This window comes from Pseudomonas sp. B21128 (assembly GCF_044218865.1).
Lineage (GTDB): Bacteria > Pseudomonadota > Gammaproteobacteria > Pseudomonadales > Pseudomonadaceae > Aquipseudomonas > Aquipseudomonas iridis.
Genome location: NZ_CP162590.1, coordinates 2,305,001 through 2,362,671, shown reverse-complemented (window position 1 = coordinate 2,362,671; position 57,671 = coordinate 2,305,001). Strand labels below are relative to the sequence as shown.

The window sequence follows — 57,671 nt, the reverse complement described above, 5'->3', positions numbered from 1 at the left end:
CAGATGGTCATAGTCCTGCTGCAAATGCGGCCTGGCGCTGGCGACCAGCGCGTCGAGGTATTCCGGCTGATCGTAGAACGGTTGCAGGATCGACAACTTCACATCGAGGTTCTTCGCACGGATGACACGCCTGGCCTCTTCGATCACCGTGGTCGTCGTGCTGTCGGCGAACTGTGGATAAAGCGGCGCCAGCGTGATGCGCTTGTGCCCTGCCGCGACCAGTCTTGTCAGGCACGTTTCAATTGAAGGTTCGCCGTAACGCATCGCCAGGTCGACCGGGCCATGCTTCCACTGCGCCTTCATCTGCTCTTGCAAGCGACGGCTGAGCACCACCAGCGGCGAACCTTCCTCCCACCAGATCGAGGCGTAGGCGTGGGCAGACTGCTCGGGGCGCTTGATCAGGATCAGCGACACCAGCAAACGCCGCACCGGCCACGGCAGGTCGATCACGTACGGGTCCATCAGAAATTGATTGAGGTAGCGGCGTACATCGGCCACCGAGGTGGAGGCCGGGGAACCCAGGTTGACCAGAAGCAAGGCGTGATCGGTCATGCAACGTCCTATTTCAGAGGCGGCTGGAAAGATCATCCAGAGCCGCGCGTAAATCCGTGAACTGGAAAGTGAATCCCGCTTCCAGCAAGCGGGCCGGCGTGGCCCGTTGGCCGCCCAGCAACAGCAGTGACAACTCGCCCAGACCGACCTTCAGTGCCAGGGTCGGCATTGGCATGAACGCCGGACGATGTAAAACACTGCCCAGCGTCTTGGCAAATTCGCGATTGCGCACAGGTTTTGGCGCGCACGCATTATAAGGACCACTGGCCTGATCACGATGCAGAAGAAAATCAATCAGGGCGATTTGGTCATCGATATGAATCCACGGCATCCACTGCCGCCCATTGCCCAGAGGCCCGCCCAACCCCAGTTTGAACGGCAGCAACAGCCGCGACAAAAAGCCGCCTTCGGCCGACAGCACCAGACCGGTTCGCACCAGCACCACGCGAATGCCCAACGCTTCTGCGCGCTGGGCAGTCTCTTCCCAGGCAATACACAACTGACTGGCGAAATCGTCGATGACTGGCGGTGAGTCTTCGGTCAACTCGCGCTCACCACCGTCGCCGTACCAGCCGATGGCCGAACCCGAAATCAGCAGCGCCGGTTTCTGCGCGCGTGTTTCGAGCCACGCCAACAAGGTTTCCGTGAGCGTGATGCGGCTGCTCCACAGCAACGCTTTACGTCGATGCGTCCACAGTCGGTCGGCAATCGGCGCGCCAGCAAGATTGATGATTGCATCGACGGGTTCTTCGCCCAGCTCTTCCAGCCTTGCGATGGCGCGCACCTGCGTCCCGCAGATTTTCGCAACCGCTTCCGGGCGTCGACTCCAAACCGTCAGATGATGCCCCTGTCCCGACCAGTGTCGACAGAGTTGGCGTCCGATCAAACCAGTACCGCCGGTCAGCAATATGTGCATGACATCTTCCTCGCGTGGCGTTTTAGCCGGATCACTAGTCTATTTTTAAAAGCAGGGATCTTTTCAATCGGGCAGGTTCTATTGTTTAACCATAGGCCAAGCTGCCAGAACGAGAACGCTAGAAGTTATACCAAAAAACAAAATTGTACAGGTTTCAACGACGGCGTAGTCTGTACAGAAAGGTAAACGAGGCCCCTATGACTGTACCTATCGCAATCATCGGCACCGGCATCGCCGGACTTTCGGCAGCTCGGGCTCTTACGGAGACTGGGCACACCGTCCAATTGTTCGATAAAAGTCGCGGCAGCGGCGGACGCATGTCGAGCAAACGCAGCGACGCCGGTTCGCTGGACCTGGGCGCGCAATATTTCACCGCCCGCGATCGTCGCTTTGTCACCGAGGTGCAGCGCTGGCAAAGTCAGGGCTGGGTCGCCGAATGGACACCGCAGCTCTACACCTTCCAGGGCGGCCAACTGAGTCTGTCGCCGGACGAGCAGACCCGCTGGGTCGGTGCGCCACGGATGAGCGCCATCACCCGCGGCTTGCTCGAGGGTCTGGAAGTGCAATTTGCCTGTCGGATTACCGAGGTCTATCGCGGCGAAGAACATTGGCATCTGCAAGACGCCGAAGGCTTCACCCACGGTCCCTTCAGCCATGTCGTGATCGCCACGCCCGCACCGCAAGCTACCGCGTTGCTGGCCGCCGCGCCGAAACTCGCCGGTGCCGCCGCCGGGGTAAAAATGGACCCGACCTGGGCCGTCGCCCTCGCCTTCGATACGCCGCTGGATACACCCATAGAAGGCTGCTTCGTGCAGGACAGCCCCCTCGACTGGCTCGCGCGCAATCGCAGTAAACCCGGACGTGACAACACCCTCGACACTTGGGTACTGCACGCGACCAGCGCCTGGAGCCGCCAGCACATCGACCTGCCCAAGGAAGCGGTGATCGAGCAACTGCATGGCGCGTTCGCCGAATTGCTGCACAGCGCGATGCCCGCGCCGACCTTCAGTCTTGCCCATCGCTGGCTCTACGCACGCCCGGCGACGGGCCACGAATGGGGCACGCTGGCGGATGCTGACCTGGGCTTATATGCCTGCGGCGACTGGTGCCTGTCAGGACGCGTCGAAGGTGCCTGGCTCAGCGGCCAGGAAGCTGCACGCCGCTTGAATGAGCACTTGCAATGAATCGCCTCAATCCACGCAAATTGCTGCTGTCGAAATGGACAGCAGCCCACCCGCAAAACCGTGAAAAACATTTCCTGGTGACTGAGCTGATCTGCGATGAAGAGGGCACGGTGCTCGAAGTCGAGTTGCAGGCGGTGCTGACCAAGCGCGCCGAACGATTGGATTGGCAGATCCTGAAAAATAATTCCGAATGGCAACAAGGCTGGAAGTGACAACGCTCCCACGGTGAAATCAGACTCAACGCGGAAAACTTATACAAATGATTTGACTTGTACAGCTATGAATCTATGCTTAAGAAATGTTGTACAGAGATCAATCTCTGTACAGGTATAGATTCGAGAGGTATCCATGTCAGACCTTTCCATGTCCCGGCCGAAAATCGCCATCAGTGCCTGCCTGATGGGCGCCGAGGTTCGCTTTAACGGCGGTCACAAGGAATCACGCCTGTGCAGCCGCACCCTCGCTGAACATTTCGAATTCGTCCCGCTGTGCCCGGAAGTGGCCATCGGCATGGGCATCCCCCGCGAACCGATCCGGCTGGTTGGCGATCCGCAAAGCCCGCAAGCCGTCGGCACCGTCCATCCCTCGATGAACGTCACCGCGCCTCTGGCCGAGTACGGCGAGAAAATGGCCGGCGAGCTCAATGACATCTGCGGCTACATCTTCATGCAGCAATCACCTTCCTGCGGCCTGGAACGGGTCAAGGTCTATCACGATAACGGCGCGCCGGTGAATGGCGGTGGCCGGGGCATATACGCGCAGGCCTTCTGTGCGCGGCACCCGGACTTGCCGGTGGAAGAAGCCGGACGCCTGAACGATCCGGTGCTGCGTGAAAACTTTATCACCCGGGTTCTCGCCTACAGCGACTGGCAGCAAGTGCTTGCCCAAGGTCTGAGCCGCCGTGTGCTCACCGAATTCCACTCACGCTACAAATACCAGTTGATGGCGCACAACCCGCTGCAATACAAGGCGCTAGGCAAGTTGCTGGGCAACATGGCGCAGAGCGACCCTGCCGAACTGGGCCCGCGTTACTTCAGCGAATTGATGGCAGCGCTAAAAAAATGTGCGACCCGCGGCACCCATAGCAATGTTCTGCAGCACATCACCGGTTACTTGAAACAGGCAATCAGCGCCGAAGACAAGCAGGAGATGGTGCATGTGATCGGCCAATATCGGTTGGGCATCGTTCCGCTCGTGGTGCCGCTGACGCTGCTCAAGCATCACTTTCGCCAACACCCCGATCCGTACATTGCGCAACAGGTTTACCTGCAACCGCACCCGGAAAACCTCAGCCTGCGAAACCTGATTTGATGAACGTGAGCCCCGACACCAGCGCCCAGGAAGACCTCGGCGCCGATTTCAAGAAAGCCCTCGACGATGGCTGGTTGCCGATCCGCGAAGTAGCGCGGCAAACCGGCGTCAATGCGATCACGCTGCGTGCGTGGGAACGGCGCTATGGTCTGATCGTCCCGCAGCGCACACCCAAGGGTCATCGGCTGTATTCGGCCGAGCACGTGCAACGCATCCTGACGATCCTCACCTGGCTCAACCGTGGTGTCGCGGTCAGCCAGGTCAAGCCGCTTCTCGACACTGCACAAGACCCCAGCGAGTCGGTGGAAAACGATTGGCAACGCTTGCGCCAGACCCTGCTCATGGCGGTCACGCAACTCAATGAACGCACCCTTGACGACAGCACCAATCAAGTCATGGCGCTGTATCCCCCGCGCACGCTGTGTGAGCAGTTGCTGCTGCCGCTCCTGGCTGAACTTGAACAGCGCTGGCAGGGCCAGTTCGGCGCGCAGATGGAACGGGTATTTTTTTATTCGTGGTTACGCAGCAAATTTGGCGCACGCATCTACCATAACAATCGTCAATTGCACGCCGCGCCACTGTTGCTGATCAATCATTCCGACCTGTCGCTGGAACCTCATCTGTGGCTGTGCGCGTGGCTGATCAGCAGCGCCGACTGCCCGGTGCAGGTGTTTGACTGGCCACTGCCGGCCGGAGAGCTGGCACTGGCGGTCGAACACCTGCAAGCCCGCTGCGTACTGCTGTATTCCAGCAAAGCGATGCAGCTTGCGCAGTTGCCAAAACTGTTGGCTGGCGTCACTTGCCCGAAAATCATCGTCGGACCAACGGTTTGCATCCACCAGGCCGAGTTGTCCGCAAGAACCTTGGAAACTGCTGATTTGTACCTGGCTGAAGATCCGCTTTCAGCACATCAGGCACTCGTTCAGCGTGGGCTGATTTAATGGACGCGACGACGACCGATATGCAATTGATCTGGCTGCGCAGCGACTTGCGCCAACATGACAACACCGCGCTCGCGGCTGCCGCAGCGCGCGGTCCGACTGTTGCCGTGTATCTGCTGAGCCCGCAGCAATGGCAAGAACATGACGACGCGCCCTGCAAGGTCGACTTCTGGCTGCGCAATCTGCACGAATTGAGCAAAAGCCTCGGCCAACTGAATATTCCTTTGTTGATCCGTACGGCGGCGCATTGGGACCAGGCGCCGGCAGAACTGTGCAAACTCTGTCGCCAACTGAATATCAAGGTCGTGCACGTCAACGAAGAGTATGGCTTGAACGAAAGCCGACGCGATGCGGCCGTGGCCGAGGCATTGCAGGGCGAGGGCATCGAATTTCACAGTTATCTCGATCAATTGCTGTTCAAGCCTGGCACCGTACTGACCAAGACCGGAACTTACTTTCAGGTGTTCAGCCAGTTTCGCAAGGTCTGCTACGAACGCCTGCATCGCTCGATGCCGGCGCTGGTGGCCGCGCCCGGCAAACAGTCGCCGCTGGACATCGACAGCGATCCGGTGCCTGCCTCCGTCACCGGCTTCGCCACGCCCAGCGAAACCCTGCGCGATCTGTGGCCTGCCGGTGAGAAAGAAGCCCGACGTCGCCTCGATACCTTCGCTGACGCCCAAATCGATTACTACAAAAGCGAACGCGACTTCCCGGCCAAGCCCGGCACCAGTCAGCTGTCAGCGTACCTGGCCGCTGGCGTGATTTCGCCACGCCAATGCCTGCACGCCGCCCTGCAAAGCAATCAGGGCGAATTCGAAAGCGGCAAGGTGGGCGCTATTACCTGGATCAATGAGCTGTTGTGGCGCGAGTTCTATAAACACATTCTGGTCGGCTACCCACGGGTCTCGCGCCACCGCGCCTTCCGTCCGGAAACCGAAGCGCTGGCCTGGCGCGACGCCCCGGACGAACTCGCGGCGTGGCAGGAGGCGCGTACCGGACTGCCGATCATCGATGCGGCCATGCGCCAATTGCTCGAAACCGGCTGGATGCACAATCGCCTGCGCATGGTCGTGGCGATGTTCCTGACCAAAAACCTGCTGATCGACTGGCGCGAAGGCGAGCGGTTTTTCATGCGTCATTTGATCGATGGTGATCTGGCGGCGAACAACGGCGGCTGGCAATGGAGCTCGTCGACCGGTACCGATTCGGCGCCGTACTTCCGCATTTTCAACCCGTTGAGCCAATCGGAGAAATTCGACAGCGAGGGCCTGTTCATCAAGCACTGGCTGCCGGAACTTGCCGACCTCGACAAAAAACAGGTGCATAACCCGGCCAGTGCCGGCGGCCTGTTCGGCGTAGTGGATTATCCGAAGCCGATCGTCAACCTCAGTGCATCGCGGGAGCGGGCGCTGACTGCGTTCAAGAACCTGCCCTCCCGCCAACCAGCCGGGGTCGATCATGAGTGAATTCCTGCGCAACTTCGCCCGGCAATTTTCAGCGCTGAACAAAGACAACCTGCAACGTCTGGGCGAGCTCTACAGCGAGGACATTCACTTCACCGACCCGTTGCATGAAGTTCAGGGGCTGGCGCAGTTGCGCGATTACTTCGGTGAGCTGTACGCCAATGTCAGCGAGCTGCGCTTCGATTTTCACGGCTACGACCAGATTGGCGAGGGTGAAGGCTACCTGCGCTGGGTCATGAGTTATCGCCACCCGCGTCTGGCCAGTGGTCGGGAGATCCGCGTCGGCGGCTGCTCGCACTTGCTGTGGCGCGACAAGGTTTACCGTCACCGGGATTATTTCGATGCCGGGGCGCTGCTGTATGAGCACTTGCCAATATTGGGCCGGGTGATCACCTGGCTGAAAAGGAGAATGGGATGAGTCGTACACCTCCACGGCGTTATTGGTTGACGGGTGCCAGCAGTGGCATTGGCGCAGCATTGGCAGAAAGCATCCTCGCCACCGGCGCGCACCTGGCCGTCAGCTCGCGCCAGGTCGCCGCGCTCAAAGTGTTGTCGCAACGCTATCCGGGACAAGTACTGGTGGTGCCGGGCGATCTGACCAATAGCCAGACCGTGCGTGAAATCGGTGAGCAGATCGCTGAGGACTGGGGCTCGCTGGATACGGTGATCCTCAATGCCGGCACCTGTGAGTACGTCGATGCGCGGCAATTCGATTCTTCCATCGTCGAGCACGTGGTGCGCACCAACCTGCTCGCCAGCGCCTACTGCATCGAAGCCGCCCTGCCGCTGCTGCGAAAAGGCACCGCGCCGCATCTGGTGGGGATGGCGAGTTCGGTCACTTACCTGCCGTTGCCACGGGCTGAAGCTTACGGCGCATCGAAGGCCGGGCTGCGTTATCTGTTCGAGTCGTTGCGCATCGACCTGGCCGATGAGGGCATCAACGTCACAGTCATCAGCCCCGGTTTTGTCGAAACACCGCTGACCGCCAGAAACGATTTCCCGATGCCGCTCAGTTGGCCCGTGGATAAAGCTGCGCGGCATATCTTCGCCAAGCTCAAGGATCGACCACTGGAGATCGCCTTCCCGGCGCTGTTCATGGCCGCGCTGTGGCCTTTGTCGAAACTGCCAACGGGTCTGCAACTGGCAATCGGTAAACGCATGGTGCGCAAACCGCCACCGCAGCGGGATCCAGTATGAAAATCGCCATTATCGGCAGCGGCATCGCAGGACTCACCTGCGCCCACCTGCTCAATCGCCGACATGACGTCACGGTGTTCGAGGCCGGCGACTGGGTCGGTGGCCACACGCACACGGTGCAGGTCAGCGTCGAGGGTCGCCAATACGACGTGGACACTGGTTTCATCGTGTTCAATGACTGGACCTACCCGAATTTCATCCGCTTGCTCGGCCAGCTCGGCGTGAGCTTCAAACCGACCGAAATGAGCTTCTCGGTCAGCGATCCGGACAGCGGCCTGGAATACAACGGCAACAACCTCAACAGCCTGTTTGCCCAGCGGCGCAATCTGCTGTCGCCGGGGTTCTGGGGCATGCTGCGCGACATTCTGCGGTTCAACAAACAAGCCCAGCGCGACCTCAACGAGCTGCGCATCGACGCCGACATGACCCTGGACGATTACCTCAAGGCCGGCGGCTACGGCGAGCGTTTCATCCTGCATTACATCGTGCCGATGGGTGCGGCGATCTGGTCAATGCCGATGGCCGAGATGCTCAATTTCCCGCTGCAATTCTTTGTGCGCTTCTTCAAGAACCATGGCTTGTTGTCAGTCAGTGATCGGCCGCAATGGCAGGTTGTCGAGGGCGGTTCCAGCGCTTACATCGCGCCACTGACCGCCGCGTTCAAGGACAGGATTCGCCTCAATTGTCCGGTGAAGCGAGTGGATCGTGACGAACACGGCGTGGTTATCCACAGCCCGGCGGGGATCGAGCACTTCGACAAAGTGGTGTTCGCCTGTCACAGCGATCAGGCCCTGCAAATGCTGGCCAGCCCGAGCGAGGCCGAACGCGCGATCCTCGGTGCCCTGCCCTACGCCGACAACGAAGTGGTGTTGCACACCGACACACAACTGTTGCCCACGCGCAAACTGGCATGGGCCAGCTGGAACTATCGCCTGAGCGGCGCCGGTCACACTCACGCGGCCGTCACTTACGACATGAACATTCTCCAGGGCATCGAAAGCGACACCACGTTCTGCGTCAGCCTCAACCAGAGCGCCGGTATCAACCCCGACAAAGTGCTGGCCCGCTTCACTTATGCCCATCCTCAGTTCAGCCTCGGCGCAGTGGCGGCGCAGAACCGCTGGGCCGAACTGGATGGCGTCCGGCACACGCACTACTGCGGCGCTTATTGGGCCAACGGTTTTCATGAAGACGGTGTGGTCAGCGCATTGCGCGTGGCGGCCGCGTTCGGCGAAACCCTATGAACAGCGCCCTCTACAGCGGCTGGATCGGCCATCGGCGCTTCTCCCCGCGCCGACACGAATTTCGTTACCGGATCGGTTTGCTGTACCTCGACCTGACCGAACAGGACGCGTTGTTCGGTCTGTCGGCGTTGGCCAGCCGCAGTCGCTTTGCGCCGTTTTCATTTCGCGAGACCGACTACCTCAAAGCCTTCACCGGCACCGGCATGCGCTTGATCGACGCCGTGCGCCAGCAGGTCGGCATCGCCATCGGCCATGAACCGCAAGGGCCCGTATGCCTGCTTACGCAACCGCGCAGTTGGGGGCTGGCGTTCAATCCGGTGAGTTTCTTTTATTGCCATGAAGCCGACGGGCAACTGGCGGCGATTGTCTGCGAAATCACTAACACACCGTGGCGCGAGCGCTATCACTATGTGTTGCCAGCGCGCGCGCCAATCAATCTACAGAGCGCTCATCAGCATTTCGCGGTGGCCAAGGCCTTTCATGTTTCGCCGTTTCTGCCGCGCGATCTCGAATACCGCATGAGCTTCAGCCCCGCTGCGCAAACCCTCGGCGTACACATGGCCGACTGGCAGCGCGAACACAAACTGTTCGACGCCACGCTCAATCTGCAGCGCGAAACGCTTGATCGTCACAGCCTGCACCGCTACTTGCGTCGCTTTCCGTGGATGACCGCGAAAACCGCGCTGGCGATTTATTGGCAAGCCGTACGCCTGCTGTTCAAACGCGCGCCGATCTTTGCTCATCAGGCTGCCGATGGCAGCTTTCAAACCGCTACCGTGCCTCCCAAGGAACACCACCATGAAATCCTCTAGTTTGTCGGTCAGTCGGCTCAGCACCAATGGCTTGACCGGTTCGCTGCTGCGTCGTGGGGTGTTGCGGCAAATGGCCCGGCTCAAACATGGGCAGCTCGTGGTGGTCGAGGATGGCGAGCGGATGCTGTTCGGCGCACCCGGCAGTGCCTTGGTGGGCGAGATCCATATACTCGACGCCGCCGCCTGGGGCATGGTCGCCAGCAACGGCTCGATCGGCGCAGGCGAAGCGTTTATCCACGGGTATTGGAGCTCGCCGGACTTGACCGCCGTGGTGCGAGTGTTCGTCAGCAACCTCGATGTGCTCGATGCGATGGAAGGAGGGCTGGCTCGTGTCGGCCGGCCACTGGTGCAAGGCTTGCACTGGCTCAACCGCAACACGCGCAAAGGCTCCCAGAAAAACATCGCCGCGCACTACGACCTCGGCAACGATCTGTTCGAACAGTTTCTCGACCCGACCATGATGTATTCGGCAGCGCAGTTCCTGACCCCCGAAGACGACCTGGAACAGGCGCAACTGAACAAACTGGAGCGCATCTGCCAGAAACTCGCGCTCAAACCCAGCGATCACCTGCTGGAAATCGGCACTGGCTGGGGCAGCATGGCGCTTTACGCGGCGCAAAATTACGGCTGTCGCGTGACCACCACCACGTTGTCGAAAGAGCAGTACGCGTTTACCGCAAAACGCATCGAACAACTGGGCCTGCAGGATCAAGTGACGTTGTTGCTCAAGGATTACCGCGACCTCACCGGCGAGTACGACAAACTGGTGTCGATCGAGATGATCGAAGCGGTCGGCCACCGCTTCCTGCCGACCTACTTCAAACAATGCGCGCAGTTGCTCAAGAGCAATGGCCTGATGCTGCTACAGGCGATCACCATCCGCGAGCAGCGTTATGAGCAAGCCAAGCGCGGCGTGGACTTCATCCAGCGCTACATCTTCCCCGGCGGCGCCCTGCCCTGCGTGCAGAAGATGCTCGAAATCGTTGGCCGCGACACCGACATGAACCTGCTGCACATGGAGGATTTCGGTTTGCACTACGCCAAAACCCTGCGCCTGTGGCACGAGAATTTTCGCCGCGCCCACGGCCGCTTGAGCGAACTGGGCTACGACGATTACTTCCTCAGGCTGTGGGAGTTTTACCTGTGCTACTGCGAGGGTGGCTTCCTGGAGCGCACCATCGGCACCGCGCAATTGTTGTTGGCCAAACCGGCCGCCATGCCCGCGCCGCTGCTCGGACGCTTCGATGCTTAAGTCGATCGCCAATGCCGTGCTGTTCCAGATCGGCTGGCTGGCCTGTGTGCTCGGCGGCAACAGTTTGTGGCTGTTGCTGGCGCTGGCGGTGCTGGTGATTCATCTGCGCTGGATCAGCAATTGGGCGGCGGAGGGACGTTTGATCCTCAGCGTGGTGATTGTCGGTACGGCAGTGGACAGCGGTTTGCGCAGCCTCGGTGTGTTCGCGTTTGAGGATGCGTCACCGCTGATTCCGTTGTGGCTGATGCTGCTCTGGGCATTGCTGGCGACCACGCTGCGCCACTGTCTGCAATGGACTGCGCGCCCATGGTGGCTCGCCAGCGTGCTGGGGGCCGTCGGTGGTGCGCTATCGTATTACGGGGGCGGGCGCCTGGCCGGCGTGCAATTTCCCTACGGCGAGGTCCCCAGTCTGATCGGCATCGGCCTGCTCTGGGCGTTGCTGTTCCCGCTGCTGCATCTGATGGCTCGACGCCTGGCTCATTGAGCGTCTGTCAGCGCGTTCACACACGCAGCATCCACTGCCTTACACTGCCGCCCATGAAGACCATTCCCCACCAACAAATCGCTGAACCGGCGGTCACCTGTTCGACCTGCGCAGCCTGCTGCTGCCAGCTCGAAGTGATGCTGATCACCGACACCGGCGTGCCTGATCGTTTTATCGATACCGATGAATGGGGCGGCGAAGTCATGCTGCGTCTGGACGACGGCTGGTGTGCGGCGCTGGATCGCGACACGATGATGTGCACGATCTATGAGAAGCGTCCGTTGATCTGTCGCGAATTCGAGATGGGCGCGCCAGAGTGCATCGACGAACGCCGGGGCATTGCCACGGTATATCGCTGATCTTTCAACGAGCCTGAGCGATGAACCGCCATCGCTCAGCCACCTGTTTCCGGTCGAGGACGGCTGGCGCTGGAGATCCTTTTGCAAATGGACCAGGCAAAAACCTGCTGCCCTGCAGGCCCATCAGTTCCTACGCGTGTTGCCGTCATTTCCTGCCGCCCCTGTCTACCTTTCTGATCTCATTCAGTATCTCCAGTCGATATCGTTCACGTCCTCGATCGAGGGTGCTGATCGCGTCAAGAGACACCGCAAAATACGCCGATATTCGACGGCTTTATCTCGGTATCAGTTTGAGCAGGCTGGTCGATTGCTTGCCCGTCTGGTGCGAAACGATCGATAGCAGAATCGCTGTCCCAACACGTCAATCGGCAGGATGCCGAATGACCGAGCCTCGCAAGCGCCGAGGGCAATTTTTCAAGGATGAAGACCTATGGCAGCAAAACCACCTCGCGGTGGCAAAACCCACGTAGAGGCCGATGTTCACGTCAGCCCCAACCGGCAATCAGAAGGGGACTCAACGCATCCTGACGGGGTGAATCAAAACGGCTTCGATCCCTGGACGCTCAAAGTGGATTCGGCAACGCGGCCCAGCGCCGTGAATGAGATCGATCTTGATGCGATTCTGCCAGCGGCGGTCGTTACGGTGCAGCAGACTTCAATGGCCTATCAAACCCGTCCCTCCACGCAGCCGTTGTTAGAGCACTACCTGATCGATACGCAGATAAAACTGCCGCATGCCGACAGTGATGGCTTCAGGGTGTACAACAAACGTCAGTATGTGGATTTGTCCGACGGCGGCATTGTTCTTGTCGCACTCGACGCCAAAACTGGCCTGTACCGTGCCCGACGCGCAAACGAATTGCAGCCGTCCGGCCCGGAGCTACAGCGCAATCCCGATACCGGCCTCTGGCATGCGCGCAATGACGCTGCGCCAGACACCGCACCACTGACTGAAACCCGTCTGCAGGCGTTTCGCACCGAGCTGGATTTCAGCTCGGCCGAAGCGGATAGCGACGGTCTGTATCGCCACGACGGCAAGCGCTACGCAGTAATCTTCAATCACGCGTATCAGGCGCTGCAGGATCTTGATGCGTCCACACCCTCGAACAAGGTGTGGCGCATTGTTAAACCCACTGATCCCGTTGCCAGCGATAGTGCCAACCTCTACCGCGCCAGTCGAAGCGGCGAGAGCCTGGCCATTACTCGCAACGAGGACAACGCCTGGATTTCTATCTTCGTGGGGTTGAGGGGAGGCATGCGGCGCCATGAGCCCGGGCCGGGCAACCCGGGCAATTTGCACCGACCCTGGCTCGACACCACCCCAGGCCCCTCAGGCAGGCACGCTCCGGCCGTTGTCGGCACCACACGCGCGCAGGTCAAACGCTATTTTCCCGAGGCGACTGATCAACACGCCGATGACTTCATCGCTCGATTCGGTGCCGCGGACGCCGCAGAGATGGAGCTCGAACGGCTGCGGCTTGGGCTGCCTGAGCTGATCCGTGAACTCAGCGCCTGGGAAGCTGCTTATAAAGGCGGTGATAGCGAAGAGCGCATCAGGCGACTGGCGATTTGTGACACGTTGCATCGACTGTACAAGTGGCAAGGCGACGCTTCGGAGAGGGTCTATCGCGATGGTCAATTGGTGGGTTTCAAACTGGAACTGGACCTGGGCAACCGTGCCAATCTACAACCGCCGATTCTTTCCACTCGAGTCGACTCCATTGTTTCTCTGAGTCTGAAGGGAACGGCCGTGCAGAAACTGGATGCACTGTTTTCGAGGTTTTCTCATGTTGAAGCACTGGAAGTCCGGAACCTGGCGGGCACCGGCAAAGAACTGTTTGCGGCAATGAACAGGTTCACTGAGCTGAAACTGCTGGAGATTCATCAATGCACGCTTTTTCCGCCGACACCTGAAGGGACGAACTTCTCTGAATTGCCCCGCCTGCGCGAGCTGACTCTGATCGATTGTCAGGTCCATTTTAGTATTTCAGTGCGCGGCCTGACCGAATTGCGGGTATTGAGAGTTCGAGGCAGTAACATGCAGTTTCCACCTGCGGGACTTACCGATAGGCCGGGTCCATCACGCCTGGAAGTGCTTGATCTGAGCACAAACCCATATTTGGAAAGCCTGCCTGACCTTACCACTCTGCTGTTTTTGCGCGAGCTGGACCTGTCATTTAATGCTCAAGACGCACGCCTTGTCGGATTGGACGCGAATGTCTGGCGGGAGCGGCTTGAAATATTGAGACTCGAAAACACTCGGCTGACAGGTGAGCTGTCACTCAGAGGCATGACCGGTTTGCGGGAGTTGAATCTGGCAGGTATGGGGTTAACCCGCTTGCCTGATTCACTGAGGACACAGGACGGGCCGATGCGTCTGGAAATATTGAATCTGGCCAGAAATCGGCTCGATGACGCACCGTCACTCAGAGGAAGAACCGCCCTGCGGGAGTTGGATCTGGCAAATACCGGCATAACCCAGCTGCCCGAAGGGCTTGGCACGGAGAATGGGCCCCTGCGTCTGGAGATATTGAACCTCAGCGCAAATCCGCTGTTCGTTGCGCCGTCGTTCAGGGGAATGACTGCATTGCGCGAAGTCGATCTTCGCGAGACGCATATCGACAGCTTTCCGCAAGGCGTCACCTCCGAGATTCCCCAGACATCACTGAATCTTGCCGACAACTTCATCTCATCAATTCCCGAGTCTCTTGAGCTCAGAAAGGGATTTAACCTGGCGGGTAATCCGCTCCTGGATGCAGCGTCCCAACGGCGATTCATTGCAGCGCGTCACCAGACCGGCAGCGACATCTGGCTGGGAAAGATGGATCCCGACACCTCGGCGAATCTCTGGTTACACAATGTGCCAGAAGCAGATAGACGCGAAAAACTGGAGCTTTGGAGCGCTTTGGGAGCAGACACAAACCCGGTAATTCGCCGACTGAGTATGACGCCGGAGTTCCGGATCGAGCGTCAGCAGTTGCAGCGCCGCGTCTGGGCCATGCTTGAGGGCTTCAGCAGGGCTGAACCTGATGAGAAAAGCCAACTGAGAGCGATTATGAGGAGTGAGCCCTGCCCCGGAAAAATGCTCGACAGGCTGGAAGAGGTCATTAAGAAGTTTGATCCGACGCGACAAAACCAGCCTGCGCATCATCTATACAAGCGCCCAGGGTTTGATTAGTCGGCGCTGATGAACTGAAACCTGACAGTGCCCAGGCTCATTAGCAAAAGCGGTGTGTCAGTCGATATGCATCTCGATTGACACACCGCTTTCGTGGGCAAGCCCGGCCCAGCGCAGACGATGTGCTTACAGCGGCATCGTGTAATGCAGCGCGTAGCTTTCTACACCATCGTTGTCGCTGGACAGGCCGGCGTTGGAATAGTGCGTGGCACGAATCCCGATCTCATGCCCGCCATTGAAGCGCACGCCAGCACCGATACGGTCTTCGAACTGGAACGAACCGCCGATATTGTTCGACTCATATTTGGTGTTGGAGAACGCTGCAACACCAATCCCCGCCTCGATGTACGGCTTCACCGACTCACCGGCGAATTCGTAAACAAACACTGGCGAGAACGACAGGCTGTTGTTGCTGGAGGTCTTGTCACCCTCCCAATAGGTGTAAGCACCGCTCCAGTAACCGGTCAGGCGACCGACGTCGCTCTGCAGCCAGCTCTTGTCCCAGTCGAAATTCATGCCCAGGCGATACGTCATGGTCGAATCGCTGGTAGCGCCAACGGCGAATTCAACGCCGGCAGCTTGTGCGGTAATACTTTGCCCCATCAGTGCGGCCGCAATCGCGGCCAAGCAGAATAGTCGCTTCACTTTGAAACTTCCTTTTCCGGAACGATCGTTTGGTTTTCTGAATAACTCACCGCTATAGAAGCTAGCGCTTGATCAGAAGTTCAGCTGATTTTCGGTTATTTCACATTTTTTTTACAAACTGAATTTTTGCACATCGAAGGCGGTTTGCCCCAACAGCGGCAGGGTTTGGCTGAAATGCTTCGCGTCACCACTGGTCCAGAATCTGACTGGTCGGTCAGGCCCTGCGGCGAGCAGATCGCGTTCGGCCAAAAGGCGCTGGAGTTGTCGCGCTACAGCGGCACCGGTATCAATCAGGCTGATGGTCTCAGGGATCATCGACGCGAGCATCGGCTTGAGGAAGGGATAGTGCGTGCAGCCGAGAATAATCGTGTCGCAACCGCTGGCCAGCAGCGGATCGACATACCCCTGCAGCAACGTGCGCAACTCGGCACTGTGCAGATCGCCGCTTTCAATCAACTCAACCAGACCGGGGCACGGTTGAGTGATCACGCGCACATCGGTGGCGAAGCGGTCGAGCAAGGCTGCGAACTTGGCACTCTGCAAAGTGCCCGTAGTGGCAAGCACACCGACCACGCCGCTGCGGGTAGCGGCGGCGGCCGGTTTGACCGCAGGCTCCATGCCGACAATCGGCCAGTCGGGAAAGTCGTGGCGCAGATCGGCAACAGCCGCCACGGTCGCGGTATTGCAGGCAACCACCAACGCCTTGGCGCCCTGCTCGCGGAAAAAACCGGCCATGACATTGCAACGCTGACGGATGAATTCCGGGGTTTTCTCGCCATACGGAATGTGCCCGCAATCGGCGAAGTACAGGAGCGACTCTTTGGGTAACAAGCGCTGAATTTCAGCCAGTACCGACAAACCGCCGACACCGGAATCGAACACGCCGATCGGCGCCTCACGCATGCTGCGATCCACAGACGCTGCAACCCGGATCACGTTTGACGCGCAATTCACGAAAGCGCGAACCCAGCGCATCGATCAACAGCAAGCGGCCCACCAGCGGTTCACCAAACCCGACCAGCACCTTCAATGCCTCAAGCGCCTGAAGACTGCCGACCAATCCCACCAGCGGCCCGACCACGCCGGCTTCGCTGCAGGTCAGTTCGGCTTCGCTGCCGTGCCCGTATAAACAGTGGTAGCACGGGCTCTCGGCGCGACGCGGGTCGAACACCGACAGTTGCCCTTCGAGGCGAATCGCCGCGCCGCTGACCAACGGTTTGCGCGCCGCCACGCACGCGGCGTTGACAGCTTCGCGTGTGGAAAAATTATCCGAACAGTCGAGCACCAGATCGACTGCCGCCACCGCCGCCGCGAGGGAATCCTCGTCCAGCGCCTGACGATGGGCAATCAGTTGAATCTCTGGATTGATCGCGCCCAGACGCTTGAGCGCCGAGTCGACTTTGCTCATGCCGACGCTGTCGGTGTCGTGGATGATCTGGCGCTGCAGGTTGGTGAGATCGACCGTGTCGAAGTCCGCCAGATGCAGTTCACCGACACCCGCCGCCGCCAGATACAACGCAACCGGTGCGCCGAGACCACCCAAGCCGACGATCAGGACGCGACTGTCCTTGAGCTTCAACTGGCCGTCGATGTCGATGTGTTGCAGCAGAATCTGCCGGCTGTAGCGCAGCAATTCCTGATCGTTCAGCACGGCAGGCGCCCCAGGCTGATGCGTTGATGGCCGCCCAGATCGGTACGGCTGTGGACGTCTTCGAAACCGCGACCGAGCAGCAGATCGCGCACGGCTTCGGCTTGATCATAGCCGTGTTCGAGCATCAGCCAGCCACCGGCCTCCAGATGCGCGGGGGCTTGGGCGACGATCAGACGCAGATCGTCGAGCCCGTCCTCACCGGCCACCAAGGCACTGGCGGGTTCGAAGCGCACATCGCCTTCGATCAGATGCGGATCGGTCGCGGCAATGTACGGCGGGTTGCTGATGATCAGCTGAAAACGCTGACCTTCAAGCGCACTGAACCAATGACTGCTCAGCACCTTGGCATTGTTCAAATGCAGGCGTTGGCGATTACGCTCGGCCAGCGCCACGGCTTCGAGCACGCGATCCACAGCTGTGACCTGCCACGCGGGACGCTCGCTGGCCAGGGCCAAGGCAATCGCGCCACTGCCAGTGCCGAGGTCGAGGACTTTGGCCGGTGTCGCGGGTAGCAATTCCAGCGCCGCCTCCACCAACAACTCGGTGTCAGGGCGCGGGATCAGCGTGTGCGGTGCGACTTCCAGATCCAGTTTCCAGAAACCCTGCTGGCCGAGGATGTAAGCCACCGGCTCGCCCCCGCGGCGGCGTTGCAGGTACTCGGCAAACTTCAGCGCGGCGTCAGTCGGCACGATGCGCTCGGGCCAGGTGTGGAGAAAGCTGCGCGATTTGCCCAGCGCCGCGGCCAGAAGCAATTCGGCGTCCAGACGTGCGGTCGGTGAATCCGGCAGGTCGGCGGCGCGCAACAGGCTGGCAATGATGGTCATTTATTCACCTATCGCCGCGAGTTGGTCGGCCTGGTATTCGGCCAGCAGCGGCTCGATGACCGCCTCCACGCCACCGGCGAGAATTTCATCGAGCGAATACAAAGTCAGGTTGACGCGATGGTCGGTCACCCGGCCCTGAGCAAAGTTGTAGGTGCGAATCCGCTCGGAACGGTCACCGGAACCGACGAGCAATTTGCGCTCGCTGGCGATGGCATTGGCCGCGGCAGCGGTTTGCTGATCGTTGAGTTTGGCCGACAACCAGGCCATCGCCCGCGCACGGTTCTTGTGCTGCGAACGTTCCTCCTGACACTCGACAACGGTGCCGGTCGGCAAGTGCGTGATGCGGATCGCCGAGTCGGTCGTGTTGACGTGCTGGCCACCGGCCCCGGAGGAGCGGAACGTGTCGACGCGCAAATCCGCCGGGTTGATCTCGATGGCTTCACGCTCGTCCGGCTCGGGCAACACCGCCACGGTGCAGGCCGAGGTGTGGATACGGCCCTGGGATTCGGTGGCGGGCACACGCTGTACGCGGTGCGCGCCGGATTCGAATTTCAGCTTGCCGTAAACGTTGTCGCCTTCAATGCGCGCAATGACTTCTTTATAGCCACCGTGTTCGCCTTCGTTTTCCGACAGGATCTCCACACGCCAGCCACGTCGTTCGGCGTAGCGCGAGTACATGCGGAACAAATCGCCGGAGAAGATCGCCGCCTCGTCGCCACCGGTGCCGGCGCGAATTTCGAGGAACACGTTACGCCCGTCGTTGGGATCCTTGGGCAGCAACATGCGTTGCAGATCGCCTTCCAGCGTAATCAGCGATTCTTTGGCTTCGCGGACTTCTTCCACAGCCATTTCACGCATGTCCGGGTCGCTGTCCTTGAGCAGCGCCTGCGCGCCTTCAAGATCGCCTTGTACGCTGAGCAGTTTTTTATAGGCGTGTACGACCGGCTCAAGTTCGGCGTATTCCTTGGAATAGGCGCGGAATTTAGTCTGATCGGAAATGACTTCGGCATCGCCGAGCAGCGCGGTCAGTTCCTCGAAACGGTCCTGGAGGATGTCCAGCTTATTGAGCAGTGACGCTTTCATTGCGGTTTTTTATCCGAAAAGCTATCCGGTGAGCCCTCTAGGGCAAAGAGTTCCTGAGCCATGGCCAGCGCATCGAGGCGGCCTTCGGCAGAAAGCTTTTTCAGTTGCACGCTGGGCGCATGCAACAGTTTATTGGTCAGGCCGCGGGCCAGTTGCCCCAGCACATCTTCGGCATTGCCGCCGTTGGCCAGCAGACGCAGGGCTTTTTGCAGCTCCTCGTCGCGCAGGCGTTCGCTCTGTTGACGATAGGCCTTGAGCACATCAACCGCTGCCAGTTCGCGCAGGCGCACCATGAAATCGCTGGCGCCGACCGAAACCATTTCTTCGGCCGCTTGTGCTGCGCCCTGACGACTCTTGAGGTTTTCGGCGACCACTTCGTGGAGATCGTCGACGCTATAGAGGTAAACGTCGTCGAGCTCGCCGACTTCCGGCTCGATATCCCGGGGAACGGCAATGTCGACCATGAAGATCGGCTTGTGCTTGCGCAGCTTCAATGCGCTCTCGACCGCGCCTTTACCGAGGATCGGCAATTGACTCGCGGTCGAACTGATGACGATATCGCTGCGCACCAGTTCCGCCGGAATATCCGACAGCAACACCGCGTGGGCGCCGAACTGCTCAGCCAGAAGGCTGGCGCGCTCCAGCGTACGGTTGGCGACAACGATGCGCTTGACCCCCAGCTCATGCAAATGGCGGGCGACCAGGGTGATGGTCTCGCCGGCGCCGATCAGCAAAGCCTGACTGCGTTGCAGGTCACTGAAAATCTGTTTCGCCAGACTGACCGCCGCAAACGCCACGGACACCGGGTTTTCACCGATGGCGGTGTCGGTACGCACCTGTTTGGCGGCATTGAAGGTTGCCTGGAACAGACGCCCGAGCAGCGGACCGATGGTGCCAGCCTCGCGGGCCACGGCGTAGGCCGATTTCATCTGGCCAAGAATCTGCGGTTCGCCCAGCACCAGCGAGTCGAGCCCGGAGGCGACGCGCATCATGTGACGAACTGCCGCATCATCTTCATGCACATAAGCACTCGCGCGCAGCTCTTCGAGGCTTAAATGGTGATAGTCGGCCAGCCAGCGCAGCACGATATCCGCTGACAGCTGATCCTGTTCTATATAAAGCTCACTGCGATTGCAGGTGGAGAGGATCGCAGCTTCGCGGCTGTCGGTAAGTCGGCAGAGCTGCTGCAACGCCTCAACCAGCTGCTCAGGGGTAAAAGCCACGCGCTCGCGGACGTCTACTGAAGCAGTCTTGTGGTTGATACCGAGTGCAAGGAAGGCCATTCAAGGTCGCTGATAGTGACGTGAAGCCGGCAATTGTCCACCTTCGTCAGATTCAGAACAACTACCGCTGACTATTGTCCCAATTGTCGGCCCCTATAATGGGCACAATTGAGACTCGGTTATGTTTGGCCGAAGGCTTGTGTCATGATGATCCGACCGCAGGTTAGTCGTCCTCTTCCTATATGAATAGATCCTCCGCGTTGCTCCTCGCTTTTGTCTTCCTCAGCGGCTGCCAGGCCTTGGCCCCCGTGTCGCCGGACGGTACGCCGCCGGTTGAAGACACCACCCCTGCGCCTGAAAAACCCAAGGTTTACAGCTCGTTCAGTGAAGAAACCGTGTTCAGCCTGCTGAGCGCCGAGCTCGCCGGCCAGCGCAATCGTTTCGACATTGCCCTGGACAACTATGTGACTCAGGCCATCAACACCCAGGATCCGGGCGTCTCCGAGCGCGCGTTCCGCATCGCCGAATACCTCGGTGCGGATCAGCCTGCGCTGGATACCGCATTGATCTGGGCGAAAAACGCGCCGGACGATCTCGATGCACAACGCGCCGCTGCCGTGCAACTGGCGCGTGCCGGGCGTTACGACGACTCGATGGTCTATATGGAGAAAGTCCTGCAAGGCAAGGGCGACACCCATTTCGACTTCCTCGCGCTGTCGGCGGCTGATACCGATCAGGAAACCCGCAACGGTCTGATGAAAAGTTTTGACCGCTTGTTGCAGCGTCACCCGAACAACAGTCAGCTGATTTTCGGCAAGGCCCTGCTCCTGCAACAGGACGGCGACAACAAAGCGGCGCTGGCACTGCTCGAAGACAATACGCCAGAGGACGGCGAAATCGCCCCGATTCTGCTGCGCGCCCGTCTGCTCCAGCTGTTGAACCGTGGCGACGAAGCCCTGCCACTGCTGCAAAAAAGCATCAAGAAATATCCGGACGACAAACGTCTGCGCCTGACTTATGCGCGGATGCTGGTAGAGCAGGACCGGATGGACGACGCCAAGGCCGAATTCTCCAGTCTCGTTCAGCAGTACCCGGAGGATGACGAACTGCGTTATTCGCTGGCGCTGGTATGCCTGGAAGCCAAGGCCTGGGATGAGGCCAAAGGCTATCTGGAAGACCTGATCGCTCGGGAAAGCCATGTCGATTCGGCGCACCTGAACCTGGGGCGCATCGCCGAAGAACGCAACGACCCGCAGGGCGCATTGATCGAGTACGCCCAGGTAGGCTCGGGCAACGACTATCTGCCGGCACAACTGCGTCAGGCCGATATCCTGATGAACAACGGCAAGACCGCCGAAGCCCAAAGCAAACTGGCGGCCGAACGCGATGAACAACCGGATTACGCGATTCAGCTGTATCTGATCGAGTCGGAAACCCTGTCTGCCAACAAACAGGACGACAAGGCCTGGAAGGTATTGCAACAAGCCTTGCTGCAATACCCCGACGATCTGAATCTGCTGTACACCCGCGCCATGCTCGCGGAAAAACGCAACGACCTGGCGCAGATGGAAAAGGACCTGCGCCTGATCATCAAGCGGGACCCGGACAACGCCATGGCGCTGAACGCTTTGGGTTACACCCTGTCTGATCGCACGACCCGCTACGCTGAAGCCAAGACGCTGATCGAGCAGGCACACCAGATCAATCCGGAAGACCCGGCGGTACTCGACAGCCTCGGCTGGGTGAATTTCCGCCTGGGCAATCTGGACGACGCCGAGAAATATCTGCGTCAGGCGCTCGAGCGTTTCCCTGACCACGAAGTCGCCGCACACCTGGGCGAAGTATTGTGGGTCAAGGGCAACCAGCGTGAAGCCAAACAAATTTGGGGCAAATTCCTCAAGGATCAGCCCGACAGCACCATTCTGCGCAGCACCATCAAGCGCCTGACCGGATCCGAGACTCTTTAACTCATGTTTTTGCGCCACGTTATTGTTTTCAGCTTCATCGCCCTGCTCGCCGGTTGCGCGGGTTTCGGTGCTCGTGAATCGGTCGAGGGCCACGGCAGCCCGGCCCAGTGGGCGGCGAACAAACAACAGCTCACCGGCCTCGACGGCTGGCAGATCGACGGCAAGATCGGCATCCGGGCACCTAAAGATTCCGGTAGCGGCACCTTGTTCTGGCTGCAGCGTCAGGACTATTACGACATTCGCCTGTCCGGCCCGCTGGGTCGTGGCGCGGCACGCCTGACCGGGCGTCCGGGCAAGGTTTCGCTGGAAGTCGCCAATCAGGGCCGTTACGAATCGCAATCGCCGGAAACCTTGCTCGAAGAGCAGCTGGGCTGGAAATTGCCGGTGTCGAATCTGGCCTGGTGGGTCCGTGGCCTGCCTGCGCCGAACAGCAAAAGCCGACTGAATCTGGATGCCGACAGCCGCCTGGCCAACCTTGAACAGGATGGCTGGAAAGTCGAATACACCGCTTACACCGAACAAAACGGTTACTGGTTGCCCGAGCGCATCAAGCTGCACGGCACCGACCTCGATGTGACGCTGGTGATCAAGACCTGGCAACCGCGCAAGTTGGGGCAATAACGCATGACCGCTGCACGCCTGACCCTGCCCTCGCCGGCCAAACTCAATCTGATGTTGCACATTCTGGGTCGCCGTGAAGACGGTTATCACGAGTTGCAGACCTTGTTTCAGTTTGTCGATTACGGCGATGAAATCACTTTTGCCGTGCGCGATGACGGTGTTATTCAACTGCATACCGAATTTGCCGGCGTGCCGCATGACAGCAATCTGATCGTGCGTGCGGCGAAAATGCTTCAGCAACAGTCCGGCTGTGCGCTGGGCATCGACATCTGGATCGACAAGGTTCTGCCCATGGGCGGCGGCATTGGTGGCGGCAGCTCCAATGCCGCGACGACTTTGCTGGGTCTCAATCATCTGTGGCAACTGGGCTGGGATGAAGATCGGCTGGCGGCACTGGGTTTGTCGCTAGGCGCCGATGTTCCGGTATTCGTCCGTGGACACGCGGCGTTTGCCGAGGGCGTGGGCGAGAAACTCACCCCCGTCGACCCTGAAGAACCGTGGTATCTGGTACTCGTGCCGCAAGTCTCTGTAAGTACGGCAGAAATTTTTTCCGATCCTTTGTTGACACGTAACACGCCGCCCATTAAAGTGCGCCCCGTTCCCGAGGGAAACAGTCGAAATGACTGCTTGCCGGTGGTTGCAAGGCGTTATCCAGAAGTACGTAACGCATTGGATTTGTTAGGTAAATTTACCGAAGCAAAGCTCACCGGAACTGGAAGTTGTGTGTTTGGGGGCTTCCCAAGCAAAGCTGAAGCTGATAAAGTCTCGGCCCTTCTGACAGAGACCCTTACAGGGTTTGTAGCGAAAGGAAGCAACATTTCGATGTTGCATCGCAAGCTGCAAAGTCTGCTCTAAAGGAACCAGGTGCTCGGCACTTGATGCAACAGATACAGGGGCGTCGCCAAGCGGTAAGGCAGCAGGTTTTGATCCTGCCATGCGTTGGTTCGAATCCAGCCGCCCCTGCCATTTTCCATACTCATCCAGGTTACCCTCAGCCTCTAGGTACTGCGCGTGTCCAAGATGATGGTCTTTACGGGGAACGCTAACCCCGATCTGGCTCGGCGTGTTGTACGTCAGCTGCATATCCCTCTCGGTGACATCTCTGTCGGCAAATTCTCCGACGGCGAAATTACTGCCGAGATCAATGAAAACGTTCGCGGTAAAGACGTTTTCATTATTCAGCCGACTTGCGCTCCGACCAACGATAACCTGATGGAACTGGTAGTGATGGCTGACGCCTTCCGCCGCTCCTCGGCTACTCGTATCACTGCTGTTATTCCTTATTTTGGTTATGCCCGTCAGGATCGCCGTCCGCGTTCCGCACGTGTGGCTATCAGCGCGAAAGTCGTTGCTGACATGCTTACCGTAGTCGGCATCGACCGTGTTCTCACGGTTGATCTGCATGCTGACCAGATTCAGGGTTTCTTCGATATTCCGGTAGATAACATCTACGGCTCCCCGGTTCTGGTGGATGACATTGAAGATCAGCGCTTCGAAAACCTGATGATTGTTTCCCCTGACATTGGTGGCGTCGTGCGTGCACGTGCTGTTGCCAAGTCGCTGGGTGTTGATCTCGGGATCATCGACAAACGCCGTGAGAAAGCCAATCACTCTGAAGTGATGCATATCATCGGTGATGTCGAAGGGCGTACCTGTATTCTGGTCGATGACATGGTCGATACCGCCGGCACTCTGTGCCACGCGGCCAAGGCCCTGAAAGAGCATGGCGCAGCCAAGGTCTTTGCCTACTGCACACACCCTGTGCTGTCGGGTCGGGCCATCGAGAATATCGAAAATTCCGTGCTGGACGAGCTGGTGGTGACTAACACCATCCCGCTGTCCGCTGCAGCACAAGCCTGTGCACGTATCCGTCAACTGGATATTGCACCGGTAGTTGCCGAAGCGGTTCGCCGCATCAGCAATGAAGAATCGATCAGCGCGATGTTCCGCTAAGGGCCCTGCCCTTCTCGAAATGTCTCGTTGACGAAAAGCGCCCCGCCCCGGCATTCCTGTCGGGGCGGGGCTTTTTTGCCCATACCGTGTTAGGCGCTGGTCGCAAACGCCGCTCGGTCATGGCTATTTTGGAGATACAAAATGAACGATTTTACTCTGAATGCTGAAGTGCGTTCCGACCTGGGGAAAGGTGCGAGCCGCCGCCTGCGTCGTCTCGCCGCTCTGGTTCCAGCTGTTGTTTACGGTGGCGAAAAAGCCCCTGAATCCATCAGCATGCTGGCCAAAGAAGTTGCCAAACTGCTCGAAAACGAAGCGGCTTACAGCCACATCATCGAGCTGAACGTTGGTGGCACCAAGCAGAACGTCATCATCAAAGCGCTGCAACGTCACCCGTCGAAAGGCCACGTTCTGCACGCTGACTTCGTACGCGTTGTAGCAGGTCAGAAACTGACCGCTATCGTGCCTGTACACTTTGTTGGCGAAGAAGCTCCAGTGAAGAAAGGCGGCGAAGTCTCGCACGTTACTTCGGAAATCGAAGTGACCTGCCTGCCGAAAGACCTGCCTGAGTTCATCGAAGTCGACCTGTCGAAAGCAGAAATCGGCACCATCATTCACCTGTCGGACCTCAAAGCTCCTAAAGGTGTTGAGTTCGTTGCTCTGGCACACGGCGATGACAAGGCTGTTGCCAACGTCCACGCTCCACGTGTTGCTCCAGAAGCTACCGAAGAAGGCGCAGCAGAGTAATTCACTCTGTGACGCCGGAGTGATCAAGTAACATCGCGGACTGGAACGTAGCGAGAAAGCGGGCGAGAACGCGGAGTTTACATCTATGGTAAATGAGCTTTTTTCGTCCACTTTCGCCGCTCTCCCTGATTGCGGCGATGTTATCCACCACTCCAAGGAAGGGCCCCTATCGTGACTGCCATCAAACTGATCGTTGGCCTGGGAAATCCAGGCGCTGAATACGAACAGACCCGGCATAACGCAGGGGCCCTTTTTGTTGAGCGCATCGCCGCTGCACAAGGCGTGAACCTTGTCGCCGATCGCAAATATTTCGGCCTGACCGGGCGCTACTCGCATCAGGGTCAGGATGTTCGTCTGCTGATTCCCACCACCTACATGAACCGCAGCGGCCAGGCCGTGGCGGCACTCGCTGGTTTCTTTCGCATCAAGCCTGAAGAAATCCTGGTGGCGCACGACGAACTCGACCTGCCTCCGGGCGTCGCCAAGCTCAAGCAGGGCGGCGGCCATGGCGGTCACAACGGGTTGCGCGACATCATCGCGCAACTGGGCAATCAGAATACTTTCTACCGTCTGCGGCTTGGCATCGGCCACCCGGGCGTCGCCAGTATGGTTTCAAATTTCGTCCTGGGTCGTGCGCCACGCGCCGAACAGGAAAAACTCGATGCCAGCATCGACTTTGCCCTCGGCGTGCTGCCGGATATCCTCGCCGGAGAATGGAACCGTGCGATGAAAAACCTGCACAGCCAGAAGGCCTGACTCTTATCCGAGGGGAAACACCATGGGATTCAATTGCGGCATCGTCGGCCTGCCTAACGTCGGCAAGTCCACCCTGTTCAACGCGCTGACCAAATCCGGTATCGCGGCCGAGAACTTCCCCTTCTGCACGATCGAGCCGAACAGCGGCATCGTGCCGATGCCCGATGCACGTCTGGACGCACTGGCGGCCATCGTCAATCCCAAGCGCATCCTGCCGACCACCATGGAATTCGTCGACATCGCAGGCCTAGTTGCCGGCGCCTCGAAAGGTGAAGGCCTGGGCAACAAGTTCCTCGCCAACATTCGCGAAACCGACGCCATCGCTCACGTGGTGCGCTGCTTCGAAGACGAAAACGTGATCCACGTTTCCAACAGCGTCGACCCGAAACGCGACATCGAAATCATCGACCTGGAACTGATCTTCGCCGACCTCGACAGCTGCGAGAAGCAACTGCAGAAAGTCGCGCGCAATGCCAAGGGCGGTGACAAGGACGCGGTCGTTCAGAAGGCTCTGCTGGAGCAACTGATCGCTCACTTCACCGAAGCCAAGCCTGCTCGCAGCCTGATGAAGTCCATGAGCGCTGACGAAAAAGCAGTGATCAAAGGCTTCCACCTGCTGACCACCAAGCCGGTCATGTACATCGCCAACGTCGCTGAAGACGGATTCGAGAACAACCCGCACCTGGACGTTGTCCGCGCCATTGCCGAAGAAGAGGGCGCCATCGTTGTTCCGGTCTGCAACAAGATCGAAGCAGAGATCGCCGAGCTCGAAGACGGTGAAGAGAAGGACATGTTCCTCGAGGCCCTGGGCCTGGAAGAGCCGGGCCTGAACCGCGTTATTCGCGCCGGTTACGAAATGCTGCACTTGCAGACCTACTTCACCGCTGGCGTCGAAGAAGTCCGCGCCTGGACCGTCAAAGTTGGTGCCACCGCACCTCAGGCTGCTGGCGTGATCCACACCGACTTCGAAAAAGGCTTCATCCGCGCCGAAGTGATCGCCTACAACGACTTCATCCAGTACAAGGGCGAAGCCGGCACCAAAGAGGCCGGTAAATGGCGTCTGGAAGGCAAGGACTACATCGTCAAAGACGGCGACGTGATGCACTTCCGCTTCAACGTATAAAATCTGCACCCATGAAAAAGCCGCGTTCTAGACGCGGCTTTTTTGTGCCTGAAATAATCTCAGAACACCACCTGACGACTGTGGGAGCGAGCTTGCTCGCGAACGCGGTGTTTCAGCTACAGATCCGTCGGCTGACACGCCTTCTTCGCGAGCAAGCTCGCTCCAACAGGGGGGATGATCAGGACTTTTGGGTGCGCGGCAAGAAAATCGCCAACACCCCAAACAATGGCAGGAACGAGCACAGGAAATACACGTATTCAATCCCGTGCACATCCGCCAGATGCCCAAGCAACGCAGCGCCAATCCCGCCGAAACCGAACATCAGACCGAAAAAGATCCCGGCAATCATCCCGACATTGCCCGGCACCAGCTCTTGCGCGTACACCACAATCGCCGAGAACGCCGAGGCGAGGATGAAGCCGATTATCACGCTGAGCACACTGGTCCAAAATAGATCGACGTGAGGCATCAGCAGCGTAAACGGTGCCACTCCAAGAATCGAAAACCAGATCACAGCCTTACGCCCGATCTTGTCGCCAATCGGCCCGCCGAAGAACGTGCCAGCCGCCACCGCACCAAGGAACAGGAACAAGTGCAACTGCGAGCTGGCCACCGACAGGTCGAACTTCTCGATCAGGTAGAACGTGAAATAGCTGGTGAGGCTGGCCATGTAGAAGTACTTGGAGAACACCAGCAGGCCGAGTACCACCAGCGCACTGGTCACCCTGCCCTTTGACAGCCCGTGAGTCGCCGCCTGGCCTGCCTTGAGCTTGAACAGGTTCAAGTGATGGGCGTACCAGCGACTGATGCGGTACAGCACGAACAGCGCAAACACCGCGAACAAACCGAACCACGCCACATTGCCCTGACCGAACGGAATGATGATTGCTGCCGCCAGCAATGGACCGAACGCGGAACCGGCGTTACCGCCGACCTGAAAGGTCGACTGTGCCAGACCAAAGCGCCCGCCCGAGGCCAGGCGCGCGATCCGCGATGCCTCGGGATGAAAGGTCGAGGAGCCGATGCCGATGAGCGCCGCCGCCAGCAGAATCATTGGAAAACTGCCGACCACCGACATCATCACGATGCCGATCAGCGTACAAATTGAGCCCGCCGGCAACAGCCATGGCTTCGGATGCCGATCGGTGTGATACCCGACCCACGGCTGCAGTAGCGAAGCGGTCAGCTGGAAGGTCAGAGTGATCAGCCCGATCTGGGTGAAGGTCAGGCCGTAGCTGGCCTTCAGCATTGGGTAGATCGACGGCAAAACCGACTGGATCAAGTCATTGATCAGATGCGCCAGCGCCACCGCGCCGATGATGCGCATCACCAGTGGGCTGCTTTGGGGTGGAGCGGACGCCGAAACAGCGGCGGTCGGAGCGTTGCTGATAACCATGGAAGTTTCCGGACAGCAGATGAGTGCACGCAGGCAGGTGCGTCAATGTGCCATTTTTCGGTGCGCCAAGGCTATCCCCTTAGCCAGCTAACTAACTGACTGTTCGTCATTGGCCAGGTGATAGCGCAACGCCATGGTCTGAATCTTGCCTTGCTTCTTGGCTTGAACGCGGTCGCCTTACAAAGGTGATCGACAATGGGAAGTTTCGCTACAAAGTTTGCCCACAGAGCGAACGAGAGTGAACTTTCGAGGCCTTTTAGCAGGGCACAACATCAACGTCGACCGACCGCGATGCACGCCATTGGTGCGTGGTGTCCAGAGGAGTCATGGGGCATGCAGTCTTTCCTTTCACCGGGGATCAAGTTGCTGGGGCGGTTTGGCTTCGCACGTAAATTCCAGTTGTTGTTTCTGCTATTCATTCTGCCGTTGGCCGGCAGCCTGTTGATGATCGGCCAGGACTATCGCGACAAACTCAATCTGATTTCCGGCGAACGTGCCGGCGTGCGTCAGTTGCTCGCGCTGGATGCGCTCGACAACTTGCTCGCCGCCCAGCGCGACCGCGCGGCCCGTTGGCGTGCCACGGAAACCAATCGCCAGCCGACACCCGCGACGCTCGCCGCCATGGCTGCGTTCGATGCTGTGCAGCCAGCTGTCCAGCAAGCCACCACTGACTTGGGCGATGCGCTGAATAACGAGGGCGCCGAAGGCGAAACCCTCACCCGCTATCAGGCGTTGCAAACCGCGCTCGGCGGCCTGGACTCGAAAAGCCTCAGCGGCGTCGGCTGGTGGCCGGACGGTTACGACCGTTTCACCAACGCCCTCAGCGCCCTGCAAGCGCTGCGCGAGCAAATCGTCATGGACAATCGCCTGACCCTGGCGCCATGGCTGGAAACCTATCTGCTGACGCAGATTTCCACGCAGCATGCACCGGACCTGATCGAACGGGTCGGGCGCCTCGCGGCGGTCGGTCAGGCGTCGGTGGTGTCCGGTCAGTTCACTTTGCAAAGCCGCTTGCAGTTGCGCGACCTGCGCAGCCGTATCGGCGATGCCCGTGAGCAGTTGGTGAAAACCGCAAGCCTGCTGGAAGCGCGCCTGCCCACAGGCCTGCAATCCTGGGCCAGCCAATACCACGACAGCCTCAAGCGCCTGGACAGCGGCCTCAAAGTGCTGGACGACGGCGTGTTCGGTGGCAGCATCAATCTCAAACCGGAAGACTTCGAGCGCAGCCTTGACGCGTTGCTGGCTGACCTCGCCTCCCTGCGCCAGCAATCACTGTTGTCGCTGGATCAGCGCCTCGAAGACCATCATGGCTCGGCGGTTCGCCAGCTGATCATCGTCGCGGCGGTATTCGGCTGTCTGCTGCTGGCGGCGCTGTACCTGTTCATCTGCCTGCAAGCCTCGATCCGCCGCAGCGCCAGCGGCATCACCGTCCTCGCCGAAGCCCTGCGCGACGGCAATCTGAGTCTGCAAGTACCGGTCGTTGGACACGACGAACTGGCGGCGATCAGCACCGCACTCAATGTCGCCGTGGTGCAATTGCGCACCAGCATGATCGGCGTCGATCACGAGACGTCACAACTGAGCAACGCGGTGCGCAGCCTCAACGATCATTCCAGCGGTGCCCTCAGCGAAGTCGAAGCACAGCAGTTGCAGATCAGCCAGATCGCCGCTGCGGCCACGCAACTGGCCGCGACCTCCCAAGGCGTGGCACAGAGCTGCGAGCAGGCCTCTGGCAGCGCTCAACACACCCGCCGCATCGCCGCCGACAGCAGCCGCGACAGTCAGCGCACCACAGCGAGCATTCAACAACTCAACCAACGCTTGAACGACACCGCCGCCGCGCTAGGCCGGGTCAGTGAGCAAGGGCAGCAGATTCAATTGGTGGTCGACACCATTCGCGGTGTGGCCGAGCAGACCAACCTGCTCGCGCTCAACGCAGCCATCGAAGCCGCGCGCGCCGGGGAACAGGGCCGCGGTTTCGCCGTGGTCGCCGATGAGGTGCGTAGCCTGTCGCAACGCACGCAATCGTCCACCGCGCAGATCGCCGGCACAGTCGACAGCCTGCGCGCCACGGTCAACGAAGCCGTGAGCCTGATGGAAGCCGCCTGCGGCCAGGCACAAACGGACGCCGAAGCGGTGACCGGGCTGGGCGAACGCCTGGGGGAAATTGCCAGCGCCGTGCAAAGCGTCACCGACACCCTGGCGCAGATCGCCACGGCAGTTGAAGAGCAAGCGAGCACCGCCGACGAGGTCAGCAGCAATATTCAGCAAGTCGACCAGGCAGCAGTGCGATTGCTGGAAGGCGCGCGCGCGGTGAATCTGGCGGCGGACACCTTGAGTCAGGGTAGTCATGCCTTGAGCGCCAACACCGCCAGATTTCAGCTGCGTTGATGCCCTGCCCGGCACGATTTTCGGGGCCGGAGGATAAGCGGTTGAAAATAAGAAGAAATATTTTAAATTTACGCTTGACGCTTTTCCATTTCAGGGGAATAATGCGCGCCACTTGGCTACATAGCTCAGTTGGTTAGAGCATAGCATTCATAATGCTGGGGTCCGGGGTTCAAGTCCCTGTGTAGCCACCAAGTACTAAAAACGGCTTACCGAAAGGTAGGCCGTTTTTTTATGCCTGTAGAAAAGTCTCGGTAATCACCTGTTACGCCAGGCCGAGAAAGCACCGTAGGAAACGGATTCGATTCAGGTACGAACTGGATTTTTCGTGAAGCCAGGCGCCTGTAACTCAACCGTTCGGTTCGCCCGACTCCCTTATTGACCGACAAGCTCCCCCGGCTCGATTCAAATCCCTCTTCGACGAAGACTGGCCTTGGAAGCATCCGCACGGCGGCGGCTCCTGGACCGCATGGAATCCGGCAGGACAACGGAGCCCGCCAGCAACTTCGGCAAGATCATGGTCGCCAGCGCCATGCTTTTGCCCTCTGCCAGCACCGCGGTCGCGACGGCGATAGGTGCCGATCTGGCCCTGGGCCGTTTGGCGGGCGGTGGCGTTCTGCAACAACGCCTCAACTGGGCCATACGCGGCGCAGGCGGGCCGGCCAGCGTGTTAATACTCGCAATGCTGCCGACCAAGATGAGCGACGGCACGCTGCAGACAGACGAACAGCTTGGTTTATTGCAAGAAATATTCATTTCTAATGGGGATGGCACGCCAGAGACTGTGTTGGCGAATATGTTAGATAATTTCTGTGAACTCGCCGAGCATCCCGCTGGTACTGACCTGATCAACTGGCCGGAGGATGATGTGAATTGCACTCCTGAAGGCCTCACCGAAACGCAACGAAACTCAAGCTTGTCTGTGGCCCCTCACCCCGCCAACGCCGCCAACCCCTTCACCCAAATCTGCCGAGTCCGCAAACCCACCATCGCCCGCCAATCCGGGTCAGCCGGATAAAACTGCTCCAGCAGATTCAGTTTGATCACCCTCCCCGTCGCATCCAGTGGATCACCATGCAGATGCAGCCAATGATCATCGCGCAGATGCCGATGCACATCCGCCCCCGGATACGTCCCGCACTCAATCACGAACGGCATCAATTGCACGCCCGGCAACGCATTGAGCAAAGCCTGCGACGTATAGCCGGTAGCGGTGGCCGCAACACCGGTTTCACTCAGGGCATCGGCGCCGGTGTGCAGCGTGTAAAGCCACGGCCCGTAAATCTGTTGGGCCTGCCCTAGCGCCGGATAAGGCGCTTCAGTAATCGTCAGCAACATCGGATGGCCATATTCACCGGCGCCGGTGTGCAGGTCGAAGCACATCACCGTTTCAGCTCCCGTCAGATGCTCAGCGATGATTTGCTGCAACGTTCGATTCGACCAGCTCGGCGCACGGCCGCCATAGAACAGCCCATCGGGATGACTGTGCTGACCGCCCTCGACAATCGACATCACTGCGGGCCAGCCATGCTCGCTGATCTGCGCATCCAGCAACGCATCGGCGCGCAGCCGCTCGGGGCCATTCAAGTCGGTGCACGCATAGATTTCATGCAGTGCGGCGTACGCACGGTTATCTGGGAGAGGCCGGGTGAAATCCAGGTGATTACGGTTGAGGTCGATGTTGTCTTCGTTGACCCGGCGCAACCACGCCGTGCCCCAGGGATTGATCAGGTGCACCATCACCACGGCAACATCCTTGGGCAGCGAACCCGGCACGAACGTTTTCAGCCAGTCGATCTGACAGTCAGAGCCGTAATAACCCTCCACCCCGTGCGTGCCGCTGAGCGCTACCAGTCGGCGTTTGGCCTGTGGATTGCCGAGCACGGCGACGTCGGTGCTCAGGAGTTCGCCAAAGGGGCCGCAGCGGGGATGGACGTAGGAGGTAAGCGTGGCTCCGGCGGCATTGGCCGCGGTGATGAACTGTTCGCGTTGGTCGCGGTAGCTGGACTCGGTGGGGAACTCGCTGTGCATTATTGGCCTCTTGTAGGTTTTGTATTGGTGGGAGCGAGCCTGCTCGCGAAGCGGTGTTTCATTCAATATCAAGGCTGGCTGATACACCGTACTCGCGAGCAGGCTCGCTCCCACAGGCGCTTGTTTCAATTCGATGAATTTGACATTGACCCTAGCGAACATCCGCCCTGAAAAGAAAGACAAAAATGCCCACCGGTTTGCGTCGCGACCGGTCGGTCGATAAAGTCCCTCAGACTTTTTATCCACGGACGGAGAGCCCGCGTGTTTTTAGCCTTGCCCTTGAGCCGCTTTCGCCTGCCTGCCCTGACGCTGATCATCAGCGCCCTGTCACTCACCGCGTGCAACGCCCCGCCCTCCTCGACCCTGCCGCTGGCACCGGAAGCCGCTTCCGGTTATCGCACCGACCTGCAACCCCGTCACGCCAGCAAATACATGGCGGCAGCGGCCAATCCGCTGGCCGCTGAAGCGGGTCGGGAAATGCTGCGTCAGGGCGGTTCGGCGATTGATGCTGCGATTGCGATGCAAGCGGTGTTGACGCTGGTGGAGCCGCAATCTTCCGGCATCGGTGGCGGTGCGATGATTGTGTTGTGGGATGGCAAACAGGTGCGCACCTATGATGGCCGCGAAACCGCGCCGGCCGGCGCCACCGAGAAGCTGTTCCTGCAAGCGGACGGTAAACCGATGCCGTTCCCGCAAGCGCAAATCGGCGGGCGTTCAGTGGGTACACCGGGCGTATTGCGTGCACTGGAGATGGCGCATAAACAGCACGGTCGCCTGCCCTGGGCCAAGCTGTTTGAACCGGCGATCAAACTGGCCGAACAAGGTTTTGCGATTTCCCCGCGCCTGTATTCGCTGCTGGCATCCGATCCGGTGATCCGCCGCTCGCCAGACATGGCGGCGTACTTCCTCAACCGCGACGGTAGCGTCAAAGCGGTCGGCACGCGCCTGCAAAACCCGGCGCTGGCTGCGGTACTCAAACGCATTGCCAGCGAAGGTGCCGATGCGCTGTACACCGGCCCGATCGCCGAGGAGATCGTCGCCAAGGTGCAGGGCCACGCCAACCCCGGCAGCCTGTCGTTGAACGATCTTCAAGGTTACAAAGCCAAAGAGCGCGCGCCCTTGTGCACTGACTACAAACGCTGGCAGGTCTGCGGCATGCCGCCACCGTCATCGGGCGGGATCGCCGTGGCGCAGATCCTCGGTACCTTGCAGGCACTGGAAACCCGCGATCCGCGCCTGGCGCTGGCACCGTTCAAACCGCTGAAGACCGACAAACCCGCCGGCTTCGAACCGGCGCCGCAAGCCGTGCACCTGATCGCCGAGGCTGAACGCCTGGCCTATGCCGACCGTGCGCAATACGTCGCCGATTCTGACTTCGTGCCGGTGCCGGTCAAAGGCCTGGTCGATCCGGGCTATCTCGCCAGCCGCGCCAGCCTGATCGGCGAACGCAGCATGGGCAGCGCCAAACCGGGCACACCGCCGGGCGTGCAAGTCGCTTACGCACCGGATCGCTCACCGCTGCGCATTTCCACCTCGCAAGTGGTCGCGGTGGATGACCTCGGCGGCGCTGTGTCGATGACCACCACCATCGAAGCGGCGTTCGGTTCGCACTTGATGGTTCAGGGCTTTCTGCTGAACAACCAGATGACCGACTTCTCGTTTATCCCCGAAGAGAACGGGCAGAAAGTCGCCAACCGCGTCGAACCGGGCAAACGCCCGCGCTCATCGATGGCACCGACGCTGATCTTCGACCGCACCAGCGGCGAATTCCTCGCCAGTGTCGGCTCGCCCGGTGGTTCGCAAATAATCGAATACGTGGCCAAAACCACCGTCGGCCTGCTCGACTGGAACCTCGACCCGCAAAGCGCCATCAGCCTCCCCAATTTCGGCAGCCGCAACGGCCCCACCGAGCTGGAAAAAGGCCAGTTCAGCCCGGCGCTGATTCAGGCTTTGAAAGACAAGGGCCACACCGTTAACGAAATCGATATGACCAGCGGCACTCAGGCCATCGTGCGGGTCAAGGATGCGCAGGGAAATGCATCGCTGGAAGGTGGCGCAGATCCACGGCGCGAGGGAGAAGCGCTGGGCGATTGAGATCAGCGAAACTCAAACCGCCAGGGTCTTGCCGTCCACCGGCTCGCCTATCGTCAGGAAGTGCCCGCCGGCCACATGGTGCAAAGTGCGCAGGCCGTCATGCCCTTCGAAATGCCAGCGTCCTTCGCTGAACACCCGTTCATCGGCATGGGCGGCGATGACTTCGGCGAGGAACAGATCGTATTGTTCGTGATTGCGCGGCTCAGGCAGCAAGCGGCATTCGAGCCAGGCGACACACCCCTCGAGCAGCGGCGCATCGATTTGTTCGCCGGTAAAGGTCTGCAAGCCATATGCTTGAAACTTGTCCTGCCCTTGGCTTTGGCTGATTTCCAGACCCGACGTATTGCCCACGGTCTGCACGATATCGGCCTGATTGACGCAAGGAACGTTGAGTACGAAGGTGCCGGACGCCTCAAGCAACTGCCGGGTCCAGGTGGATTTGTCGAGGACGACGGCGACTTTCGGCGGTTCGAAGTCCAGTGGCATCGCCCACGCGGCGGCCATGATGTTGCGCTGGCCGTCATGGGCGGCGCTGACCAGTACGGTCGGGCCGTGATTGAGCAAACGGTAGGCTTTGTTCAGGGCAACCGGGCGGCGGTATGAATCGCTCATGGGGATCTGCTCCGGGAAAAAGGAACAGATTGTAGCGCTGCCACTAAGGAAACACAGAACCTATGGGAGCGAGCTTGCTCGCGAAGGCGTTGGCTCAGTCACATCATCGCCGAATGACACACCGCTTTCGCGAGCAAGCTCGCTCCCACAGGAAATGAGTGAAGGTCAGTGCGAGAGTTGATTGGCGAACTGACCCACCGCGTCCACAACTTTCTGCGCGCCGTCCTGAATCTCGACGATCACTGTGCCGGCCTCGGCCGCCAGCGCCAGCCCTTGTTCGGCCTGGAGCTTGCCGTCGGTCATCAGTGCCACGGCGTTGCGTGCCATTTCCTGGTTTTGCCTTACCACCAAGACAATTTCATCGGTGGCCTGGCTGGTGCGCGACGCCAGTTGCCGCACTTCGTCGGCGACCACGGCAAAACCACGGCCCTGCTCACCGGCACGGGCCGCTTCGATCGCGGCGTTGAGCGCCAGCAGGTTGGTCTGTTCAGCGATACCGCTGATGGTTTTGACGATCGTGCCAATCACCAGCGACTGCTCGTTGAGCGCTTCTATGCCTTCACCGGCGGCCTGCATGTGCCGTGACAAATCGCGCATCACGTTGACCGCTTCGGTCACCACGGTCGTGCCGCGCTGGGCAGTGCTGTCGGTTTGTTGCGAAGTGCTGTAGGCAATGCTGGCCGCATCGGCGACGGCTTGTTCGCGGTTGACCTGATCGGTAATCACCGTGGCGAACTTCACCACTTTGTACAGTTTGTTGTTGGCATCGACCACCGGGTTGTAGGACGCCTCCAGCCAGACTGTACGACCATGGCTGTCGACACGTTTGAAGCGGTCAGCCACGAATTCGCCGTTGTTCAAGCGACGCCAGAAATTCTGATACTCGGCACTGTTGTACTCTTCGGGCGTGCAGAGCATGCGGTGATGTTTGCCCTTGATCTGCGCCAGGCTGTAACCCATGCCGTTGAGAAAGCGCTCGTTGGCGTTCAGCACGTTACCGTTCAGATCGAACTCGATCACGGCGGTGGAACGTACGAGTGCGCCGATCAGGTTTTCATGCTCGCGGGAGGCTTCGATCGTGCGGGTCAGGTCGCTGGAGAAGATCGAGAAGTGCTTGATCCGCCCCTCCGAAGAACGTACCGGCTGCACGATCGAGCGCAACCAGGCCTCGTCACCATTGCCACGCAGCAGTCGCACGGCACCCGCGAAATGCTCGCCGCGAGTCATGGCGTTCTTGAAGCGCTGATGGAATTCATCGGATTTCACATGGGCCGGCACGATGTCATCGATGGCGCGGCCAATCAGGTCATGGCTCTTGTAGAACATCTCGTCGAGGAAGTTCTGGTTGACCGACTGAACCCGTCCATCCGGCTCGAGGGTCAGCACCATCATCTCGCTTTCCAGGCTTTCCTTCACTTGCACAAGGCTGGAGAGTTCTTCACGAAGAGCAGCCAGCTCTTGCTTCAAGCGTTTATTGAACATGGGAAAGCACCGATGGGCAGGGTGGAAAGCGGGGTACAGCCTAGCCATCGGCCTTGGACAGCTTTTCTGAAGAGCGATTGAGACTCGTCAGTCAAAAATAGTTCGGACTCGGCGAGTCAGGCCGTTCCGGCAACCTGACACGGCCCCGTACGCGGCATCCGCGCGCCAAAATACGCCGCACTCAGCACACCCACGGCGCCCATCACCGCGCAGAAGATTACGCAGATCCACGGGCTCCATGGCATCAGACCGATCAGCAACAACGGCGTGATACTCGCCCAAGCGGCGTAGGCAATGTTGTAGGTGAAGGAAATGCCGGAGACCCGAATACGCGCGGGGAACAACCCGACCATCACCGACGGCACTGCACCGACAACGCCACAGGCAAGACCGGCTACGGCGTACGCCAGACCCAGCCAACTGCCGCCCATGATCAAGCAGCTGTAAAGCAATCCAATGCCCAGCGGCAGCAGCACGCTGTACAGCATCACCGTGCGCCAGGCACCGATGCGATCCACCAGCAACCCGGCGATCACGCAACCGATGTTGAGGAAGACGATGCCCAGGGCGCTGAGCGCAAACGTGTGGCTGGCGGTCATGCCGAAGGTTTTTTGCATCATGGTCGGGGTGATGACCACGAACACCACCACTGCCGATGTCAGCACGCAGGTCAGCAACATGGCTGGCAGCATTGCCAGTCGATGTTCACGCAGCACTGTACGCAGCGGCAGCTCGACCCGCGCTTCGCGCTGCGCTTGCATCGCCATGAACACCGGGGTTTCACTCAACCAGCGGCGCAGATAGACACCGATCACACCGAACACGCCGCCCAGCAGGAACGGATAGCGCCAAGCGTAATCAAGAATTTCCGCCGGGGTGAATACTTGTGCCAGGAACGTCGCGGTCAGCGCGCCGATCAGATAGCCGAAGGTCAGACCGGCCTGCAAGAAGCCCAAGGCATAACCGCGATGCCCGGTCGGTGCGTGCTCGGCAACGAATACCCAGGCACTCGGCACTTCACCGCCAACCGCCGCGCCTTGCAAGATGCGCAGCGCCAACAACAGCAGCGGAGCGAAATAACCGATCTGGGCGTAAGTCGGCATGATCCCGATCAGCAGGCACGGCAGCGCCATCATCAGGATGCTCAGGCTGAAGACTTTTTTGCGGCCCATCCGGTCGGCGAAATGCGCCATCAGAATCCCGCCCAGCGGCCGCGCCAGATAACCGGTGACGAAAATCCCGAAGCTTTGCAGCAGACGCAGCCACTCGGGCATTTCCGGCGGGAAGAACAACTGGCTGAGGGTCAGGGCGAAGAATACGAAGATGATGAAATCGTAGATTTCCAGGGCCCCGCCAAGGGCCGCAAGGCCCAGGGTCTTGTAGTCGGAGCGGCTGAACGGCACCGGTTTGGCCGTGTTTTGGGCAGTCATGGCAAAGAACTCTGGCAGGCAAAAAACCAAGGCGCACATGGTCTACGCAAATGCGCCGATGGACAACCCGTTAGACCATAGTCCCGATTTTGCAAAACCTGCTCACAAAACAGCCTGGCTTGAATTATTGTTGAGGCCTGTCCAGAGGGCACAACCCCAACTCCAACTCGCCATATGAACGCCTGTGGGAGCGAGCTTGCTCGCGAAGAGGCCAGTACGTTCATCATCGATGTCGACTGACCTGAAGCCTTCGCGAGCAAGCTCGCTCCCACAGTAATGGTGATGTGCCTGAAATTGGGGGACTTGTGGACCACAAAATAACCATAAAAAATCCGAGGTACTCCCGTGGCCGTTGATATCGAAGATAGCCGCTCTGCACGCTTTGCCCTGCGCTGTTCAAGCTTTGCCGAACGCTGGTTCCCCGATTCCTGGGTCTTCGCGGCGTTGGCCGTGATCATCGTTGCGCTGGCCACCATGGCCATGGGCGCCAAACCCACCGCCGCCGCCATGGCATTCGGCGACGGGTTCTGGAGCCTGATCCCGTTCACCATGCAAATGGCCTTTGTGGTGATCGGCGGCTACGTGGTCGCCAGTTCCCCGCCCGCCGTGAAACTGATTGATCGCTTGGCGCGCATCCCGAAAAACGGCCGCTCTGCCGTGGCCTGGGTCGCGTTAATCTCGATGGTTGCCTCGTTGCTGAACTGGGGCTTGTCGCTGGTATTCGGCGGCTTGCTGGTCCGCGCCCTCGCCCGCCGCACCGATCTGAAAATGGATTACCGTGCCGCTGGCGCCGCCGCGTACCTGGGGCTTGGCGCGGTGTGGGCACTGGGGCTGTCGTCGTCGGCGGCGCAGTTGCAGGCCAACCCTGGCAGCCTGCCGCCGTCGATTCTGTCGATCACTGGCGTTATCCCGTTCACTGAAACCATTTTCCTTTGGCAGTCCGGCGTGATGTTGCTGGCGCTGATCGTGATTTCGATCATCATTGCCTACGCCACCGCCCCCGGCCCTAACTCTGCGCGCAGCGCCGAGGCCTGCGGGATCGATCCTGCCTTCAACCTGCCGCCGCTGCAACCGCGCACGCGCCCCGGCGAATGGCTGGAACACAGCCCGCTGCTGATCATCGTGCTGGTGCTGCTGGCGGCAGGATGGCTGTTCCACGAGTTCTCGACGAAACCGGCGATTACCGCTATTTCCGGGCTCAACACCTATAACTTCCTGTTCATCATGCTCGGCGCATTGCTGCACTGGCGCCCGCGCAGCTTCCTCGATGCAGTCGCCCGCGCGGTGCCGACCACCACCGGCGTGCTGATCCAGTTTCCGTTGTACGGCTCGATTGCCGCGCTGATGACCACCGTCAAAGGCGCCGACGCGCAAACCCTGGCCCATCACATCTCAACGTTCTTCGTCAGCATTGCCTCGCACGACACGTATGCTCTGCTGATGGGCGTGTACTCGGCGATTCTCGGTTTCTTCATCCCGTCCGGCGGCGGCAAGTGGATCATCGAAGCGCCGTACGTGATGCAAGTCGCCAACGATCTGCAATACCACCTCGGCTGGGCGGTGCAGATCTACAACGCGGCGGAAGCCTTGCCGAACCTGATCAACCCCTTCTACATGTTGCCGCTATTGGGCGTGCTCGGCTTGAAGGCGCGGGACCTGATCGGTTTCTCGTTCGTGCAATTGCTGGTGCATACACCGCTGGTGCTGCTGTTGCTGTGGGCGCTGGGGACGACACTGGCGTATACGCCGCCAGTGATGCCGTAAAGCGTTCGGCCTCACACCATAAAACCAACGTGGGAGTGAGTCTGCTATCACGAGCAGGCTCACTCCCGTTTTTGTAATGAATCCCTCGATAACTTTTCTACTGCCACTAGACCCCGCCACACCCGTGGTTTCAGTATGTACTCGCCCCGCAACCGGGAACCACGCTGAAAAGGATCTGAGCATGTTCAAACTTGCAGGACTTAGCCTCGCCGCGCTGACACTGAGCGCCGTCGCCCACGCCGATGTCGACCTGAAGCTGGGCAGCACCGAGCGCGTCACTCGTCTGTTCGCCTACCCCAACAATTGCAGCGTAATCTGCTTCCGCAACTGGACGCTGGAGCAGACCGTCGCGCACTACCTGACCCAGAGCGTGCAACGCGACGGCTATGCCAATGCGAAGGTTCTGGTGAAAACCGATAACGACCAGATCTACGCCGAGATCAGCGGCGTGCCGCAGGGCTACGACAAACCGCTGTCGGCGCTGCTGGACGCGGGAGATCTGGCCTACACCGGCGCCAGCAAGCTCAACGCCGATGGCAAATGGGCGTATAGCTGGTACCTGTTCCTGCCGTTGGGCATGGCCCTGGAAAACCGTAAAAGCGTCGAGTTATTGCACTTTCCGCCGGATTACTCGCTGACCCAGGCTCAGGATTATCTGCGCTCCAATACCACCGACCGCTGGGCAACACTGTTGACGGCCAATGGCATCCCCGCCGATCAGACCCCGGCCTATCAGACCATCATCGACATCGCCCCGATCGCCGCGCCGTCCAACGCCGGCAGTGATCTGGAAGGTGTCTATGACTACTTCAAGGACTACCAGACCACGCTGGTCAAGCAGTTCAGCCAGACAGCCAGCGGCAAGACGCTGCCGATGGTGGCGTTCGGTGCACCGGTGAGGAACTGGATCAAGCAGCAATACGGGCCGACCGTGAACGTCCTCGGCCTGGCAACCATCAGCCCAAGCACCGGGGTGAACGTGCCGGTGCTGGGTTCGAACCACCCCAGTTACATCTGGTACGCGGCCGACCCCAAAAGCTATACCGGCGACGATGCGCAAGCCAAGGCTGACGCGGCAGGCCTGAGGGTAATGGGGCAGGATTTGAGCGCCGCCTGCTGGCAGGCCGACATGGGTAGCCAACCGGGCAGCGACGCACAGAGCACGCTCAGTACGTGCACGCAAACCTGGCAAGTCACGCAAAAGGTCAAAACCTGCGAGTTGTTCTACACCTCGATTCGCGACCTGACCCCGGAGCAAGCCGCCACCCAGTGCGCCACCCCACCCGTCAAGGCTCAACTGCAACAGCTCAAAGCCCCACTGCCCGCCACTGCGGCCCCCGCTCCGCACTTGTAACCGGGTCGCTGTCACTCCCGTGTCAGCCATGGCTGACGCGGGAAAGCGTCTATATCGCCTGTCAGGTCTGACAGTAGACCGTCTATAACCATTACGACTAGATTGGATCCAAGCATAGTTTTGCCGTACTGACAGGACGTCAGCTAAAGGAAGTCGCGCCATCTTTGCGACAAGGACTGTTATGAATACCCATGCGATTGCTGGATCTGTTCCACGCGATACTGAGGGCATTTACCCCTTCGCCGGCCTCCCGGTACGCCTCGGGTTCCCGTCCAGCGCCGACTTTGAAGTCTTCCACGATGAGCACGGCACCCCGACAGGCGTCGCAGCGCGTCGGGAGTTTCAGCGCACCAGCCGAATGTGCAGGGTGTCTGGACAGTTACTGCCCTACCGCTGTCGACAGACCCGACAGCTGTTGAACGGTATCCACGTCTACGATCCACGCTTTTGCGGAGCACTCGAACACGCCTGCGACCCGAACGTGTATCTCGACATGAGCGAACTGTGGCTGTGGGCGTTGAAAGATATCCACAGGGGTGAGCGGCTGACCATGGATTACGCCGCCACCGAAGACAAACTGCTGCGCCAGTTTGCCTGCGGTTGCGGTTCTGCTCGTTGCCGTGGGTGGATCACCGGTTACAACGAACCCCCGAGCATCGAGGGCCAGCACTTTTTACAGCGCTGGCGCCGGCAAGATTCACGCTGATCCACGCGGGCAACCTTCGGCGGCTACGGCGCCCCGACCGGACGCAAGCGATACTGCGGCGGCAATTGCTCGAAACCGCTGATGGTCGCGTTCAGGCTTTTCCAGCGGCCATCCTTGATGCCGTAGATGCAACCGTGGATCGACAGGCTCTGCCCGCGATGCCAGGCATTTTGCACAATGCTGGTGTGGCCGACATTGGCCACTTGCTGGATCACGTTGAGCTCGCACATGCGATCGACCCGCTCTTCTTCGGTCGGCAGCTTGGCCAGCTCGTCACGCTTGTCGTAATAGAGGTCACGGATCGAGCGCAGCCAGCCGTCAATCAGACCGAGCTGACGATCCTGCATCGACGCCCGTACTCCGCCACAGCCGTAGTGGCCGGTGACCAGAATGTGTTTGACCTTGAGCACATCGACCGCGTACTGGATCACCGACAGGCAATTGAGGTCGGTGTGCAGCACGACGTTGGCGACATTACGGTGTACGAACAAATCGCCCGGCAACATGCCGACGATTTCGTTGGCCGGCACCCGTGCGTCGGAACAGCCAATCCACAGATATTCAGGGGTTTGCTGACGCGCCAGCTTGGCGAAGAAATCCGGGTCTTCCTTGGTGATCGCGTCAGCCCAACGCTCGTTGTTATCAATCAGGTCTTGTAAGTCATGCATGCTGTAAGGCCTCAAGAAAGATGCGCTGCTTTGACAGACGACCGTCAGTCGGGGTCACGAAAGGATCGCAAGTGTTTTTCGTGGGAATTCTCGTGTGCCCGGCGAGTCCACCTTAGTAAGGCCCACACTATGAGGATTTGCCATGACTGATTCACGACGCCCTTACGATGCGGTGCAACCGGAACCCATCGATGATAACGAAGATCGCATGGGTTCGATGCATGAGCTCGATTTCGACGACGAGCAGCCCAGCCCGAAAATCGGCGACGAACTGCCGGAACAGGAGCGCGAGCAACTGATGCCAGAGGAGCGTGTGCGTGAAGCGGGTCTCACGGGCGCGTCGACCGCCGACCATGAGCCGACCGACGACGATATGAGCCCGGAAACGCTGATTCATGAGGATGGCGCACGGGATGCGAAAGAATCCGGTGAAGACAATCCGGCGGACTGGGATTTGAGCGTGGTCGATGAAGACGATATCGGCGGCGGCAATGGCCTGGATGAAGCAGAGCTGGCGCGGCGTAAACCGCTGGATGGCAATCGCTGATTGGCTGCCTGACAAAACGCAATCGCGGGCAAGCCCGCTCCCACAGGGATCTGAGTTGTGCCCAGCTCCCTGTGGGAGCGGGCTTGCCCGCGATTTTTTTGTGGCTCAATCCACCAAGGTGCAGGCCATGACAACAGCGTCTTCACGCCCACCCACCGCCGGATAATAATCCCGACGCCGGCCAATCTCATTGAAGCCATAACGCTCATACAAACGGAACGCCGACCGGTTGCTGTCACGCACCTCCAGAAAACACTCTCGCGCCTCGGCGGCATACGCCCGCGACATCAGATGCTCCAGCAACGTCAGCCCCAGCCCACGCCCCTGATTCTCCGGTTTGACCGTGATATTGAGCAGGTGCGCCTCATCCAGAATGATTTGCACCACGCCGTGACCGACCTGCTGCTGACCTTCGAACATCAGCCAGATCTGGTATTTGCCCAGGCCGTCGAGAAAAATCCCGCGGGTCCACGGGTGGCTGTAGGCGGCGAATTCAATCTTCAGCACAGCGTCCAGGTCCGCCTCGGTCATCGGGCGGAACGTTACAGCGTCACTCATTCGATTCTTTCCAGCGCGCCATCAGCCGACGCATGGCTTGCCACACAGCGGCTTTGCGCTGTGGCTCTTCCATTAACAATTCCAGACCGGGAATGGCCCAGGCAGCGCCCAGACCTTCGATCTGCAATTCACGATTGAACGCTTCGGCGTCCGCCTCACCGGCAAAACGCACCGCCGGCAGGCCGATCAGCCACAGGCAGGCGCAGGGCGCCGCTTCCATTTGTACCGAAAGAAAACCTTGCACGAAGTCACGCGCCGCTTCCGGGCCCTGATCCATCGTGCCGCGATTCAACCACGGCCAGCGCACCGGCTCGCCGACGATCTGCGGCGCATCCGGCAGTCCGGCGGCACGCAGCATGTCCTTGAGCAAGAGATACGCTGGATCGCGGCTCTGGAAGGATTCACCTGTGGGTAACTCCACCAGCAGCAGGCAACGCCCGGCGCGCAGCAGTTGCAGGGCGAAACGCGGGGGGGGCACTGGCGCAGGTTTGGCGACCACCGGCGTGTCGTCCGCCTCTTCGGCCGGTTTTGTGCTGGCTCGAGTACTCGGTGACGAAGGCCGCGGCACTTCGATCTTCTGTCGCTCGGTCGGGCGCACGGCAGGCTGCACCGGGGTTTCGGCCTGGGGCGCAGCCACCAGCGGCGCCTCGATTTCGGGCTCGGGCATGTCCAGCAGCTCGGGCCGCGAAGGGGCGGCGAAGGGCAATTCGGTGCGCGGCAGCCAATTGACCACCTGCATGGCGTTCAAATAGGCGCGGCGGCGGGACTCGATAAGCAAAGGTCGGCCACTTGTGGATAACTGAAGTGCGCCGATTCTACCGCCCTTCGCTCAAGATCGCTCGCTGTTGATCGACAGTCTTGAGCCTGGCGCTTTATCCATGCTCTTTAGCTTAGAAAAAGCGACAGCCCGTCCCGAGAGTGAATCGCATCCTTCGTGATGCAGTACAATCGCGGCTTTTAATCGCCAACCAGCCGGCCATTCCGATGATCGAACCCAAGCGCGTCTTGCGCGCCCTCGCTGAACACTGGGCACTTCTGGAGCCACTGTGCGAGCACTTCGACCAAGGCACACTGAGCCTCAACGAACTGCGCACGCAACTGGCCGCCCAACAACTGGACAGCACGCCGCAGGACATCACCAGTCTGCTCGACGTGTGGATTCGCCTCGACATTCTGGTGCCCGTGGCGAAAAGCCCGAACCGTTTCGAGCTCAATGCGCAGATTCACGACTTCCTCGCCTACCTGCGCCGTGAGCACCGTTTGGGCCTGTGCCTGGAAATCGAAGCGTATCTGCGGCACCTCGAGCGCCTGGCTGGTTATATTCAGGACGCATTCGATATCCGCGATGGCCACGACCTGGCCCGCCAGTTGCGCTTGCTCGATATGCGCGTACGCGACGTGCTGAAGAAGCTCGACAACGACGAGCAGGCGCTGGTGGCCGTGGCCGAACGCGCGAAGACCAGCGACCGGCAGATTCCACTGCGTCAGCGTTACGCCGAAGTTCTGGCGACCTGGGACGAATACGTCGAGCCGATGATCGATCTGGTCAACGCCGACGGCGCCTTCGAACAAGGCGTGCGCAAGGTCGAAACCGTACTGCTGAAGATGCTCAGCGAACAGCAACGCCTCGGCCATCTGGTCGATGACGACATGCTGCTGCGCACCCACGCGCGCATCCTCGAAATGCAGACCAGCGCCCAACTGACCCTGCGCCATGCCCGTGAATTGCTGTTGCCGCTGCGTGAAGAAGCGCGCCGTCATAACGCCGTGACCCGTGGCGCCGCACTGGCGCTGGCCGCGATCCGCCGCAAAGGTATCGATGCCGTGCCGCAAGCCGCGATGCCGCTGTTCACCCGGCCGCAAAGCACCTTCCTCGGCAGCGCCAGTCAGGTCGAAGCCTACGTTTATGCACTGGCGCGTTTCGAGCCCAAACCGGCGCGCTTCCCCAAGGCCCACAAAACTCAAAAAGGTGGCGAAGCTCCACGTGCGCCACGCACGGTGCGCGAAATGCTCGAGCGCTGCGAAGATGCCCTGCCGATGCCCGACCTTATGGTCTGGCTGCTGGAGCAGGAACCGGACGGCGCCACCGACGAATTGCTTTACTGGTTCTCGCGCCTGTCGCGGGAAAAACGCTTCAAGCGCGAACGTCTGGAACGCCGCGAATACCACACTCACGAGCACCAGGTCAGCCTGCGCTCCTTCGCCCTGCTCTCGGCCCGCGACCCCGCCGCCGAGGATTCTGCGAGCACCCCAAATGCATCTTGATCTCTCCGAACTGTCTCAACTCGCGCCGATCTTCCGCGAACTGTTCAAGGGCTACCACGTCAGCCGCCGTGATCCGGAGCTGTACGCGCAACTGTCGAACTTCCAGGATCAGTACCGCACGCTGTTCAAGGCCCTGGGCTTTGAACTGGTCTGCGACACCCGTGGTTTCTACTACTTCGTACCGGACCTGGCCGCGGCGGCGGTGAACAAGACGGCCCAGCGTCTGGCCCTGTTTACCTTCATCCTCGTCGAGCATCTGGCCGATCAGGGCCGCGACCCGATTGCTGTGCTTGATGGTGGCAGCCTCGGCCGCGAAGAGCTGCCGTCGTTGCTGGAGAAGTACCGCGATCTGTTTATTCAGGCCGAAGTACAGACCGTTGAAGAGCTGGAAGAAAAGATCATGCGCCGCATGACCCAGCTCGGCTTCGCCGGCGAAGAGAACGGGGTGTACCGTTTCCTGCCGCCGATGCACCGATTCCTCGATGTGTGCCTGTCGGTTCAGCAAGACCGCGACCTGGCCGCGAGTGTGCACAGCGTTCTGCCGCTGCCAGCGCCCGTGCTGATCGACGAAGCCGCCGAAGCCAAATTCCTCGAAACCGACGATCCGCTCGATCTCTCGGAATTTGAAGAAGAGGGCGAAGAAGACGCACTGGCCCGCGCCATTGCCGAAGAACAGGAGTCCGACGCATGAGCCAGGAACGCTACGGCATCCGCCGCTTTGCCCTTTTGAACACCGCCGGTTACAGCCTCGGCCTGTTCCCGCTGGAAGAACCGCTGTCGGTTTATGGCGCGAACAACCTCGGTAAATCGGCCTCGATCAACGCCTTGCAGTTCCCGATTCTGGCGCGCATGTCGGACATGAGTTTCGGCAAGTACAGTCTGGAACAATCGCGGCGCTTCTACTTCGCGACCGACACCAGTTACATCCTTGTCGAAGTCAGCCTGCCCCACGGCCCACACGTTATCGGTGTGGTTGGTCGCGGCCCGGGCGGTGGTTTCGGTCACCAGTTCTTCGCCTACGCCGGCAAACTCGATCTGGCCCATTACCAGAAAAACGACACGTGCCTGCGTCAGAAAGAGCTGTTCAGCAACCTTGAGAAAGAAGGCCTGAAAGCCTACGAACTCAAGCCTGACGAACTGCGTCGCTTGCTGGTGGGCGGTCACACGTCGATCCCGCTGGACCTGACCCTGATCCCGCTGCGTTCCACCAGTGAGCAGAGCCTGAAGACGTTCCGCGCACTGTTCATCAACCTGCTGCACATGCGCGAAATCACCGCGGCCAAACTCAAGCAACTGTTCCTCGATGCGTTTGAGCACAGCTTGCGCTCGGGTAGCGTTGATTACATCGCCGCGTGCGAAGAAGCGTTCCGCGACGTACGCCGCATGGAACAGGACTACAACTCGCTGGTCGCCGCTGGTCCCTTGGTCGAAGCCTTGGCCAATGGCGTGAAACAGCGCGACGTGCTGCGCGGCAAACTGCATCGCCTGTCGCCGCTGCTCGACTCCTTGCTCGGCACTTGGTCGGATTACGCCGGTGCGCGCAAGGAAGAGCTGACGATTCAGGCCGATCACTACCGCGGCGAGCAGGATGCACTGCAAAACAATCAGCGTGGCGGTACACAAGAACTGATGCGTCTGGAACGGGAAATTTCCGGCATCCAGCGCTGGCTCGGCGAACTGTCGGTGTTGAAAAATCGCTTTGCGCTGGTCGATGACGTCAAAGTGCTGGAGCAACAACTGCTCGCTGCCAAAGACGCTCACGACGAGTTGGCCGGAGCCTTGGCGCAATCGCGTCAGTTCAGCGCCGAAGATCTGGAAGAGCGTCTGCGCGATCTGGAAAAACGCCTGAAGTCGGTGAAGCAGCAACTCGATCACGCCGACAACAACAGCTACGCCCGTCTGCGTGAGGAATTCTCGCAGCCTGACGTCGAGCGTTTGATGCGCCTGTTCAACAGCGCGCTGTTCAGCTTGCCGCTGGGCGAGCACGGCATCACCCTCGACGACAATGGCGAGTGGGTCAAATCGGTTGAGCTGATTCTCGACGGTTTCAAAGGCGAGCGCTTCGAAGTGCCGGGCCTGTCGATCGACCTCTCGCACATCGAGCCGCCGGCCCTGCAAGCCTTGGCCGACCGTGCCGCGCTGCGCGATCAGAAAGAGCGTCTTGATAAGGAGCTCAAGCAACTGAAAACCCAGCAAGCCGTGGCCGCCGACCGCGCCGCGAGCAAGACCCAGACCGAAGCGCTGTATCAGCAGGTGCTGGATGCGCAAAAGGCGCTGGAAGACTTCCGTCGCTGCCAGACCCTGAGCGCCGAAGAAGGCGACAAGCTTGAGCAACTGGCGCAGATGGAAGGCGCGCAAGACGAACTCAAACGCTCCAGCGATGCGTTCACCGAGCGCGTCCAGCAGCTGTCGGCCAAGCTGCAACTGGTTGGCCGGCAGATCGCCGATATGGAAGCCAAGCAACGCACCCTCGACGACGCCCTGCGCCGCCGTCAGTTGCTGCCGGCGGACCTGCCGTTCGGCACGCCGTTCATGGATCCGGTCGACGATTCGATGGACAACCTGCTGCCGCTGCTCAACGACTATCAGGACAGCTGGCAGGGGCTGCTGCGTGCCGATGGCCAGATCGAAGCACTGTACGCGCAAGTGCGCCTCAAAGGCGTGGCCAAGTTCGACAGCGAAGACGACATGGAGCGCCGCCTGTCACTGCTGATCAACGCCTATGCGCACCGCACCGACGAGGCGCTGACCCTCGGGAAGGCGCGGCGTGCGGCAGTCACCGATATCGCCCGGACCCTGCGCAACATTCGTAGCGACTACGACAGCCTCGAGCACCAACTGGCGCTGTTCAACCGCGAGATCAACAAGCGTCAGGTGTCCAACCTGCAGAGCTTCCGTATCGTCCTCGCGCCGAACAAGGAAGCGCTCAAGCACATCGATCAGATCATCCACAGCGCCGGTCAGTACGAAGAAGGCGAAACCCTGTCGGTGTTCGACCTGAGCCAGAGCGCCGAGCAGGACAACAAGAACGAAGAGGCCAAGGAATACCTGGCGCGGTTGGTGGCGGCAAACCACAACCAGCTCGGCCTCAAGGACTTGTTCGAACTGGCATTCGAGATCACCAAGGTCAACGGTCAACCGGTTATCCACACCGACATCGACGGCGCGGCGTCCAACGGCACCACCATGACCATCAAGGCGCTAACCAACATGTACTTGTTGCTGCACTTGATGGACCGCGATCAGGCCGGTCGCGTACGCCTGCCGTACTACCTCGATGAGGCGGCGGACATCGACGAGAAGAACCAGGCAGCCTTGCTGGAAACCAGCCTGCAACTGGGCTTCGTGCCGATTCTGGCGAGTGTGAAGCCGCAGGTCTGCGCCAGTGTCGCCATCGACCTGGAAGGCGGCAGCGGCCCGGCAGGGATCTACATCGACGAGGCGGACTGGAAGTACATCCGTCGCCACGATGTGGTCAAAGCCACGGTGAATGTTGAAGCGGATGAGCCGGAGCTGGATGCAGTTTGATCGGCGTTAACTGAAGGCAATAAAAAGGGCCGCGATCCGATTGGATCGCGGCCCTTTTTTATGGCTTGGGGGTTTTGTTGTGGGTTTTAAGGCCTCATCGCTGGCAAGTCGAATCGTCGCACCGCAGCTCCCACAGGTTTTGCGTCGAACACGGATTGTGTGAGCACCGCCGCCCACTGTGGGAGCTGGCTTGCCAGCGAAGGCGTCCTCCCAGACACCTCATAATTCCCGGATTACTTACCGAGCTGGATTTTCGGCGCCCACGTCAGCCACTCATCCTCGAACTTATCGAACAGCGGGAACGTCTGCTCAGCCCGAGCGGGGTTGCCCATGCGCTCGCCATCCGGCGTGGCAAATGCGATACCACCCTGAATCGCCGTTTCAAGCGATTCCGTACGTACCGTCAAGCCGTTGAACAAGCCGATATCGAAGCCCACACCGCTGGTGTTCCAGAACCGGCTGCCACTGCGTACCAACGGTGCATATTTCGGCTCGATCAGAATGTGCACCAACACGCGATCAGCGGTCTGGCCCAGTTCATAACCGGTGACTTTGCCCACGGTAATTTCACGGTAAGTCACTGGCACACCCGGTTTCAGCGAGCCACGACGCGCCGCGCTCAATACCAGACTCAAACCCGCCTCTTGCCTGGCCACTTCCGGGGCATTAGCCAGTGCCACAAAGTTCTTTTGCGGCCCGAGGTTCTTCGCCGCCGGTTGCACTTCGATGTATTGCCCGGTGACCAGGGTTTCCAGATTGGAAGTCTTGATCAACCCCAACTCCGGTTTGACCACCCAGAACTGACTGCCAACCCGGGCAATTTTCTCCGGCACTTGCGTGATGCGTGCGGTGAGGATGACCGCTTGCAGATCGCTGGTCAGATCGACACTTTCAATCTTGCCGACATCCAGCCCTTTGAAGCGAACTGGCGTACCGCTGCGCAAACCATCGGCGCGATCAACCTTGATCGTCACGACATCGCCCTTTTGATTGGCGTCGTCATGGCTGGCAAACAGGCGGAAGCGCGGAATACGTTTCTGCAATGGCGCCTTGGGCTGTGGCGTTTCGAAGGCAATACCGCCGGCCATCAGCGTCTGCAGTGATTCACTCTTCACTTGAATGCCGCCCGTCAGGCCACCGGTCAATGTAATACCGCTGACATTCCAGAAACGGGTCGAGGCGTTAACCAGATTTTCGTATTCCTTCTCGATGTGAACACCGATAACCACTTGCTTTCGGGTTTTGGAAAACTGGTAGCTCTGTACCGAACCGACCTTGACCTGTTTGTAAAGAATCGGACTGCCGACCTCGATCGAACCCAGGGCATCGGTGAACAACACCAGGTGCAGGCCCGGCGAACGCAGGTCCAGCGGCGGGGCCTTTGGCCTGGCCTCGAACTCACGTTTCGGGGCAGCCCCTTTATCACCAGGGCGCACGGCGATGTAGTTACCTTTCACCAGTGCTTCCAACCCGGTGATACCGGCCAGGGAAATCGACGGTTTGACCACCCAGAATTGCGTGCCATCGACCAGATAGTCTTCAGCCAATGGATCAAGAGTGAGTTCTGCAGTGGCGCTGTTCAGATCCGCATCGACCTTCAACGCCTTCAGATTGCCGACCTGAATACCTTTGTACATCACCGGCGTACGACCGGCCTGCAGACCTTCAAAGTCGCTGAGTTTGACCTTCACGCGGATTCCGGCAGCGGCCGCGTCGAAGTCTTCATAAAGACGGAACGGCAAGCTCGGATCGGTCGCCGGGCTGTCCTTGCGATTCTCTGGCGTGGCGAAGGCAATACCGCCGGCGACAATACTCGCCAGCGATTCGCTGCGCACTTTTACCCCAGACAGGTTGGCGTCGATGCTGATGCCGCTGGCGTTCCAGAAACGTGTGTGTTTACGCACCAGTTTGGCGTAGGTCGGCTCGATAAAGACCTTGAGCTCGACGGTACTCTGGTCTTCCGAAAGCAGATAGCTTTTGACCTGGCCGACCTTGATCTGCTTGTAGAACACCGGGCTGCCGCGGCTCAGCGAGCCGAGACGATCTGCCTTGATGGTCAGGTGCAGACCAGGCTTGGCATCAGACAGCGGCGGCTCTTCAGCCAGCGCCTTGAACTTGCGCAACGGCTCGCCTTCGCCGGGACTGATGGCGACGTAATTACCGGAGACCAGTGTTTCCAGCCCGGTAATACCAGCCAGCGTCACGCTTGGCTTGACCAGCCAAAAACGGGTGCTGGTCTTGAGGTATTGCTCGACGTCTTTATTCATCTCGACCGTGGCGATCACTCCTTTGGAGTTCCCTTCATCGTCGAGCTTGAGCGTCTTGACCTTACCGACCGACATACCTTTGTACATGACCTCGGTCTTGTTGGCCTGGATGCCTTCGCCGCTCTCGAAGCGAATCTGGACCTCGATACCGGTTTCGGAGTAAGCACGCCAGCCGAGCCAGCCACCGATGATCAGCGCAATCAAAGGCAGTACCCAAATGGCAGACCAGTTCGAGGCCGGTCGGGTTTTCGCTACAGGCAAATCAGTCATGGTCGTCATCCGACTCCGTGTTATCCCAAATCAGTCGGGGATCGAAAGTTACTGCGGCAAGCATCGTCAGAATCACCACAGTGGCGAAAGCGATGGCGCCAAGATTGGCCTCGACACTGGCAAGCCGGCCGAAGTTGACGACCGCCACGAGGATGGCGATCACAAAAATATCGAGCATCGACCAGCGGCCAATGAATTCGATAAAACGGTACATCCAGATGCGCTGGCGCGCGGACAACGGCTGACGTCGTTGCACCGAAAACAGCAACAGTGCGATGCCCACCAGTTTGAAAGTCGGCACCAGAATACTGGCGATGAACACGACCGCAGCAATAGGGATCATGCCGTGCTGCACCAACTGGATCACCCCGGACATGATGGTGCTCGGATCACCTTGCCCCAAAGAACTGACAGTCATGATCGGCAGCACATTGGCCGGGATATAGATAATCGCTGCAGTGATCAGCAGTGCCCAGGTTCTGGCCAGGCTGTTCGGACGGCGCGGGTGAACAAGTGCACCGCAGCGCGTGCAGGTTTGCGCGTCGGTATCCGCTTCTTGCCTGTTCAACTCGTGGCATTCGGTACAAGTCAGAATGCCCGCATCAATCGCCCGCATGAGCATCCTCTCCAGATAACGCCTGCCAGATCTGATGCGGCGACATCACCACTTCCAGCCAGACCTGAATCAACAACAAGCCGATGAAACACGCCAGACCGAGGCCGACGGTGATGGCCGCCATGTCCGCCAGTTTAACGATCGCCACCAGTACGCCCATGAGGTAGACCTCGAGCATTCCCCAGTCTTTGAGGTGGTGGTAAATGCGATAGAGCAGCAGGCCGTAGCTGCGCCCAAGGTTCAAGCGGATCGTCAGCAATACCGCCAATTGGCACAGCAACTTGATGAGCGGAATGGCCATGCTGCACAGGAACACCACGATCGAAACACCTTGCATGCCGGTGTTGAACAACCCCACAACGCCGCTCCAGACAGTGTCGTGCGACGACTGCCCGAGAAGATTGAGCTGCATGATGGGTAAGAAGTTCGCTGGCACGTAGAGCAAAAGTGCTGCAATGACCAAGGCAAGGCTGCGCTGCACCACATTATGGCGGTGGGCGTACAACTCGTAACCGCAGCGTGGGCACAGGGCTTTTTCGCCGTGGGCAAGTTTCGGCTTGCGCATCAACAGGTCGCACTCGTGACAAGCCACCAGGTCTTCCAGCGGTAAATCTGACAGCCCTGGGGCGTCAACCGGATCTGACATAAAGGCTCTGGCTCCGAAAAAGATGGGGCTATTCTAGTGTTCTGATACGAAAATAACTGTGCAAATTTGTTCGGTGGTGCGAACAAAAACTTTCCTGCGGGCAAAACAAAACCCCAACTGCTTTCGCAATTGGGGTTTCGGAATTTAATCTTGACGATGACCTACTCTCACATGGGGAAACCCCACACTACCATCGGCGATGCATCGTTTCACTGCTGAGTTCGGGATGGGATCAGGTGGTTCCAACGCTCTATGGTCGTCAAGAAATTCGGGTACTGAGTCGTGACCAAGTGGTCTCGCTTCAGCAAATTGGGTATGTGAAAGCTTTCGGTGTTTTGTGAACATCGAACTTTCGGTTCGTTTCGTCTTCACACACCGCAATCTGATGCTCTTTCGAGTAGTCAAATTGCTTGGGTGTTATATGGTCAAGCCTCACGGGCAATTAGTATTGGTTAGCTCAACGCCTCACAGCGCTTACACACCCAACCTATCAACGTCGTAGTCTTCGACGGCCCTTTAGGGAACTCAAGGTTCCAGTGAGATCTCATCTTGAGGCAAGTTTCCCGCTTAGATGCTTTCAGCGGTTATCTTTCCCGAACATAGCTACCCGGCAATGCCACTGGCGTGACAACCGGAACACCAGAGGTTCGTCCACTCCGGTCCTCTCGTACTAGGAGCAGCCCCTCTCAAATCTCAAACGTCCACGGCAGATAGGGACCGAACTGTCTCACGACGTTCTAAACCCAGCTCGCGTACCACTTTAAATGGCGAACAGCCATACCCTTGGGACCGGCTTCAGCCCCAGGATGTGATGAGCCGACATCGAGGTGCCAAACACCGCCGTCGATATGAACTCTTGGGCGGTATCAGCCTGTTATCCCCGGAGTACCTTTTATCCGTTGAGCGATGGCCCTTCCATACAGAACCACCGGATCACTAAGACCTACTTTCGTACCTGCTCGACGTGTCTGTCTCGCAGTCAAGCGCGCTTTTGCCTTTATACTCTACGACCGATTTCCGACCGGTCTGAGCGCACCTTCGTACTCCTCCGTTACTCTTTAGGAGGAGACCGCCCCAGTCAAACTACCCACCATACACTGTCCTCGATCCGGATAACGGACCTGAGTTAGAACCTCAAAGTTGCCAGGGTGGTATTTCAAGGTTGGCTCCACGCGAACTGGCGTCCACGCTTCAAAGCCTCCCACCTATCCTACACAAGCAAATTCAAAGTCCAGTGCAAAGCTATAGTAAAGGTTCACGGGGTCTTTCCGTCTAGCCGCGGATACACTGCATCTTCACAGCGATTTCAATTTCACTGAGTCTCGGGTGGAGACAGCGCCGCCATCGTTACGCCATTCGTGCAGGTCGGAACTTACCCGACAAGGAATTTCGCTACCTTAGGACCGTTATAGTTACGGCCGCCGTTTACCGGGGCTTCGATCAAGAGCTTCGCGTTAGCTAACCCCATCAATTAACCTTCCGGCACCGGGCAGGCGTCACACCCTATACGTCCACTTTCGTGTTTGCAGAGTGCTGTGTTTTTAATAAACAGTCGCAGCGGCCTGGTATCTTCGACCGGCATGAGCTTACGGAGCAAGTCCTTCACCCTCACCGGCGCACCTTCTCCCGAAGTTACGGTGCCATTTTGCCTAGTTCCTTCACCCGAGTTCTCTCAAGCGCCTTGGTATTCTCTACCCAACCACCTGTGTCGGTTTGGGGTACGGTTCCTGGTTACCTGAAGCTTAGAAGCTTTTCTTGGAAGCATGGCATCAACCACTTCGTCATCTAAAAGATAACTCGTCATCAGCTCTCGGCCTTAGAATCCCGGATTTACCTAAGATTCCAGCCTACCACCTTAAACTTGGACAACCAACGCCAAGCTGGCCTAGCCTTCTCCGTCCCTCCATCGCAATAACCAGAAGTACAGGAATATTAACCTGTTTTCCATCGACTACGCTTTTCAGCCTCGCCTTAGGGACCGACTAACCCTGCGTCGATTAACGTTGCGCAGGAAACCTTGGTCTTTCGGCGTGGGTGTTTTTCACACCCATTGTCGTTACTCATGTCAGCATTCGCACTTCTGATACCTCCAGCAAGCTTCTCAACTCACCTTCACAGGCTTACAGAACGCTCCTCTACCGCATCATCCTAAGATGATACCCGTAGCTTCGGTGTATGGTTTGAGCCCCGTTACATCTTCCGCGCAGGCCGACTCGACTAGTGAGCTATTACGCTTTCTTTAAAGGGTGGCTGCTTCTAAGCCAACCTCCTAGCTGTCTAAGCCTTCCCACATCGTTTCCCACTTAACCATAACTTTGGGACCTTAGCTGACGGTCTGGGTTGTTTCCCTTTTCACGACGGACGTTAGCACCCGCCGTGTGTCTCCCATGCTCGGCACTTGTAGGTATTCGGAGTTTGCATCGGTTTGGTAAGTCGGGATGACCCCCTAGCCGAAACAGTGCTCTACCCCCTACAGTGATACATGAGGCGCTACCTAAATAGCTTTCGAGGAGAACCAGCTATCTCCGAGCTTGATTAGCCTTTCACTCCGATCCACAGGTCATCCGCTAACTTTTCAACGGTAGTCGGTTCGGTCCTCCAGTTAGTGTTACCCAACCTTCAACCTGCCCATGGATAGATCGCCCGGTTTCGGGTCTATTCCCAGCGACTAGACGCCCTATTAAGACTCGCTTTCGCTACGCCTCCCCTATTCGGTTAAGCTCGCCACTGAAAATAAGTCGCTGACCCATTATACAAAAGGTACGCAGTCACAGAACAAAGTCTGCTCCCACTGCTTGTACGCATACGGTTTCAGGATCTATTTCACTCCCCTCTCCGGGGTTCTTTTCGCCTTTCCCTCACGGTACTAGTTCACTATCGGTCAGTCAGTAGTATTTAGCCTTGGAGGATGGTCCCCCCATATTCAGACAAAGTTTCTCGTGCTCCGTCCTACTCGATTTCATGACTAAGAGATTTTCGCGTACAGGGCTATCACCCACTATGGCCGCACTTTCCAGAGCGTTCCGCTAATCTCAAAGCCACTTAAGGGCTAGTCCCCGTTCGCTCGCCACTACTAAGGGAATCTCGGTTGATTTCTTTTCCTCAGGGTACTTAGATGTTTCAGTTCCCCTGGTTCGCCTCTTGCACCTATGTATTCAGTACAAGATAACCATCTTATGATGGCTGGGTTCCCCCATTCAGACATCTCCGGATCAAAGTCTGTTTGCCGACTCCCCGAAGCTTTTCGCAGGCTACCACGTCTTTCATCGCCTCTGACTGCCAAGGCATCCACCGTATGCGCTTCTTCACTTGACCATATAACCCCAAGCAATTTGGTTATACTGTGAAGACGACATTCGCCGAAAATTCGATAATACTCAATTCAGAGTAACTCACAAATTTTACCTTAGCCTGATCCGTTACCAGTGAAAGTAACGTTCAGTCTATCTTTCTATCACATACCCAAATTTTTAAAGAACGATCTAATCAAAAGACTAGAAATCAATATTCAGCGCGAATATTCATTTCTAAACTCTCAAACTTTCGAAGCAGTTTATGGTGGAGCC

General features: G+C 59.1%; 48 protein-coding genes, 3 tRNA genes, 2 rRNA genes and 2 pseudogenes (2 of these 55 running past the window's edge). 32 read left to right on the top strand and 23 right to left on the bottom strand.

Annotated elements, in window-relative coordinates:
- Positions 1-552, bottom strand: partial view of a ferrochelatase gene (gene hemH / locus AB4P91_RS10555; RefSeq protein WP_150595808.1) — the 5' portion only. Its footprint begins 474 nt before the window's first position; only the first 552 of its 1,026 coding nucleotides appear in the window; its start codon is at positions 550-552; the stop codon falls past the left edge of the window.
- A 13-nt stretch (positions 553-565) separates the two neighbouring features.
- Complete coding sequence (locus tag AB4P91_RS10550) at positions 566-1,468, bottom strand: TIGR01777 family oxidoreductase (RefSeq protein ID WP_150592638.1); 903 nt, start codon at positions 1,466-1,468, stop codon at positions 566-568.
- Positions 1,469-1,665: 197 nt separating this feature from the next.
- Here AB4P91_RS10550 and AB4P91_RS10545 point away from each other — a divergent pair, with 197 nt between their 5' ends.
- The 13 genes from AB4P91_RS10545 (at position 1,666) to AB4P91_RS10485 (ending at position 14,893) form a co-directional block, all read left to right on the top strand.
- Positions 1,666-2,652 (top strand): NAD(P)/FAD-dependent oxidoreductase, encoded by a 987-nt coding sequence (locus AB4P91_RS10545; protein ID WP_150592637.1) that lies wholly within the window; start codon positions 1,666-1,668, stop codon positions 2,650-2,652.
- Entirely contained in the window at positions 2,649-2,864 is a 216-nt protein-coding gene (locus AB4P91_RS10540; RefSeq protein ID WP_395604755.1) for a TIGR02450 family Trp-rich protein, read from the top strand. The genes AB4P91_RS10545 and AB4P91_RS10540 overlap by 4 nt, the downstream gene beginning before the upstream one ends.
- A gap of 136 nt (positions 2,865-3,000) precedes the next feature.
- A complete protein-coding gene (locus tag AB4P91_RS10535) occupies positions 3,001-3,963 on the top strand; it encodes a YbgA family protein (protein WP_395604754.1) in 963 nt (320 codons plus the stop codon).
- Entirely contained in the window at positions 3,963-4,904 is a 942-nt protein-coding gene (locus AB4P91_RS10530; protein WP_395604753.1) for a MerR family transcriptional regulator, read from the top strand. Before AB4P91_RS10535 ends, AB4P91_RS10530 begins: the two co-directional genes overlap by 1 nt.
- Before the next feature lie 20 nt (positions 4,905-4,924).
- Positions 4,925-6,370, top strand: coding sequence for a deoxyribodipyrimidine photo-lyase (phrB, locus tag AB4P91_RS10525; RefSeq protein WP_395604752.1), 1,446 nt, complete (start codon positions 4,925-4,927; stop codon positions 6,368-6,370).
- Positions 6,363-6,785: a nuclear transport factor 2 family protein gene (locus AB4P91_RS10520; protein WP_150592632.1), complete on the top strand. Its 423-nt coding sequence runs from the start codon at positions 6,363-6,365 to the stop codon at positions 6,783-6,785. The genes phrB and AB4P91_RS10520 overlap by 8 nt, the downstream gene beginning before the upstream one ends.
- Positions 6,782-7,564 (top strand): SDR family oxidoreductase, encoded by a 783-nt coding sequence (locus AB4P91_RS10515; RefSeq protein ID WP_150592631.1) that lies wholly within the window; start codon positions 6,782-6,784, stop codon positions 7,562-7,564. Before AB4P91_RS10520 ends, AB4P91_RS10515 begins: the two co-directional genes overlap by 4 nt.
- Positions 7,561-8,808 (top strand): NAD(P)/FAD-dependent oxidoreductase, encoded by a 1,248-nt coding sequence (locus tag AB4P91_RS10510; protein ID WP_395604751.1) that lies wholly within the window; start codon positions 7,561-7,563, stop codon positions 8,806-8,808. Before AB4P91_RS10515 ends, AB4P91_RS10510 begins: the two co-directional genes overlap by 4 nt.
- Positions 8,805-9,620 (top strand): DUF1365 domain-containing protein, encoded by an 816-nt coding sequence (locus AB4P91_RS10505; RefSeq protein ID WP_395604750.1) that lies wholly within the window; start codon positions 8,805-8,807, stop codon positions 9,618-9,620. Before AB4P91_RS10510 ends, AB4P91_RS10505 begins: the two co-directional genes overlap by 4 nt.
- On the top strand, positions 9,607-10,872 hold the full coding sequence (locus AB4P91_RS10500; RefSeq protein WP_150592628.1) for a cyclopropane-fatty-acyl-phospholipid synthase family protein: 1,266 nt from the start codon (positions 9,607-9,609) through the stop codon (positions 10,870-10,872). Before AB4P91_RS10505 ends, AB4P91_RS10500 begins: the two co-directional genes overlap by 14 nt.
- Entirely contained in the window at positions 10,865-11,356 is a 492-nt protein-coding gene (locus AB4P91_RS10495; RefSeq protein WP_150592627.1) for a DUF2878 domain-containing protein, read from the top strand. The genes AB4P91_RS10500 and AB4P91_RS10495 overlap by 8 nt, the downstream gene beginning before the upstream one ends.
- Positions 11,357-11,409: 53 nt before the next feature.
- Entirely contained in the window at positions 11,410-11,715 is a 306-nt protein-coding gene (locus tag AB4P91_RS10490) for a YkgJ family cysteine cluster protein (protein WP_150592626.1), read from the top strand.
- Between the two features lie 430 nt (positions 11,716-12,145).
- Positions 12,146-14,893: a hypothetical protein gene (locus tag AB4P91_RS10485; protein ID WP_395604749.1), complete on the top strand. Its 2,748-nt coding sequence runs from the start codon at positions 12,146-12,148 to the stop codon at positions 14,891-14,893.
- A 126-nt stretch (positions 14,894-15,019) separates the two neighbouring features.
- Here AB4P91_RS10485 and AB4P91_RS10480 read toward each other — a convergent pair whose 3' ends face one another.
- The 6 genes from AB4P91_RS10480 to hemA form a co-directional block, all read right to left on the bottom strand.
- Positions 15,020-15,538, bottom strand: coding sequence for an acyloxyacyl hydrolase (locus AB4P91_RS10480; protein WP_042561048.1), 519 nt, complete (start codon positions 15,536-15,538; stop codon positions 15,020-15,022).
- Positions 15,539-15,649: 111 nt separating this feature from the next.
- Entirely contained in the window at positions 15,650-16,441 is a 792-nt protein-coding gene (gene murI / locus AB4P91_RS10475) for a glutamate racemase (RefSeq protein ID WP_395604748.1), read from the bottom strand.
- Positions 16,434-17,189, bottom strand: a complete 756-nt coding sequence (locus tag AB4P91_RS10470; RefSeq protein ID WP_042561050.1) for a molybdopterin-synthase adenylyltransferase MoeB — start codon at positions 17,187-17,189, stop codon at positions 16,434-16,436. The genes murI and AB4P91_RS10470 overlap by 8 nt, the downstream gene beginning before the upstream one ends.
- On the bottom strand, positions 17,183-18,013 hold the full coding sequence (gene prmC, locus AB4P91_RS10465) for a peptide chain release factor N(5)-glutamine methyltransferase (protein ID WP_150592622.1): 831 nt from the start codon (positions 18,011-18,013) through the stop codon (positions 17,183-17,185). The genes AB4P91_RS10470 and prmC overlap by 7 nt, the downstream gene beginning before the upstream one ends.
- The gene (gene prfA, locus AB4P91_RS10460; RefSeq protein ID WP_150592621.1) at positions 18,014-19,096 is read right to left on the bottom strand and encodes a peptide chain release factor 1; all 1,083 of its coding nucleotides are present in this window, start codon (positions 19,094-19,096) and stop codon (positions 18,014-18,016) included.
- Positions 19,093-20,379: a glutamyl-tRNA reductase gene (hemA, locus tag AB4P91_RS10455; protein ID WP_042561053.1), complete on the bottom strand. Its 1,287-nt coding sequence runs from the start codon at positions 20,377-20,379 to the stop codon at positions 19,093-19,095. Before hemA ends, prfA begins: the two co-directional genes overlap by 4 nt.
- Before the next feature lie 182 nt (positions 20,380-20,561).
- On the opposite strand from hemA, the gene AB4P91_RS10450 reads away from it, so the two are divergent.
- The 8 genes from AB4P91_RS10450 to ychF all read left to right on the top strand — a co-directional run bounded on the left by AB4P91_RS10450 (position 20,562) and on the right by ychF (position 27,483).
- The gene (locus AB4P91_RS10450) at positions 20,562-22,286 is read left to right on the top strand and encodes a tetratricopeptide repeat protein (protein ID WP_395604747.1); all 1,725 of its coding nucleotides are present in this window, start codon (positions 20,562-20,564) and stop codon (positions 22,284-22,286) included.
- Between the two features lie 3 nt (positions 22,287-22,289).
- Positions 22,290-22,907 (top strand): lipoprotein insertase outer membrane protein LolB, encoded by a 618-nt coding sequence (gene lolB, locus AB4P91_RS10445; protein ID WP_150592619.1) that lies wholly within the window; start codon positions 22,290-22,292, stop codon positions 22,905-22,907.
- Positions 22,908-22,910: 3 nt separating this feature from the next.
- Complete coding sequence (gene ispE / locus AB4P91_RS10440) at positions 22,911-23,762, top strand: 4-(cytidine 5'-diphospho)-2-C-methyl-D-erythritol kinase (protein WP_150592618.1); 852 nt, start codon at positions 22,911-22,913, stop codon at positions 23,760-23,762.
- A gap of 36 nt (positions 23,763-23,798) precedes the next feature.
- Positions 23,799-23,873 (top strand) — tRNA-Gln (locus AB4P91_RS10435).
- A 45-nt stretch (positions 23,874-23,918) separates the two neighbouring features.
- On the top strand, positions 23,919-24,860 hold the full coding sequence (locus AB4P91_RS10430) for a ribose-phosphate pyrophosphokinase (RefSeq protein ID WP_003171603.1): 942 nt from the start codon (positions 23,919-23,921) through the stop codon (positions 24,858-24,860).
- A 141-nt stretch (positions 24,861-25,001) separates the two neighbouring features.
- Positions 25,002-25,604, top strand: coding sequence for a 50S ribosomal protein L25/general stress protein Ctc (locus AB4P91_RS10425; RefSeq protein WP_150592617.1), 603 nt, complete (start codon positions 25,002-25,004; stop codon positions 25,602-25,604).
- A 171-nt stretch (positions 25,605-25,775) separates the two neighbouring features.
- Positions 25,776-26,360 carry an aminoacyl-tRNA hydrolase gene (gene pth, locus AB4P91_RS10420; protein WP_003228164.1) on the top strand — a complete coding sequence of 195 codons (585 nt, stop codon included), beginning with the start codon at positions 25,776-25,778 and terminating at the stop codon, positions 26,358-26,360.
- Between the two features lie 22 nt (positions 26,361-26,382).
- Positions 26,383-27,483, top strand: a complete 1,101-nt coding sequence (gene ychF, locus AB4P91_RS10415; RefSeq protein WP_150592616.1) for a redox-regulated ATPase YchF — start codon at positions 26,383-26,385, stop codon at positions 27,481-27,483.
- 178 nt (positions 27,484-27,661) lie between these two features.
- Here the strand turns inward: ychF and AB4P91_RS10410 are convergent, their stop codons facing one another.
- On the bottom strand, positions 27,662-28,879 hold the full coding sequence (locus AB4P91_RS10410) for an MFS transporter (RefSeq protein ID WP_395604746.1): 1,218 nt from the start codon (positions 28,877-28,879) through the stop codon (positions 27,662-27,664).
- A gap of 333 nt (positions 28,880-29,212) precedes the next feature.
- On the opposite strand from AB4P91_RS10410, the gene AB4P91_RS10405 reads away from it, so the two are divergent.
- The 3 genes from AB4P91_RS10405 to AB4P91_RS10395 all read left to right on the top strand — a co-directional run bounded on the left by AB4P91_RS10405 (position 29,213) and on the right by AB4P91_RS10395 (position 32,285).
- The gene (locus tag AB4P91_RS10405; RefSeq protein ID WP_395604745.1) at positions 29,213-31,270 is read left to right on the top strand and encodes a methyl-accepting chemotaxis protein; all 2,058 of its coding nucleotides are present in this window, start codon (positions 29,213-29,215) and stop codon (positions 31,268-31,270) included.
- Between the two features lie 114 nt (positions 31,271-31,384).
- Positions 31,385-31,461 (top strand) — tRNA-Met (locus AB4P91_RS10400).
- Positions 31,462-31,700: 239 nt separating this feature from the next.
- Positions 31,701-32,285, top strand: a complete 585-nt coding sequence (locus AB4P91_RS10395; RefSeq protein ID WP_395604744.1) for a bacteriocin immunity protein — start codon at positions 31,701-31,703, stop codon at positions 32,283-32,285.
- Here the strand turns inward: AB4P91_RS10395 and AB4P91_RS10390 are convergent.
- Positions 32,198-33,298: a DUF2817 domain-containing protein gene (locus tag AB4P91_RS10390; RefSeq protein ID WP_395604743.1), complete on the bottom strand. Its 1,101-nt coding sequence runs from the start codon at positions 33,296-33,298 to the stop codon at positions 32,198-32,200. The two genes, AB4P91_RS10395 and AB4P91_RS10390, sit on opposite strands and share 88 nt — an antisense overlap.
- Positions 33,299-33,559: 261 nt before the next feature.
- On the opposite strand from AB4P91_RS10390, the gene ggt reads away from it, so the two are divergent.
- Positions 33,560-35,392: a gamma-glutamyltransferase gene (gene ggt / locus AB4P91_RS10385; protein ID WP_395604742.1), complete on the top strand. Its 1,833-nt coding sequence runs from the start codon at positions 33,560-33,562 to the stop codon at positions 35,390-35,392.
- Between the two features lie 12 nt (positions 35,393-35,404).
- Here ggt and AB4P91_RS10380 read toward each other — a convergent pair whose 3' ends face one another.
- The 4 genes and pseudogenes from AB4P91_RS10380 to AB4P91_RS10365 all read right to left on the bottom strand — a co-directional run bounded on the left by AB4P91_RS10380 (position 35,405) and on the right by AB4P91_RS10365 (position 38,916).
- Positions 35,405-36,004 (bottom strand): flavin reductase family protein, encoded by a 600-nt coding sequence (locus tag AB4P91_RS10380; protein ID WP_395604741.1) that lies wholly within the window; start codon positions 36,002-36,004, stop codon positions 35,405-35,407.
- Positions 36,005-36,169: 165 nt separating this feature from the next.
- Positions 36,170-36,607 (bottom strand): annotated as a pseudogene (locus AB4P91_RS10375) (methyl-accepting chemotaxis protein); the annotation flags it as partial.
- A 150-nt stretch (positions 36,608-36,757) separates the two neighbouring features.
- Positions 36,758-37,393, bottom strand: a pseudogene (locus tag AB4P91_RS10370) (PAS domain-containing protein); the annotation flags it as partial.
- 209 nt (positions 37,394-37,602) lie between these two features.
- The gene (locus AB4P91_RS10365) at positions 37,603-38,916 is read right to left on the bottom strand and encodes an MFS transporter (RefSeq protein WP_150595820.1); all 1,314 of its coding nucleotides are present in this window, start codon (positions 38,914-38,916) and stop codon (positions 37,603-37,605) included.
- 345 nt (positions 38,917-39,261) lie between these two features.
- Between AB4P91_RS10365 and AB4P91_RS10360 the strand changes: the two genes are divergently transcribed.
- The 3 genes from AB4P91_RS10360 to AB4P91_RS10350 all read left to right on the top strand — a co-directional run bounded on the left by AB4P91_RS10360 (position 39,262) and on the right by AB4P91_RS10350 (position 42,740).
- Positions 39,262-40,680 carry a short-chain fatty acid transporter gene (locus tag AB4P91_RS10360; RefSeq protein WP_150592607.1) on the top strand — a complete coding sequence of 473 codons (1,419 nt, stop codon included), beginning with the start codon at positions 39,262-39,264 and terminating at the stop codon, positions 40,678-40,680.
- Between the two features lie 181 nt (positions 40,681-40,861).
- Positions 40,862-42,034 carry a hypothetical protein gene (locus AB4P91_RS10355; protein WP_395604740.1) on the top strand — a complete coding sequence of 391 codons (1,173 nt, stop codon included), beginning with the start codon at positions 40,862-40,864 and terminating at the stop codon, positions 42,032-42,034.
- Between the two features lie 181 nt (positions 42,035-42,215).
- Entirely contained in the window at positions 42,216-42,740 is a 525-nt protein-coding gene (locus AB4P91_RS10350) for an SET domain-containing protein-lysine N-methyltransferase (RefSeq protein ID WP_150592605.1), read from the top strand.
- A 23-nt stretch (positions 42,741-42,763) separates the two neighbouring features.
- Here the strand turns inward: AB4P91_RS10350 and can are convergent, their stop codons facing one another.
- Positions 42,764-43,408 (bottom strand): carbonate dehydratase, encoded by a 645-nt coding sequence (can, locus tag AB4P91_RS10345; protein ID WP_042561069.1) that lies wholly within the window; start codon positions 43,406-43,408, stop codon positions 42,764-42,766.
- 142 nt (positions 43,409-43,550) lie between these two features.
- Between can and AB4P91_RS10340 the strand changes: the two genes are divergently transcribed.
- Positions 43,551-43,955, top strand: coding sequence for a serine kinase/phosphatase (locus AB4P91_RS10340; RefSeq protein WP_395604739.1), 405 nt, complete (start codon positions 43,551-43,553; stop codon positions 43,953-43,955).
- 105 nt (positions 43,956-44,060) lie between these two features.
- On the opposite strand, the gene rimI is transcribed toward AB4P91_RS10340, so the two are convergent.
- Entirely contained in the window at positions 44,061-44,513 is a 453-nt protein-coding gene (gene rimI, locus AB4P91_RS10335; RefSeq protein WP_150592603.1) for a ribosomal protein S18-alanine N-acetyltransferase, read from the bottom strand.
- Complete coding sequence (locus AB4P91_RS10330) at positions 44,506-45,252, bottom strand: energy transducer TonB (RefSeq protein WP_395604951.1); 747 nt, start codon at positions 45,250-45,252, stop codon at positions 44,506-44,508. The genes rimI and AB4P91_RS10330 overlap by 8 nt, the downstream gene beginning before the upstream one ends.
- Positions 45,253-45,497: 245 nt before the next feature.
- On the opposite strand from AB4P91_RS10330, the gene mksB reads away from it, so the two are divergent.
- Genes mksB through mksF form a run of 3 tightly spaced genes read left to right on the top strand, consistent with a single transcriptional unit; the run spans position 45,498 to position 50,306 of the window.
- Positions 45,498-46,778 (top strand): Mks condensin complex protein MksB, encoded by a 1,281-nt coding sequence (mksB, locus tag AB4P91_RS10325; RefSeq protein WP_191624450.1) that lies wholly within the window; start codon positions 45,498-45,500, stop codon positions 46,776-46,778.
- Positions 46,768-47,469 (top strand): Mks condensin complex protein MksE, encoded by a 702-nt coding sequence (mksE, locus tag AB4P91_RS10320; protein ID WP_395604738.1) that lies wholly within the window; start codon positions 46,768-46,770, stop codon positions 47,467-47,469. Before mksB ends, mksE begins: the two co-directional genes overlap by 11 nt.
- The gene (gene mksF / locus AB4P91_RS10315; protein ID WP_042561075.1) at positions 47,466-50,306 is read left to right on the top strand and encodes an Mks condensin complex protein MksF; all 2,841 of its coding nucleotides are present in this window, start codon (positions 47,466-47,468) and stop codon (positions 50,304-50,306) included. Before mksE ends, mksF begins: the two co-directional genes overlap by 4 nt.
- A 233-nt stretch (positions 50,307-50,539) precedes the next feature.
- Here mksF and AB4P91_RS10310 read toward each other — a convergent pair whose 3' ends face one another.
- From AB4P91_RS10310 to AB4P91_RS10285, 6 genes are all read right to left on the bottom strand, one after another.
- Positions 50,540-52,843, bottom strand: coding sequence for a PqiB family protein (locus tag AB4P91_RS10310; RefSeq protein WP_150592601.1), 2,304 nt, complete (start codon positions 52,841-52,843; stop codon positions 50,540-50,542).
- Positions 52,836-53,459: a paraquat-inducible protein A gene (locus tag AB4P91_RS10305; protein ID WP_150592600.1), complete on the bottom strand. Its 624-nt coding sequence runs from the start codon at positions 53,457-53,459 to the stop codon at positions 52,836-52,838. The genes AB4P91_RS10310 and AB4P91_RS10305 overlap by 8 nt, the downstream gene beginning before the upstream one ends.
- Positions 53,446-54,105: a paraquat-inducible protein A gene (locus AB4P91_RS10300; RefSeq protein WP_042561077.1), complete on the bottom strand. Its 660-nt coding sequence runs from the start codon at positions 54,103-54,105 to the stop codon at positions 53,446-53,448. Before AB4P91_RS10300 ends, AB4P91_RS10305 begins: the two co-directional genes overlap by 14 nt.
- 148 nt (positions 54,106-54,253) lie before the next feature.
- A 5S ribosomal RNA gene (rrf, locus tag AB4P91_RS10295) occupies positions 54,254-54,369 on the bottom strand.
- A gap of 157 nt (positions 54,370-54,526) precedes the next feature.
- Positions 54,527-57,420, bottom strand: a 23S ribosomal RNA gene (locus AB4P91_RS10290).
- A 241-nt stretch (positions 57,421-57,661) separates the two neighbouring features.
- Positions 57,662-57,671 (bottom strand) — tRNA-Ala (locus tag AB4P91_RS10285); it runs 66 nt beyond the window's last position.

Bases quoted from the DNA above. Each gene is read 5' to 3' on its own strand.
- AB4P91_RS10550 (WP_150592638.1), bottom strand. From the start codon at position 1,468: ATGCACATATTGCTGACCGGCGGTACTGGTTTGATCGGACGCCAACTC.
- AB4P91_RS10545 (WP_150592637.1), top strand. From the start codon at position 1,666: ATGACTGTACCTATCGCAATCATCGGCACCGGCATCGCCGGACTTTCG.
- AB4P91_RS10540 (WP_395604755.1), top strand. From the start codon at position 2,649: ATGAATCGCCTCAATCCACGCAAATTGCTGCTGTCGAAATGGACAGCA.
- AB4P91_RS10535 (WP_395604754.1), top strand. From the start codon at position 3,001: ATGTCAGACCTTTCCATGTCCCGGCCGAAAATCGCCATCAGTGCCTGC.
- AB4P91_RS10530 (WP_395604753.1), top strand. From the start codon at position 3,963: ATGAACGTGAGCCCCGACACCAGCGCCCAGGAAGACCTCGGCGCCGAT.
- phrB (WP_395604752.1), top strand. From the start codon at position 4,925: ATGCAATTGATCTGGCTGCGCAGCGACTTGCGCCAACATGACAACACC.
- AB4P91_RS10520 (WP_150592632.1), top strand. From the start codon at position 6,363: ATGAGTGAATTCCTGCGCAACTTCGCCCGGCAATTTTCAGCGCTGAAC.
- AB4P91_RS10515 (WP_150592631.1), top strand. From the start codon at position 6,782: ATGAGTCGTACACCTCCACGGCGTTATTGGTTGACGGGTGCCAGCAGT.
- AB4P91_RS10510 (WP_395604751.1), top strand. From the start codon at position 7,561: ATGAAAATCGCCATTATCGGCAGCGGCATCGCAGGACTCACCTGCGCC.
- AB4P91_RS10505 (WP_395604750.1), top strand. From the start codon at position 8,805: ATGAACAGCGCCCTCTACAGCGGCTGGATCGGCCATCGGCGCTTCTCC.
- AB4P91_RS10500 (WP_150592628.1), top strand. From the start codon at position 9,607: ATGAAATCCTCTAGTTTGTCGGTCAGTCGGCTCAGCACCAATGGCTTG.
- AB4P91_RS10495 (WP_150592627.1), top strand. From the start codon at position 10,865: ATGCTTAAGTCGATCGCCAATGCCGTGCTGTTCCAGATCGGCTGGCTG.
- AB4P91_RS10490 (WP_150592626.1), top strand. From the start codon at position 11,410: ATGAAGACCATTCCCCACCAACAAATCGCTGAACCGGCGGTCACCTGT.
- AB4P91_RS10485 (WP_395604749.1), top strand. From the start codon at position 12,146: ATGGCAGCAAAACCACCTCGCGGTGGCAAAACCCACGTAGAGGCCGAT.
- murI (WP_395604748.1), bottom strand. From the start codon at position 16,441: ATGCGTGAGGCGCCGATCGGCGTGTTCGATTCCGGTGTCGGCGGTTTG.
- prmC (WP_150592622.1), bottom strand. From the start codon at position 18,013: ATGACCATCATTGCCAGCCTGTTGCGCGCCGCCGACCTGCCGGATTCA.
- prfA (WP_150592621.1), bottom strand. From the start codon at position 19,096: ATGAAAGCGTCACTGCTCAATAAGCTGGACATCCTCCAGGACCGTTTC.
- hemA (WP_042561053.1), bottom strand. From the start codon at position 20,379: ATGGCCTTCCTTGCACTCGGTATCAACCACAAGACTGCTTCAGTAGAC.
- AB4P91_RS10450 (WP_395604747.1), top strand. From the start codon at position 20,562: ATGAATAGATCCTCCGCGTTGCTCCTCGCTTTTGTCTTCCTCAGCGGC.
- lolB (WP_150592619.1), top strand. From the start codon at position 22,290: ATGTTTTTGCGCCACGTTATTGTTTTCAGCTTCATCGCCCTGCTCGCC.
- ispE (WP_150592618.1), top strand. From the start codon at position 22,911: ATGACCGCTGCACGCCTGACCCTGCCCTCGCCGGCCAAACTCAATCTG.
- AB4P91_RS10425 (WP_150592617.1), top strand. From the start codon at position 25,002: ATGAACGATTTTACTCTGAATGCTGAAGTGCGTTCCGACCTGGGGAAA.
- ychF (WP_150592616.1), top strand. From the start codon at position 26,383: ATGGGATTCAATTGCGGCATCGTCGGCCTGCCTAACGTCGGCAAGTCC.
- AB4P91_RS10410 (WP_395604746.1), bottom strand. From the start codon at position 28,879: ATGGTTATCAGCAACGCTCCGACCGCCGCTGTTTCGGCGTCCGCTCCA.
- AB4P91_RS10405 (WP_395604745.1), top strand. From the start codon at position 29,213: ATGCAGTCTTTCCTTTCACCGGGGATCAAGTTGCTGGGGCGGTTTGGC.
- AB4P91_RS10390 (WP_395604743.1), bottom strand. From the start codon at position 33,298: ATGCACAGCGAGTTCCCCACCGAGTCCAGCTACCGCGACCAACGCGAA.
- AB4P91_RS10380 (WP_395604741.1), bottom strand. From the start codon at position 36,004: ATGAGCGATTCATACCGCCGCCCGGTTGCCCTGAACAAAGCCTACCGT.
- AB4P91_RS10365 (WP_150595820.1), bottom strand. From the start codon at position 38,916: ATGACTGCCCAAAACACGGCCAAACCGGTGCCGTTCAGCCGCTCCGAC.
- AB4P91_RS10355 (WP_395604740.1), top strand. From the start codon at position 40,862: ATGTTCAAACTTGCAGGACTTAGCCTCGCCGCGCTGACACTGAGCGCC.
- AB4P91_RS10350 (WP_150592605.1), top strand. From the start codon at position 42,216: ATGAATACCCATGCGATTGCTGGATCTGTTCCACGCGATACTGAGGGC.
- can (WP_042561069.1), bottom strand. From the start codon at position 43,408: ATGCATGACTTACAAGACCTGATTGATAACAACGAGCGTTGGGCTGAC.
- AB4P91_RS10340 (WP_395604739.1), top strand. From the start codon at position 43,551: ATGACTGATTCACGACGCCCTTACGATGCGGTGCAACCGGAACCCATC.
- rimI (WP_150592603.1), bottom strand. From the start codon at position 44,513: ATGAGTGACGCTGTAACGTTCCGCCCGATGACCGAGGCGGACCTGGAC.
- AB4P91_RS10330 (WP_395604951.1), bottom strand. From the start codon at position 45,252: ATGCAGGTGGTCAATTGGCTGCCGCGCACCGAATTGCCCTTCGCCGCC.
- mksB (WP_191624450.1), top strand. From the start codon at position 45,498: ATGATCGAACCCAAGCGCGTCTTGCGCGCCCTCGCTGAACACTGGGCA.
- mksE (WP_395604738.1), top strand. From the start codon at position 46,768: ATGCATCTTGATCTCTCCGAACTGTCTCAACTCGCGCCGATCTTCCGC.
- mksF (WP_042561075.1), top strand. From the start codon at position 47,466: ATGAGCCAGGAACGCTACGGCATCCGCCGCTTTGCCCTTTTGAACACC.
- AB4P91_RS10310 (WP_150592601.1), bottom strand. From the start codon at position 52,843: ATGACTGATTTGCCTGTAGCGAAAACCCGACCGGCCTCGAACTGGTCT.
- AB4P91_RS10305 (WP_150592600.1), bottom strand. From the start codon at position 53,459: ATGCGGGCGATTGATGCGGGCATTCTGACTTGTACCGAATGCCACGAG.
- AB4P91_RS10300 (WP_042561077.1), bottom strand. From the start codon at position 54,105: ATGTCAGATCCGGTTGACGCCCCAGGGCTGTCAGATTTACCGCTGGAA.